General features: G+C 61.4%; 57 protein-coding genes (2 of these 57 only partly in view). 27 read left to right on the top strand and 30 right to left on the bottom strand.

The genetic code is table 11. The annotated features are described in order from the left end of the window. The 5 genes from K3728_15290 to K3728_15270 form a co-directional block, all read left to right on the top strand. Nucleotides 1-299 carry the end of a chromosomal replication initiator DnaA gene (locus K3728_15290; GenBank protein UWQ95038.1) on the top strand. 403 nt of this gene lie to the left of the window's left edge, so only the last 299 of its 702 coding nucleotides appear in the window; its start codon lies beyond the left edge, outside the window; it ends in the stop codon at nt 297-299. 28 nt (nt 300-327) lie between these two features. Next, nucleotides 328-2,496: an RNA degradosome polyphosphate kinase gene (locus K3728_15285; GenBank protein UWQ95037.1), complete on the top strand. Its 2,169-nt coding sequence runs from the start codon at nt 328-330 to the stop codon at nt 2,494-2,496. A gap of 54 nt (nt 2,497-2,550) precedes the next feature. Further along, nucleotides 2,551-4,101 (top strand): Ppx/GppA family phosphatase, encoded by a 1,551-nt coding sequence (locus tag K3728_15280; GenBank protein UWQ95036.1) that lies wholly within the window; start codon nt 2,551-2,553, stop codon nt 4,099-4,101. Nucleotides 4,102-4,478: 377 nt separating this feature from the next. Continuing rightward, complete coding sequence (locus K3728_15275; GenBank protein UWQ95035.1) at nt 4,479-4,622, top strand: hypothetical protein; 144 nt, start codon at nt 4,479-4,481, stop codon at nt 4,620-4,622. Between the two features lie 56 nt (nt 4,623-4,678). After that, nucleotides 4,679-6,037, top strand: coding sequence for a proline--tRNA ligase (locus K3728_15270; protein UWQ95034.1), 1,359 nt, complete (start codon nt 4,679-4,681; stop codon nt 6,035-6,037). A 64-nt stretch (nt 6,038-6,101) separates the two neighbouring features. Here K3728_15270 and K3728_15265 read toward each other — a convergent pair whose 3' ends face one another. Beyond that, nucleotides 6,102-7,316, bottom strand: coding sequence for a trypsin-like serine protease (locus tag K3728_15265; protein UWQ95033.1), 1,215 nt, complete (start codon nt 7,314-7,316; stop codon nt 6,102-6,104). A 142-nt stretch (nt 7,317-7,458) separates the two neighbouring features. Further along, a complete protein-coding gene (locus tag K3728_15260; GenBank protein ID UWQ95032.1) occupies nt 7,459-8,667 on the bottom strand; it encodes a trypsin-like serine protease in 1,209 nt (402 codons plus the stop codon). A 280-nt stretch (nt 8,668-8,947) separates the two neighbouring features. On the opposite strand from K3728_15260, the gene K3728_15255 reads away from it, so the two are divergent. The 3 genes from K3728_15255 to K3728_15245 are packed head-to-tail and all read left to right on the top strand — an operon-like array spanning nt 8,948 to nt 9,947. Further along, nucleotides 8,948-9,283 (top strand): BrnA antitoxin family protein, encoded by a 336-nt coding sequence (locus K3728_15255; GenBank protein ID UWQ97582.1) that lies wholly within the window; start codon nt 8,948-8,950, stop codon nt 9,281-9,283. A 32-nt stretch (nt 9,284-9,315) separates the two neighbouring features. After that, entirely contained in the window at nt 9,316-9,738 is a 423-nt protein-coding gene (locus K3728_15250; GenBank protein ID UWQ95031.1) for a putative toxin-antitoxin system toxin component, PIN family, read from the top strand. Further along, the gene (locus K3728_15245) at nt 9,735-9,947 is read left to right on the top strand and encodes a pilus assembly protein HicB (protein UWQ95030.1); all 213 of its coding nucleotides are present in this window, start codon (nt 9,735-9,737) and stop codon (nt 9,945-9,947) included. Before K3728_15250 ends, K3728_15245 begins: the two co-directional genes overlap by 4 nt. Before the next feature lie 4 nt (nt 9,948-9,951). Here K3728_15245 and K3728_15240 read toward each other — a convergent pair whose 3' ends face one another. The 7 genes from K3728_15240 to serS all read right to left on the bottom strand — a co-directional run bounded on the left by K3728_15240 (nt 9,952) and on the right by serS (nt 18,822). Beyond that, complete coding sequence (locus tag K3728_15240; GenBank protein UWQ95029.1) at nt 9,952-10,293, bottom strand: hypothetical protein; 342 nt, start codon at nt 10,291-10,293, stop codon at nt 9,952-9,954. Between the two features lie 32 nt (nt 10,294-10,325). Beyond that, nucleotides 10,326-13,700, bottom strand: a complete 3,375-nt coding sequence (gene carB, locus K3728_15235; protein ID UWQ95028.1) for a carbamoyl-phosphate synthase large subunit — start codon at nt 13,698-13,700, stop codon at nt 10,326-10,328. A gap of 202 nt (nt 13,701-13,902) precedes the next feature. Further along, nucleotides 13,903-15,036, bottom strand: a complete 1,134-nt coding sequence (locus tag K3728_15230) for a peptidoglycan DD-metalloendopeptidase family protein (protein UWQ95027.1) — start codon at nt 15,034-15,036, stop codon at nt 13,903-13,905. 198 nt (nt 15,037-15,234) lie between these two features. Beyond that, nucleotides 15,235-15,894 carry a protein-L-isoaspartate(D-aspartate) O-methyltransferase gene (locus K3728_15225; protein ID UWQ95026.1) on the bottom strand — a complete coding sequence of 220 codons (660 nt, stop codon included), beginning with the start codon at nt 15,892-15,894 and terminating at the stop codon, nt 15,235-15,237. Beyond that, entirely contained in the window at nt 15,891-16,682 is a 792-nt protein-coding gene (gene surE, locus K3728_15220; GenBank protein ID UWQ95025.1) for a 5'/3'-nucleotidase SurE, read from the bottom strand. Before surE ends, K3728_15225 begins: the two co-directional genes overlap by 4 nt. A gap of 138 nt (nt 16,683-16,820) precedes the next feature. Beyond that, on the bottom strand, nt 16,821-17,537 hold the full coding sequence (locus tag K3728_15215; protein ID UWQ95024.1) for a tryptophan-rich sensory protein: 717 nt from the start codon (nt 17,535-17,537) through the stop codon (nt 16,821-16,823). Then, the gene (serS, locus tag K3728_15210; protein ID UWQ95023.1) at nt 17,530-18,822 is read right to left on the bottom strand and encodes a serine--tRNA ligase; all 1,293 of its coding nucleotides are present in this window, start codon (nt 18,820-18,822) and stop codon (nt 17,530-17,532) included. Before serS ends, K3728_15215 begins: the two co-directional genes overlap by 8 nt. 298 nt (nt 18,823-19,120) lie before the next feature. Between serS and yajC the strand changes: the two genes are divergently transcribed. Genes yajC through K3728_15185 form a run of 5 tightly spaced genes read left to right on the top strand, consistent with a single transcriptional unit; the run spans nt 19,121 to nt 23,205 of the window. Then, nucleotides 19,121-19,402, top strand: coding sequence for a preprotein translocase subunit YajC (gene yajC / locus K3728_15205; protein ID UWQ95022.1), 282 nt, complete (start codon nt 19,121-19,123; stop codon nt 19,400-19,402). Nucleotides 19,403-19,447: 45 nt separating this feature from the next. Beyond that, nucleotides 19,448-21,118, top strand: coding sequence for a protein translocase subunit SecD (secD, locus tag K3728_15200; protein ID UWQ95021.1), 1,671 nt, complete (start codon nt 19,448-19,450; stop codon nt 21,116-21,118). Nucleotides 21,119-21,121: 3 nt separating this feature from the next. Further along, on the top strand, nt 21,122-22,102 hold the full coding sequence (secF, locus tag K3728_15195) for a protein translocase subunit SecF (GenBank protein ID UWQ95020.1): 981 nt from the start codon (nt 21,122-21,124) through the stop codon (nt 22,100-22,102). After that, complete coding sequence (locus K3728_15190; protein UWQ95019.1) at nt 22,095-22,847, top strand: sulfite exporter TauE/SafE family protein; 753 nt, start codon at nt 22,095-22,097, stop codon at nt 22,845-22,847. The genes secF and K3728_15190 overlap by 8 nt, the downstream gene beginning before the upstream one ends. Before the next feature lie 4 nt (nt 22,848-22,851). Further along, the gene (locus K3728_15185; protein UWQ95018.1) at nt 22,852-23,205 is read left to right on the top strand and encodes an Mth938-like domain-containing protein; all 354 of its coding nucleotides are present in this window, start codon (nt 22,852-22,854) and stop codon (nt 23,203-23,205) included. Here the strand turns inward: K3728_15185 and K3728_15180 are convergent. The 3 genes from K3728_15180 to K3728_15170 all read right to left on the bottom strand — a co-directional run bounded on the left by K3728_15180 (nt 23,202) and on the right by K3728_15170 (nt 25,273). Next, a complete protein-coding gene (locus tag K3728_15180) occupies nt 23,202-23,915 on the bottom strand; it encodes a DUF1194 domain-containing protein (protein ID UWQ97581.1) in 714 nt (237 codons plus the stop codon). The two genes, K3728_15185 and K3728_15180, sit on opposite strands and share 4 nt — an antisense overlap. Next, nucleotides 23,909-24,337, bottom strand: a complete 429-nt coding sequence (locus K3728_15175; protein ID UWQ95017.1) for a VOC family protein — start codon at nt 24,335-24,337, stop codon at nt 23,909-23,911. Before K3728_15175 ends, K3728_15180 begins: the two co-directional genes overlap by 7 nt. A 102-nt stretch (nt 24,338-24,439) precedes the next feature. Further along, nucleotides 24,440-25,273 carry a DUF817 domain-containing protein gene (locus K3728_15170; GenBank protein UWQ95016.1) on the bottom strand — a complete coding sequence of 278 codons (834 nt, stop codon included), beginning with the start codon at nt 25,271-25,273 and terminating at the stop codon, nt 24,440-24,442. 93 nt (nt 25,274-25,366) lie between these two features. Here K3728_15170 and thyX point away from each other — a divergent pair, with 93 nt between their 5' ends. Then, entirely contained in the window at nt 25,367-26,272 is a 906-nt protein-coding gene (gene thyX / locus K3728_15165) for an FAD-dependent thymidylate synthase (GenBank protein UWQ95015.1), read from the top strand. After that, nucleotides 26,269-26,991, top strand: coding sequence for a DUF4145 domain-containing protein (locus K3728_15160; GenBank protein ID UWQ95014.1), 723 nt, complete (start codon nt 26,269-26,271; stop codon nt 26,989-26,991). Before thyX ends, K3728_15160 begins: the two co-directional genes overlap by 4 nt. Nucleotides 26,992-27,528: 537 nt before the next feature. Here K3728_15160 and K3728_15155 read toward each other — a convergent pair. Beyond that, a complete protein-coding gene (locus K3728_15155) occupies nt 27,529-27,735 on the bottom strand; it encodes a cold-shock protein (protein ID UWQ95013.1) in 207 nt (68 codons plus the stop codon). 188 nt (nt 27,736-27,923) lie between these two features. Here K3728_15155 and K3728_15150 point away from each other — a divergent pair, with 188 nt between their 5' ends. Beyond that, nucleotides 27,924-28,235 carry an arsenate reductase gene (locus K3728_15150; GenBank protein UWQ95012.1) on the top strand — a complete coding sequence of 104 codons (312 nt, stop codon included), beginning with the start codon at nt 27,924-27,926 and terminating at the stop codon, nt 28,233-28,235. A gap of 92 nt (nt 28,236-28,327) precedes the next feature. After that, the gene (locus tag K3728_15145) at nt 28,328-28,696 is read left to right on the top strand and encodes a hypothetical protein (GenBank protein UWQ95011.1); all 369 of its coding nucleotides are present in this window, start codon (nt 28,328-28,330) and stop codon (nt 28,694-28,696) included. 100 nt (nt 28,697-28,796) lie between these two features. On the opposite strand, the gene K3728_15140 is transcribed toward K3728_15145, so the two are convergent. The 4 genes from K3728_15140 to K3728_15125 all read right to left on the bottom strand — a co-directional run bounded on the left by K3728_15140 (nt 28,797) and on the right by K3728_15125 (nt 32,826). After that, nucleotides 28,797-29,393, bottom strand: a complete 597-nt coding sequence (locus K3728_15140) for a Hint domain-containing protein (GenBank protein UWQ95010.1) — start codon at nt 29,391-29,393, stop codon at nt 28,797-28,799. A 154-nt stretch (nt 29,394-29,547) separates the two neighbouring features. Then, nucleotides 29,548-31,494 carry a threonine--tRNA ligase gene (gene thrS, locus K3728_15135; GenBank protein ID UWQ95009.1) on the bottom strand — a complete coding sequence of 649 codons (1,947 nt, stop codon included), beginning with the start codon at nt 31,492-31,494 and terminating at the stop codon, nt 29,548-29,550. Between the two features lie 175 nt (nt 31,495-31,669). Then, nucleotides 31,670-32,083 carry an MAPEG family protein gene (locus K3728_15130; protein ID UWQ95008.1) on the bottom strand — a complete coding sequence of 138 codons (414 nt, stop codon included), beginning with the start codon at nt 32,081-32,083 and terminating at the stop codon, nt 31,670-31,672. Then, nucleotides 32,083-32,826 (bottom strand): metalloregulator ArsR/SmtB family transcription factor, encoded by a 744-nt coding sequence (locus K3728_15125; GenBank protein UWQ95007.1) that lies wholly within the window; start codon nt 32,824-32,826, stop codon nt 32,083-32,085. Before K3728_15125 ends, K3728_15130 begins: the two co-directional genes overlap by 1 nt. A gap of 164 nt (nt 32,827-32,990) precedes the next feature. Between K3728_15125 and K3728_15120 the strand changes: the two genes are divergently transcribed. The 6 genes from K3728_15120 to K3728_15095 all read left to right on the top strand — a co-directional run bounded on the left by K3728_15120 (nt 32,991) and on the right by K3728_15095 (nt 39,494). Then, complete coding sequence (locus tag K3728_15120; GenBank protein UWQ97580.1) at nt 32,991-33,731, top strand: alpha/beta hydrolase; 741 nt, start codon at nt 32,991-32,993, stop codon at nt 33,729-33,731. After that, nucleotides 33,724-34,707 (top strand): alpha/beta fold hydrolase, encoded by a 984-nt coding sequence (locus tag K3728_15115; protein ID UWQ95006.1) that lies wholly within the window; start codon nt 33,724-33,726, stop codon nt 34,705-34,707. The genes K3728_15120 and K3728_15115 overlap by 8 nt, the downstream gene beginning before the upstream one ends. A gap of 248 nt (nt 34,708-34,955) precedes the next feature. Next, the gene (gene hisD / locus K3728_15110; protein UWQ95005.1) at nt 34,956-36,278 is read left to right on the top strand and encodes a histidinol dehydrogenase; all 1,323 of its coding nucleotides are present in this window, start codon (nt 34,956-34,958) and stop codon (nt 36,276-36,278) included. A 230-nt stretch (nt 36,279-36,508) separates the two neighbouring features. Then, nucleotides 36,509-37,264, top strand: a complete 756-nt coding sequence (locus K3728_15105) for an SDR family oxidoreductase (GenBank protein UWQ95004.1) — start codon at nt 36,509-36,511, stop codon at nt 37,262-37,264. Then, nucleotides 37,261-38,295, top strand: a complete 1,035-nt coding sequence (locus K3728_15100; GenBank protein ID UWQ95003.1) for a LacI family DNA-binding transcriptional regulator — start codon at nt 37,261-37,263, stop codon at nt 38,293-38,295. The genes K3728_15105 and K3728_15100 overlap by 4 nt, the downstream gene beginning before the upstream one ends. Before the next feature lie 164 nt (nt 38,296-38,459). Continuing rightward, the gene (locus K3728_15095) at nt 38,460-39,494 is read left to right on the top strand and encodes a hypothetical protein (GenBank protein ID UWQ95002.1); all 1,035 of its coding nucleotides are present in this window, start codon (nt 38,460-38,462) and stop codon (nt 39,492-39,494) included. A 73-nt stretch (nt 39,495-39,567) separates the two neighbouring features. On the opposite strand, the gene K3728_15090 is transcribed toward K3728_15095, so the two are convergent. Together K3728_15090 and phaZ are read right to left on the bottom strand one after the other, a co-directional pair. Further along, nucleotides 39,568-40,131: a hypothetical protein gene (locus K3728_15090; protein ID UWQ95001.1), complete on the bottom strand. Its 564-nt coding sequence runs from the start codon at nt 40,129-40,131 to the stop codon at nt 39,568-39,570. Then, nucleotides 40,128-41,402: a polyhydroxyalkanoate depolymerase gene (gene phaZ, locus K3728_15085; GenBank protein ID UWQ95000.1), complete on the bottom strand. Its 1,275-nt coding sequence runs from the start codon at nt 41,400-41,402 to the stop codon at nt 40,128-40,130. The genes K3728_15090 and phaZ overlap by 4 nt, the downstream gene beginning before the upstream one ends. 104 nt (nt 41,403-41,506) lie before the next feature. On the opposite strand from phaZ, the gene phaC reads away from it, so the two are divergent. The 4 genes from phaC to K3728_15065 all read left to right on the top strand — a co-directional run bounded on the left by phaC (nt 41,507) and on the right by K3728_15065 (nt 45,058). Then, nucleotides 41,507-43,360 (top strand): class I poly(R)-hydroxyalkanoic acid synthase, encoded by a 1,854-nt coding sequence (gene phaC, locus K3728_15080; GenBank protein UWQ97579.1) that lies wholly within the window; start codon nt 41,507-41,509, stop codon nt 43,358-43,360. Between the two features lie 132 nt (nt 43,361-43,492). Next, a complete protein-coding gene (locus K3728_15075; GenBank protein UWQ94999.1) occupies nt 43,493-43,948 on the top strand; it encodes a Phasin in 456 nt (151 codons plus the stop codon). Between the two features lie 244 nt (nt 43,949-44,192). Then, nucleotides 44,193-44,747 carry a polyhydroxyalkanoate synthesis repressor PhaR gene (phaR, locus tag K3728_15070; protein ID UWQ94998.1) on the top strand — a complete coding sequence of 185 codons (555 nt, stop codon included), beginning with the start codon at nt 44,193-44,195 and terminating at the stop codon, nt 44,745-44,747. A gap of 5 nt (nt 44,748-44,752) precedes the next feature. Continuing rightward, entirely contained in the window at nt 44,753-45,058 is a 306-nt protein-coding gene (locus tag K3728_15065) for a hypothetical protein (protein UWQ94997.1), read from the top strand. Here K3728_15065 and K3728_15060 read toward each other — a convergent pair. The 11 genes from K3728_15060 to K3728_15010 form a co-directional block, all read right to left on the bottom strand. Next, nucleotides 45,055-45,606 carry a GNAT family N-acetyltransferase gene (locus tag K3728_15060; GenBank protein UWQ94996.1) on the bottom strand — a complete coding sequence of 184 codons (552 nt, stop codon included), beginning with the start codon at nt 45,604-45,606 and terminating at the stop codon, nt 45,055-45,057. The genes K3728_15065 and K3728_15060 overlap by 4 nt on opposite strands. A gap of 58 nt (nt 45,607-45,664) precedes the next feature. Continuing rightward, on the bottom strand, nt 45,665-47,026 hold the full coding sequence (locus K3728_15055) for an aminotransferase class III-fold pyridoxal phosphate-dependent enzyme (protein UWQ94995.1): 1,362 nt from the start codon (nt 47,024-47,026) through the stop codon (nt 45,665-45,667). A 211-nt stretch (nt 47,027-47,237) separates the two neighbouring features. Further along, on the bottom strand, nt 47,238-48,449 hold the full coding sequence (locus K3728_15050) for an aminotransferase class I/II-fold pyridoxal phosphate-dependent enzyme (GenBank protein ID UWQ94994.1): 1,212 nt from the start codon (nt 48,447-48,449) through the stop codon (nt 47,238-47,240). A gap of 105 nt (nt 48,450-48,554) precedes the next feature. After that, on the bottom strand, nt 48,555-49,850 hold the full coding sequence (locus K3728_15045; GenBank protein UWQ94993.1) for an FAD-binding oxidoreductase: 1,296 nt from the start codon (nt 49,848-49,850) through the stop codon (nt 48,555-48,557). Further along, nucleotides 49,847-50,140, bottom strand: a complete 294-nt coding sequence (locus K3728_15040) for a hypothetical protein (GenBank protein ID UWQ94992.1) — start codon at nt 50,138-50,140, stop codon at nt 49,847-49,849. The genes K3728_15045 and K3728_15040 overlap by 4 nt, the downstream gene beginning before the upstream one ends. Further along, entirely contained in the window at nt 50,133-51,494 is a 1,362-nt protein-coding gene (locus tag K3728_15035) for a glutamine synthetase family protein (protein UWQ94991.1), read from the bottom strand. Before K3728_15035 ends, K3728_15040 begins: the two co-directional genes overlap by 8 nt. Then, on the bottom strand, nt 51,491-52,192 hold the full coding sequence (locus K3728_15030) for a type 1 glutamine amidotransferase (GenBank protein UWQ94990.1): 702 nt from the start codon (nt 52,190-52,192) through the stop codon (nt 51,491-51,493). The genes K3728_15035 and K3728_15030 overlap by 4 nt, the downstream gene beginning before the upstream one ends. 174 nt (nt 52,193-52,366) lie before the next feature. Further along, nucleotides 52,367-53,719: a glutamine synthetase family protein gene (locus tag K3728_15025; GenBank protein UWQ94989.1), complete on the bottom strand. Its 1,353-nt coding sequence runs from the start codon at nt 53,717-53,719 to the stop codon at nt 52,367-52,369. Between the two features lie 86 nt (nt 53,720-53,805). After that, nucleotides 53,806-54,645: an ABC transporter permease subunit gene (locus tag K3728_15020; protein ID UWQ94988.1), complete on the bottom strand. Its 840-nt coding sequence runs from the start codon at nt 54,643-54,645 to the stop codon at nt 53,806-53,808. Between the two features lie 115 nt (nt 54,646-54,760). After that, on the bottom strand, nt 54,761-55,642 hold the full coding sequence (locus tag K3728_15015; GenBank protein UWQ94987.1) for an ABC transporter permease subunit: 882 nt from the start codon (nt 55,640-55,642) through the stop codon (nt 54,761-54,763). Nucleotides 55,643-55,708: 66 nt separating this feature from the next. Next, nucleotides 55,709-55,846: the 3' portion of a hypothetical protein gene (locus tag K3728_15010; protein UWQ94986.1), read on the bottom strand. The gene runs 60 nt beyond the window's last position; 138 of the gene's 198 nt are visible here — the last part of the coding sequence; the start codon falls outside the window, past its right edge; the stop codon is at nt 55,709-55,711.

Genomic DNA, 55,846 nt, shown 5'->3' with positions numbered 1-55,846 from the left:
TGCCCGATCTGGCCAGCCGACTTGCGCAGGCCGGATTAGCGACCCTAGAGGCCCCTGATGACGCGCTATTGATGGCGGTGATGATGAAGCGGGCGTTTGACCGTAAACTGCCACTGTCGCCGCAAATCCTTAACTACGCGGCCCCACGGTTGGAACGCTCCTTTGCTGCCGCCGATGCCTTCGTGGCCCGTGTTGACGCCCTGTCGCTTAGCGAAAAACGCAAGCCTTCCCTGTCCCACGCACGCCAGGCCCTGTCCGACGCAGACCTTGCGTCCCCCGCCGATGATACGTCATCGTGACGTCACACTTTGCCGATAGGCCGCGCCCATGAGCTTTGCAGACTTCCTGAACGCCCCGCACCCCGCCCCGGTTTCCGTCCCCGACGCCGAAGGGCCGGCCCGTTTCTTCAACCGTGAACTTAGCTGGCTCGCCTTCAACTGGCGGGTGTTGGAAGAGGCCGTGAACCCTCGTGTTCCCCTGCTGGAACGCGTGCGCTTCATCTCGATCTCGGCGGGTAACCTTGATGAGTTCTACACCGTCCGCGTGGCGGGCCTGCGCGAGCTGGCGCAAGAGGGCAACCATACGCCCGCCCACGACGGGCGCACCCCGGCAGAGCAGTTGAAACTGATTAACGCCAACGCCCGCCAATTGATGCGCAAACAGCAACAAGCCTGGATCGACGTCCGCGCCGAGCTAGAGGCCACGGGCATCACCGTGGTCACCCGCGAAGACCTGACCTCTGCCGACGAACGGCACCTGTCGGAAATTTTCCTGGCACAGGTCTTTCCTGTCCTATCGCCTTTGGCCATTGATCCGGCCCATCCGTTTCCGTTCATCCCGAACGAAGGCATTGCCCTGGCGCTGCAACTCAAACGCGACCGCGACGGGCGCGTGTTGCAGGCGCTCTTGCCGATCCCCGGCCAGATTGACCGCTTTATCTCGCTGCCTGCCGAAGAAGGCTCGATCCGCATGTTGCCGCTGGAGGAGCTGTTGCTTCTCAACATCGTGGCGCTGTTTCCGGGCTATAAGCTCAGCGGGTCTTGCATGTTCCGCGTCCTGCGCGACTCGGACCTAGAGGTCGAGGAAGAAGCCGAAGACCTTGTGCGCGAATTTGAAACCGCCTTGAAGCGCCGCCGACGGGGCGAGGTCGTCCGCCTGCAAATCAGCGACGGGGCGCCAGAAAAGCTGGCCCAAGAGATCATCGAAGAATTGCATGTCACCGGCGACGAGGTCGTCGAAGTCAAAGGTATGATCGGCTTGGTTTCCCTGAAGGAACTGGTGCGTGATGACCGCTCGGACCTTATGTGGCGCAGCTTCACTCCCCGCGTGCCGGAACGGGTGCAGGACCACGATGGCGATATGTTTGCCGCGATCAGCAAGAAGGATATGCTGCTCCACCACCCCTATGAAACCTTCGATATGGTGATCCGTTTTCTGGCCCAAGCGGCCCGTGATCCCAACGTGGTGGCCATCAAACAGACGCTCTACCGGACCTCGAACGAAAGTCCGATCGTGGAGGCGCTATGCGAAGCGGCGGAGAACGGGAAATCTGTCACTGCGCTGGTCGAGCTGAAGGCTCGTTTCGACGAGGCCGCCAACATCCGCCAATCGCGCAAGCTGGAACGCTCGGGCGCCCATGTGGTCTATGGGTTCATCAACTACAAAACCCACGCAAAAATCAGCACCGTGGTGCGCCGTGAGGGCGACAAGCTGGTCACCTATACCCATTACGGCACCGGCAATTACCACCCGATTACGGCGCGGTTTTATACGGACCTGAGCCTGTTCACCAACGACGCCTCTCTCGGGCGGGACGCCACGAAGGTGTTCAACTACATCGGCGGTTATGCCGAGCCGGAGTCGCTCGAAAACCTCTCCATCTCGCCTTTGATGCTCAAGAAGACCCTGATTGACGGGATCTTGGCCGAGGCCGAGCACGCCCGAGCCGGAAAGCCTGCGATGATCTGGGCGAAGATGAACTCGCTGATCGAACCGGACGTGATAGATGCGCTCTATCAAGCTAGCCAAGCCGGGGTGCAGATTGATCTGGTGATCCGCGGCATTTGCGGCTTGCGCCCCGGCATCGAAGGGTTGAGCGAAACGATCCGCGTGAAGTCCATTGTGGGCCGTTTTCTCGAACATTCACGCATCGTTTGCTTTGGCAATGGCCACGGGCTTCCGGCCAAAAAGGCGCGGGTCTACATCAGCTCGGCCGATTGGATGGGGCGCAACCTGAACCGTCGCGTTGAAACGCTGGTGGAATGCACGAACCCCACCGTGAAGGCGCAGATTGTCAGCCAAATCATGGCCGCCAATCTAGCTGACGTCGCGCAAAGCTGGGTTCTGCAACCCGATGGAACCTACCTGCGCCCTGATCTGAGTGAATTGGATAACCCATTCAATTGCCACCGTTTCTTCATGGAAAATCCTTCGCTATCCGGGCGCGGAAGCGCCGGCGCGAAGGATGTGCCCGAGTTGACCCACAGCGAAGATTGACCCAAGCGGCGCGCCCGTGCCATCCTTGATATAGACGACCTTGGAGGGCCCGATATGGGTGAACAAGACCCTGATTTCGGTCCCTTTGGGTTGCCGTTGTTTGATGGCCCCGAGGCGCGGTCACTGGCCCGTGTGGGGGTGATCGACATCGGATCAAACTCAGTCCGTTTCGTGGTTTTCGACGGCGCGGCGCGGTCTCCGGCGTATTACTTCAACGAGAAAATCCTGTGTGGTCTTGGGGCGGGTTTCGCTGAAACAGGCCGCTTGAATGCCGAAGGCCGTGTGCGGGCGTTGCGCGCGCTGAAGCGTTTTGCAGTTCTAGCGCAAGAGATGGACGTAACCCCCATGCTGACCGTGGCCACCGCTGCGGTGCGCGACGCCGAGGACGGGCCTGATTTCCGCGCAGAAGTGCTTCGCGAAACGGGGCTGGAAATTCAAATCCTTGATGGCGCGGAAGAAGCCCGCCTGTCGGCCCAAGGGGTGCTGCTGGGGTGGCCCGGCGCGGAAGGATTGATCTGCGATATCGGCGGCTCGTCGATGGAGCTGGCCGAGCTATTGGGCGACGGCGTTGTAGGCACGCGGCGCACTTCGGATTTGGGGCCGCTGAAATTGATGGGGATGAAAGGCGGCAAGAAGGCCATCCGCAAGCACATCCGTGAAAAGGTCGCAGCACTGGTGGCAGAGTTTCCAACGGCCCCCAAGCGCCTGTTTCTGGTGGGCGGATCATGGCGGGCGATTGCGCGCGTTGACATGGTGCGCCGCGATTATCCGCTGCGGGTTCTGCACGAATACCGCATGACGCCCAAGGCGATCATGAACACGATCAAGCACATCGGCGAAGTGGACCCAGAGGCACTGCGGGCCGAAACGGGCACCTCGTCCGAGCGGATGCGGTTGGTGCCCATTGCTTCGCTCGTGCTGAAAGAACTGGTGCGGCAGGTGCGCCCCAAGGAAGTGGCGATCTCCAGCTACGGCATCCGCGAAGGTCTGCTTTATGACCAAATGTCGGACACCCTGCGCCACCGTGATCCGCTGATCGAAGCCGCCCGCCACGCCGAGGCATCATCGGCGCGGCATCCGGGCTTTGGCCGGGCGCTATACCGTTTTGTGGAGCCGTTGTTTTCCGGCGCACGGCCCGAGAAAAAGCGCCTCGTGCGGGCGGCATGTCTGCTCCATGACGTCAGCTGGCGCGCCCACCCCGATTACCGCGCCGAGGTCTGCTTTGATAACGCCACGCGGGCCAACTTGGGTGGGTTGACCCACGGCGAACGTGTCTATCTGGGGCTGGCGTTGCTGCACCGCTATAAATCCAACCGGTCGGGCACAGGCTTTGATACCAACCTGTTGGACCTTCTTCCCGCGTCGCGAGTGCAAGAGGCCGAAAATCTGGGCCGCGCCATGCGCTTCGGTGCGATGTTCGCCACCGCCAACCCGGTGGATCATGGGCAATTGAAATACCACCCAAAGCGGCGAGAGTTGATCCTTAAGCTGACCTCGGAAGAGGGGCGCGATCTGTTCGGAGAGGTGGCTCAATCGCGCTTCCAGTCGCTGGCAAACGCGATGGGTGTGGAAGGCATCGTGAAGGGCACGGGCAAGCGACGGTAGGGATTCCCGCCATTTGCCTACCGACCGACACGCCCTATCTCTGGTGTATCGCAATCGAGCGCCCAACCGGAGAGACACCCATGATCGCCCTGAACGCCATCGCCTGCTCAGCCGTCCTGCTGATCCTTGTGATGTTCACGATCATGGTAGCTGCCCCTGTCTCTGTCGGATCGTTCTAACACGCGTGTACCTCTGGTGTGGTGGGCTTCTGTCCCTTGTCCCGCCACACCGACTTCCCTGTTCACACTGCCTCAACGGTCCCTTCGCGGGGCCGTTTTTTTTTGCGATGCGTGGCGTATCGGGGTACGGAAAGCCTGCCTTTTGCGCCGCGTTTGTGCACGCTAACGTGATGACATCGGAGAGAAGGAGCTGCCCAAATGTCTACCATGAACGTACTGTCCATCACCCTAATCGCCCTGATCCTTGGCGCTATGCTTGCCCTGTTTCTTGGGGTTCGCTCCGCCGCAGCGCAGGCCAACGCGGTCCCCGCAGAGCTGCCGCAAACCATCGCTACCTTGTGAGAGTTTTCCCTTTGGCGTAGACCGCAGGGAACACCCATTTCCCAAGGTTCGCCAACATGCGCCTCAGCCGCTACTTCCTGCCCGTCCTCAAAGAAACGCCCGCCGAGGCGCAGATCGTCAGCCACCGGCTGATGTTGCGCGCCGGGATGATCAAGCAATCCAGCGCGGGCATTTATTCCTGGCTGCCCCTGGGGTTCAAAGTTCTCAAGCGGATCGAGCAGATCGTCCACGAAGAACAGACCCGTGCCGGTCACATTCCCATGTTGATGCCCACGTTGCAATCGGCCGAGCTTTGGCAAAAGTCCGGGCGCTACGACGCCTATGGCCCCGAAATGCTGCGTCTGAAGGACCGCCATGACCGTGACATGCTCTACGGTCCCACCAACGAAGAGATGATTACCGACATGGTCGGCACCTTCGTGACGTCCTACAAATCCCTGCCTCTGACGCTGTACCACATCCAGTGGAAGTTCCGCGATGAAGTTCGCCCCCGTTTCGGCGTGATGCGGGGCCGAGAATTTCTGATGAAGGATGGCTATAACTTCGATTTGACGAAGGAAGCCGCGCTGCATGCCTACAACCGCCACCTCGTGTCCTACCTGCGCACGTATGAGCGCATGGGCCTGCAAGCGATCCCCATGCGCGCGGACTCTGGCCCGATTGGCGGCGACTACACGCACGAATTCCTTGTGTTGGCCGACACTGGTGAATCCGAGGTGTTCTATGACGCCGAAATCACTGATCTGAAGTTCGGCGACCGCGAGATCGACTATGACAACTGGGATGAATGCGCCGAAGTGCTGACCGAGTTCACCTCTCGCTATGCGCGCACCGATGAAACCCACGACGCGGCAGAATTCGCCACTGTGCCCGAAGATCGCCAGCGTACGGCGCGGGGCATCGAGGTGGGGCAGATCTTCTATTTCGGGACCGAGTATTCTGAGAAGATGGGCGCGTTCGTGCAGAACGACGAAGGCACGCGCGTGCCGCTCCACATGGGCTCTCACGGGATCGGCGTCAGCCGTCTGTTGGGCGCTATCATCGAGGCCAGCCATGACGACAAGGGCATCATCTGGCCCGAGGGCGTCACACCGTTCCACTGCGGGATTGTGAACCTCAAGCAAGGCGATGCCGAAGCAGATGCCGCCTGTGAGGCGCTAGAGACCGCGCTGGAGAATGCAGGGCTAGAGCCGCTTTACGATGACCGCAATGAACGCGCAGGCGGCAAGTTCGCCACGATGGATCTGATCGGCCTGCCATGGCGCATCACCGTCGGCCCCCGTGGCCTGAAGAACGGCGTGGTGGAGCTCACCGACCGGCGCACCGGCGAAAGCGAAGAAGTGTCACCCGAGGCCGCCGTGGCCCGCGTGGCAGAGGTCTATGCGGCCCACGGGATCGGGACCGCAGGCGCATAACCGCGCCCAAAAGGCCGTTGAGAATGTGAAAGAGGGCGCAATCAGTTGCGCCCTCTTTTGCTGTCTACTTGGTCTCGGGGGCAGGTGCCGGGGCGGACGCCGCGCCTGCAAGCCGCGCCAGATCGGCCACGATGTAATCCACATACATGGCGACGTTGCGATCAAAGGGCTCATCTGGTTGCGGATCGGTGCGGGATTCAACGCCGATGATCTGATGACCGCCGCTGTCCGTGGCAATAAACAACGGAGAGCCGCTATCGCCCGAAAGCGTATCACACTCATGCTCCAACACGTTCTGGGGCGCGACCTCGATCAGGGGGCAGCCGATGTTCCCGGTCAGCACGCCCTGCTGGTCATAGCTATATCCCGCCTGCAAGATTTCCGGCCCCCGGCCCTGCATCATCTCGGCGATTTGGCCTTGGGTCAGGGGGGCGACGGTCATCCAGCCCAACTGGTCGCCCAAGGGCTGGTCGAGGTAGATGAAAGCGTAATCCGTGCCCTCTTGCTCACCGTTCACATAGCCCTCGGCCACGAAGAAATCGCGCACACCCGAGCGCGCCACGTGGGCCCCGTTCTGGAAGCCCGCAAGGAACTCGACCGGGGGCGTATCCACGACGCCATTTTCAACGATGCAATGGGCCGAAGTCAGCACCACGTCAGGGCCGATCAACGTGCCGGTACAGCTGGCCTCGGACAGATCCACAAAGCCGATCATGTTCCAAGGGGCCGTGGCCGCGTCGATAATGACCCGGTCGTCGTTACCAAAGAAGGCGCGATCAAAGTTGATCTCTGGCATCCCCAATTCGGTGATGAGGACATCGGCGGTCGGGAAATTCGGCGCGGTTTCCTCATAGGTGCCGATCCAGATGTCGTATTGCCCGCCAAGGGGCGTGTCGAAGTTCAGGGCCGGGTTCAGATCGACGGTGTCGTCGTTGCAGTACCACTGCCCGTCTGGCGCGTTGATCAGCATCACCGTATCGGCCCCGGATTCCACGTAGAACGACAGCGGGAAGCCGAAGTCTCCATCGGTGAACTGGAGCCGAAGGTCAGGGGCGTCAGCGAAAAAGCCGCGGCAGGCGCCCCCGCTGGCGGCATCGGTATGCTCGCCATAAATCGGGCCGCCCGCCGCAATGGTCACGCGATGCGGGTCGGGCTGGAAGTTTGTTTCCAACGAGATTTCGCCAAAGGTCGGGGGCAGGGTGTAATCCTGTGCCGTAGCGACGGGCGCGGTGACCAGCAGGAGGCCAGCGGCAAGGGTGATGGGGTTAGGCAATGTCATGGCGCTATCCAATATGAAGGAGACACCCGCAAAGACTACGCGGGGGGCCGTTTTCCGGCAATGAGGATGAAAGGGGTTAGGGGGCGCAATGCGCCGGGGTGGACCGGCGGCGAGGGGGATGCCCCCCGCCGCAGTCGTAGGTCTACTTCACCACAGGCTCGGGCAGCGCCGTGGTTGCCGGGGACTGGCCGTTCAGGGACTGATATTCAGCGACGACATTGGCGATATACATCGCGACGTTCATGTCGAACTCCTGCTCGGGCTGGAAGTTGGTGTGGGATTCCACGCCAATGATCCGGTAGCGGTCGCCGTCTTGCACAAACAGCGGAGAGCCACTGTCCCCTTGCACCGTGTCGCATTGGTGCACCAGCCGGTTCTGGCTGGCTAACTCGACGAACGGACAGCTCAGGTTGCCCGTCAGCACGCCCGGTTGATCGGCACTGTACCCCGCCTGAAGGATATCCGGACCCGCACCATTGGCGAAACCGGCAAGCTCGGCCTGGGTCAACGTGCCAATATCCATCCACCCCAATTGATCGCCAAGGGGTTGTTCCAGATAGAAAAAGCCAAAATCCATGCCCTCTTGTTCCGCCAAGCGCCACAGCTCGGGCACGTGGTAGCTGGTCACGCGAGAGGTCGCCACGGCGTTGCCGTTCTCATACCCTGCGCTGAACAACATCGGTGGGTTGTCGGGCTCTCCCAGACCCACAAGGCAATGGCCGCCGGTGAGCACAACATTCGGCCCGATGAGCGTGCCTGTGCAGCTGCCGGATTGCATTTCCACCAAGCCGATCATGTTCCACGGCGTCGCTGTCGGATCCATGACGATACGGTCGTCTTCCCCGAAGAACGAGCGCCTGCGCTGCGGCTCGAACGGCTCTTGCGCGGTGAAGCCCAGTTGCGCGCCGGGATAGTCGCCTTGAGGATCGTTATAGGTGCCGACCCAGACGTCATAGACGCCGCTTTGAGGGGCCTCAAACGACACCGCGCTGTCGAGACCAAAGGTATCGTCGTTACAATACCACCGCCCATCGGGGCCGTTCACCAACAACACGGGGTCCGCGTAGGATTCTGCCGTGATCGAGAAAGGATCGCCATTGGTGGCGTCAAAAACCATACGGAAATCAGGGGCATCGGCGAAATAACCCCGGCACACGTCGCCGCTTACGGCATCGGTAAACGAGCGTTGATCGAGCCCTCCCGCCAGCAAATAAACCCAATTGGGATCGTTGGAAAAGCCCGCCTCCAGGTTCAAGACGCCGAACGTCGGGTTCAACGACGGGTCCTGCGCGTGGGCAGGTGACAGAGACGCCGCAAGGGCGGTGGCTGCAACAAGGGTTAGGTGGCGCATGGGTCACCTCCGTTAAGAAAAGTATAAACATAACGTAGGGGTAGCAGTGGCGCTTGGGCAAGGTTTGGCTTGCGGGGAATGTTCGGGAATCGGGGACGGAAAACCTCCAGTGACACGCGTACACTGGGGCGTACACACCGCGTACACCGCCCCCACATCCATAAAATTTTAACCGATTTGTGCGATTCTGGCCGGACCCAAGGCTTCAAGGACCGGACAATTGCCCCCCAAATTCATCGACAAATCCCCCACCAAGACCGAGCGCTTCCACCACTTCTACATGGTCGATGCGATGCGGCGGTTCGAATACGACATGCACAACGCCATCGCCCTGCACGGCCGCGTGCCGCCGGCTTGGCACGACCTGTCATCGAAACGAGAGACCACCAAAACCCGCGTGACCGTGCGGCTGGATACCGATGTGGTGAAGTGGTTCAAATCCATGGGACCGGGCTACCAACCCCGCCTGAACGCGGTGCTGCGGTCCTTCATGCACGCCAAACTGATGGGGCTGTTGCAAGGCGACGAGACCCTAGACATGTTCCGCGACCCGATGTTTGACGGCGCTCGGAAGCCGGAATGGGGAGACATGGCTCGGGCTCGGGGGGAGGATTGATGCATGAGTGATGTTACGCTATATATAACGTCATGAGATTGGTGCTCGACACAAACGTTTTGGTCGCGGGCATTCGGAGCCGTACAGGTGCGAGCAATCCGCTACTCATCGCGGGCTTTCGGGGCCAGTTCGATTGGGCGTGCTCGGTGCCGCTATTCTATGAATATGAGGACGTCTTGAGCCGGGCGGATTTGCTACTGGATTGCGGTGTCAGCCGCAAAGAAATGGAAGCGTTCCTCACCGACGTTGCGGGGATCGTGCAGCCGGTGGACCTGAAGTTTCTGTGGCGGCCTCAGCTGCGCGATCCGGGTGATGAGATGGTGTTGGAAACGGCGGTTAACGGGCAGGTGGACGCCTTGATTACCCACAACACGAAGGACTTTGGAACCGCTCCGCAGCGGTTTGGTATTGAACTATGGACGCCAGCAGATGCGTTAAGGAGGTTGAAGTCATGAAGGCACGGGTATCACTGAACCTTCCACAGTCGCTGAAACGCGCGGCAGAGGAATTCGCCGAGAAAGACGGCGTATCCCTGAACCAATTCATCGCACTGGCGCTGGCAGAGAAGGTCGGGACAGTTGGCGCGGCGGAGTATTTCGCCGAACGCGGCAAAGGCGCAGACGCCGAGCGGGCCGTGGCGTTTCTGGAGGGGCGGCCGGGGTGAGGGGTCAAACGTCCTCGTCGATATCTTCCTCGTTCTCGTCGACGAGGAGGAGCTTGTGGACGTTGCGGCTGATCTCTGCTGCGATCCCTAGGGCTATGGCAATGAAAAGACTGTACGCCGCTTCGTCCAATATAGAACCTGAATTTGGCTCGTTGAATAATTGCCTAGCAGCGTTGCGGTTGTCTTCCATGGTCTCGGTGCCAAAAAGGATGCCATAACCTGCAACGAATTTGATCAAGGCAGAAATGAAAATCAACCAAGCGATAAATCTACCGACCTTGGTAAAGAACATTTGCTCACTCCAGTAATGCCGGGGCTCCGCCCGTGAATTGACCGAAAGGTCCATTGGACCTTTCGCCCGCATACGGGTTCGTCAATTCACCCCTGCAAAGCCCGCACCACAGTCTCGCCTTCCCGCGCCGACATCATCGCCTGAGCCGCCGCGTGGCTGCCTGCGAGCGTGGTGAAATAGGGGATTTTGTCCATCAGCGTGACCGTCCGCATGGAGCGGGAGTCCTCGACCGCTTGGGCGCCTTCGGTGGTGTTCATCACCAGTTGCACGTCGCCGTCCTTGAGGATGTCGACGATGGTGCGACCGCCCTCGTATTGTTTGTTCACCAGCTCTGTCTCGATCCCGTGACCGGACAGGAAGGCGGCGGTGCCTGAGGTTGCCAGAATGTGGAAGCCCAATGTTTTCAGCATCTTGGCCGTGTCCACCAAGTCGGCGGTCTTGTCCGCCTCTTTGATCGACAGGAAGGCGGTGCCGCTTTCAGGCAGGGAAACACCCGCGCCGAGTTGCGCTTTCAGGAAGGCGCGGGGGAAGGTGCGGTCCCAGCCCATGACTTCGCCGGTAGAGCGCATTTCAGGCCCCAGAAGCGTGTCGACGCCGGGGAAGCGGGCGAAGGGCAAGACAGCCTCTTTGACCGAGAACCAAGGGGTGCGGAAATCGGCCAGCGCCATCGGCTCGCCGGGGATGATCGGCGTATTCTCGTCCACCGGGACGTGGGGTTTTGCCTTGGGGAAGTCGGCCAGTTTCTCACCGGCCATGAGGCGCGCGGCGATGGAGGCGATGGCGCTATCGGTGGCCTTGGCCACAAACGGCACGGTGCGCGAGGCGCGGGGGTTAACCTCGATCAGGTAGATGTCATCGTTGCCGTTCCCATCGGGTTTGACGGCGAACTGGATGTTCATCAGGCCAACGACGTTCAGCGCCTTCGCCAGCGCCTCGGTCTGGGCGATGATGCGGTTTTGCACGTCAACGCTCAGCGTATGGGGGGGCAGGGAACAGGCGCTGTCACCGGAGTGGACGCCCGCTTCCTCGATGTGTTGCATGATGCCCGCCACATGCACGTCGGTGCCGTCACAAAGGGCATCCACGTCGACTTCCGTCGCGCCATCAAGGTAGCTGTCGAGCAGCACGGGGCTGTCGCCGGAGACCACAACGGCGTCACGGATATAGCGGTTGAGTTGCGCCGTATCGCGCACGATTTCCATCGCACGACCGCCCAGAACGTAGGAGGGTCGGATCACCAGCGGATAGCCGAGCGCCTCGGCGGCGGCTTTGGCTTCCTCGTCGGTGGTGGCAATGGCGTTTTCGGGCTGCTTGAGGTCCAGTTTCTGGACAAGCTGTTGGAAACGCTCACGATCTTCGGCCAAGTCGATGGCGTCGGGCGTGGTGCCGAGGATCGGGATACCGGCCTCTTCCAGCGCATTGGCCAGCTTCAGGGGGGTCTGGCCGCCGAATTGGACGATGACGCCGTGCAGGGTGCCGTTTTCTTGCTCCACCCGCAGGATTTCCAGCGTGTGCTCCAGCGTCAGAGGCTCAAAATAGAGGCGGTCCGAGGTGTCGTAGTCGGTCGAGACCGTCTCGGGGTTGCAGTTGACCATGATCGTCTCGTAGCCCGCGTCGCTGAGGGCGAAACAGGCGTGGCAACAGCAGTAGTCGAACTCGATCCCTTGGCCGATGCGGTTCGGGCCACCGCCCAGGATGACCACCTTCTTGGCGTCAGAGGGCCGCGCCTCGCATTCCGCCTCGCCCATCACGGGGGTCTCGTAGGTGGAATACATATAGGGGGTTTGCGCCTCGAACTCGGCGGCGCAAGTGTCGATGCGCTTGAACTGAGCGTGAACGCCCGCGCCGGTGCGCGCGCGGCGCACGTCGGCTTCGGATTGATCGGTCAGCTTGGCAAGACGGGCGTCGGAGAAGCCCATCATCTTGACGCGCCGCAGTTCGGCCGCGTCGGTGGGCAGGCCGTTTTCGCGGATGCGGGCCTCTTCCTCGATGATCTCGCGGATACGGGCGAGGAACCAAGGGTCAAACTTGGTGACGGCGTGGATGTCGTCGTCCGACAGGCCGTGGCGCATGGCCTGCGCAATGACGCGGATGCGGTCCGGGGTCTGTTTCGCCAGCGCCTTGGTGATCGCGGCGGGGTCTTCATCCGTCGCGTCCGACCAAAGGTCGGCAGTAACACCCGGAATCTCGATCTCATCGAAACCGGTCAGGCCGGTTTCCATGGAGGCCAACGCCTTTTGCATCGATTCGTGGAAGCTGCGGCCAATGGCCATCGCCTCACCCACCGACTTCATCGCCGTGGTCAGGTAGGGCTCAGAGCCCGGGAACTTCTCGAACGCGAAGCGCGGGATTTTGGTGACGACATAGTCGATGGTCGGCTCGAACGAGGCGGGCGTGACTTTGGTGATGTCGTTGTCCAGCTCGTCCAGCGTGTAGCCCACGGCTAGCTTCGCGGCGATCTTGGCAATCGGGAAGCCGGTCGCCTTGGAGGCCAAAGCGGACGAGCGCGACACGCGGGGGTTCATCTCGATCACCACCATGCGGCCATCGGCAGGGTTCATCGCCCATTGCACGTTGGAGCCACCGGTTTCTACGCCAATTTCACGCAGAACAGCGATCGAGCCGTTGCGCATCACTTGGTATTCTTTGTCGGTCAGTGTCAGCGCCGGGGCCACGGTAATGGAATCGCCGGTATGGACGCCCATCGGGTCCACGTTTTCAATCGCACAGACGATGATCGCGTTGTCGGCCTTGTCGCGCACCACCTCCATCTCGAATTCTTTCCAACCGAGCAGCGATTCATCCACAAGGATCTGCGCCATGGGAGAGGCTTCCATGCCCGAGCGGCAGAAGAATTCGTATTGCTCACGGTTATACGCCACGCCGCCGCCGGTGCCGCCAAGGGTGAAGGCGGGGCGGATGATGGCGGGCAGACCCACGTATTCGATGGCCTCAATGGCTTCGGCGACGCCCGCGTTGATGTCGAACTTGCCGTCATCGGTCTTGGGGGCGGTGATAATGGTGGCCTTGGGGTTTTCCAGCCCGATCCGGTCCATCGCTTCACGGAACAGCTTGCGATCTTCGGCCATTTCAATGGCGGGACGCTTGGCACCGATCATCTCGACGCCGAATTTTTCCAGAACGCCCATTTCTTCCAACGCCAAGGAAGTGTTCAGGCCGGTCTGCCCGCCCATGGTCGGCAGGAGCGCATCGGGGCGCTCTTTCTCGATGATCTTGGCGACGACTTCGGGGGTAATCGGCTCGATATAGGTGGCATCGGCCAATTCCGGGTCGGTCATGATCGTGGCGGGGTTGGAATTGACCAGAATGACCCGGTAACCCTCTTCGCGGAGCGCCTTACAGGCTTGCGCGCCAGAGTAGTCAAATTCGCAGGCTTGGCCGATCACAATAGGCCCCGCACCGATGATCATGATCGAGTTGATGTCTGATCTTTTTGGCATGGTAGCCCCCAACATGTGCGCAAACTGTCGGCGTTATAGACCGGAGGCGCGGGGGTGCAAGGGCGTAAGGGGCGTCTTGGCGCGAAAAGACGTGATCGCGCGACAATTGGCGTGGCCCGTCAGGGCCACGGGCACGGTGACGCGCCGAAGGCGCGCGCGGGCGAATTGCGAAGCAAAGCGCAATCGGGGCGGGGAATGCCCGTTAGGGCAGGTATTCCGCAGGGTCTACCGCCTCGAACCCACGGCGCACTTCAAAGTGCAGGAACGCCGGGTCGCCGCCGCCTACTTGGGCCACGGTCTGGCCTTGGCTGATCCGGTCGCCGCGCGACACCGCGATGTTCTGGATGTTGGCATAGACGGTCAGAAGCCCGCCGGAGTGGCGAATCACAAGGATTGGCACCTGGTCGGTATCTTGGGTGATCGCGGCCACGGTGCCATCGGCGGCCGCTTGCACGGCGGTGCCGGCGGAGGCGCCAATATCGATGCCTTCATTGCCCGAGCCGTAGCCGCGCACGATTGAGCCCGAAACGGGCCGGATCAGCGGTGCCGCTTCGCGTGGCGCAGTAGCGGCGGGGGCTGGCGCCGGGGTGGCCGTGCCAGTGCCTGCGCCTTCTAGGGCGGGCAGCGCGGCGGTTTCAATGCTGCCGGGCAGAGGATTGGCGGCCGAGGGTGGCAGGGGGGCCACGCTATCGCCGGGGCGGCTGTCGTCGGCGGCTTCAGCGGTTTCAATCACGATGGGGATCAGCAGGTGCTGGCCTTCGCGCACTGCCAGATCGGGGCCAAGGCCGTTCCATTCCGCAAGGCTACGCACCGAGACGCCGTAGAGGCGGGCCACGGAGTAGGCCGTTTCGCCGCGCCCGACGCGGTGGCGGACGGGTTCCTGACCATCGGGCAATTGCGGTCCAGAGGCCGAGGGCGTGCCGCTGCCCGCAGCATCAATCGCGGCCCCCGCGATGGAGGCGATGTCCGTCCCGCTGCCTGTTGCAGAGGCACCGCCGGCCACACGGCTTGGCAGGGCGAGAACCTCACCAGAGCGCAGTTCATCGGTTTCAGAGCGGCCATTGAAGGAGGCCAGTTCCGAGGAGGACAGCCCGATCCGCGCTGCCACATCGGCAACGGTGTCGCCGCGCCGGGCGATGGCGACCTGGTAGCTGTCGTAAGAAATAAGCCCCCGGCTGTCGGGGTCGGGCCGATCGGCCACAGTGACATTGGTGCGGGGCGCGTTGGGGCGGAAGTCGAAATCCCATTCCGCGGGCGCACCGACGCAGGCTGCAAGAAAGACGGGCGCCAGCAGGGAGAGCCTACGGGCGGGAAAATACTGTGTGATCAGGCGCATGGCGCTCGAACCTTCCTCAATAATGCGGAGCCTGCGGCCCTCTTTGCGCGTAGTTTACACAGAAACGTCGGGTTTCGGAAGGGGGACAGGTGAGGGCGGTTTCCCAGTGGCGAACGATCGCTGGGGGGAGGCCATGGGATTGAGTTGTATGGGCCAAGATGAAGGGGGAGCGGTGCGCGTTAAAGCAGCGGCGGGGGGCTAGTCGCGGGCGGTGCCTTCGATGAGGGGGACGAAGCGCACGGGCATCAGTTCGTCGTAGTCGTAGCCGGTGTCGTGCCGGGTGACTTTTATCAGGCTTTGAACGGTATCGGATTGTCCCACGGGCACAACCATGATGCCGCCGATTTTGAGTTGTTGCATCAGGGGGCCGGGGGGGTCTTCGGCGGCGGCGGTCACGAGGATGCGGTCAAAAGGGCCTTGGTCGGGCAGTCCGAAGGAGCCGTCACGGGTGAGCACGGTGATGTTGACAAGGCCTTGTTTCGTGAAGGCGATTTCCGCTTCACGGGTCAGGTTGCGGTGGCGGTCGATGGTGTAGACGCGTCGGGCGAGGTGGCTGAGGATGGCGGCCTGGTAGCCGGAGCCGGTGCCGACTTCGAGCACGGTGTCACGGGGTTGCACGTTGAGGGCCTGGGTCATCAGGCCGACAACAGAGGGTTGGCTGATGGTCTGGCCCGAGCTGATCGGAAGGGGCATGTCCTCGTAGGCGCGGGCGGCGAAATGGCCCCGCACGAAGGCGCCGCGATCGACGCGCTCCATTGCGGTGAGGACGCGTTTGTCCATCACGCCTTTTTGGCGCAATTGGTAGAGGAACTGCATTTTGCGTTCCGGGTCGAAGCCGGCGCCCTCGCGGTCGGTCATTCGATGGCATCTTTCAAGGTGGCGAGCCTGTCATAGGCGGTGAGGTCCGCGCGCATCGGGGTGACCGAGATATAGCCGTCGAGGTTGGCGGTGGCATCGGTGTTGTCGCCGGAGGGCACGTTTTGGGGAGATCCGGTGATCCAGAGAAATTTGCGCCCGTTGGGGGCGGTGTCGGCGCGCATGCCCATGCCGGTGCCGCCTTCGCGGAAGCCCTGGGCCACGGCGCGGATGCCTTTGACTTCGGCGGCGGGAAGGGGCGGGAAGTTGACGTTGTAGAACAGTTTGTAGGGGTGGCTGGTGAAGGCGTCCGGGGTGGAGAGAATTTTGCGAATGACGTCGGCGCCGTGGGTGCTGGCGGCTTCGAACTGGTTTTCGAGGCTCACGTTGCCGGGGCCGTAGTATTGCGACAGGGCGATGGCGGGGACGCCCTGGATTGCGGCCTCGATCGCGGCGCCGATGGTGCCGGAATAGAGCGTATTCTCGGCCGAGTTATTGCCCTTGTTGACGCCGGAAAGGATCAGGTCTGGGGGCGTGTCCATCAGCACATCGTGGAGGGCGGCGATGACGCAATCGGCTGGGCTGCCTTCGGCGGCGAAGCGACGGGGGCCGAATTCCGAGATCATCGTGGGGTGGGTGTAGGAGATGCAATGGCCGACGCCCGATTGTTCAAAGGCGGGGGCGACGGTCCAGACCTCTCCGGTGTCGCCGGCGATGTCGGTTGCGATGGCGTGGAGGACTTCAAGGCCGGGGGCGTTGATGCCGTCGTCGTTGGTGATGAGAATGCGCATGGGTGCGGGTGTAGCTTGTGGCCGCCATTGCGGCAAGCGGTGGCAAGGAGGCGGGGCGTGTCCTTTTGACCTTGGCGTCGGGGGCGGCGTTGCGCAGTGAGTTGTATGGCCAAGGTGAAATGGGGGGGAGCGTCAGGTTTACTGCCGGAGGCGCTGGAGGGTCTGGGAGCTGAGGATTGCGATGACGGTGATGGTGGTCCCGAGGGGGAGCGTGGCGCCGTTGGGGGTGTTGGCGACCACGACACCGATGAGCGCCCAGAGGACGGCGGCGGCATAGGGCAGCGGATGGGCGGTGGCGCGGATCACGAGGGTGGCGACAGCGCCGATGACGATGAGGCCGCCGATGCTGACGATTGTGGTGGAGAGGCCGGTGTAGGCGGCGATGATTGTGGCGCTGGCAACGATGGCGGCTGCCGACAGCCAGCCCGCGTAGAGGGCGATGGGCGCGGCGGCGAGGGCCGATTGGGAGGCGGGCGCGTTGAACAGCGCGATGAGGGCGGTGACCAGCATTGCGAGGATGAGAACCGTTGAGGTGACGGGGGCAGAGAGCGCCACGGGAATCCAGCTTGCCCCGATCACCAGCGACAGGAGCAGCGGCGCGCGCATCGGCTGCCAGTCGGGTGCTACGGCGCGAGACAGGAGGCCGTAGGCGGCGCTGATGATGAGCCAGACATAGATCACGCCCCAGATCGCGAAGGCGTATCCGGCCGGTTGGATTGGGGGATCATCCACGGGACGGGGCAATTGGCTGGGGTCAAAGCCCGAGAACGGCTCGGTCAGGAGAGGAGAGACCGCGAAGGCGATGGCAGCCAGCAAGACGAGGGCCGCCATCGCTTTGGACGAGAGATCAGGCAAGATTGCCCTCCGCCGTGATTTGGGTTTTGCCGCCAAGCCAGGGGTGCAGCGCCTCGGGCAAGCTCACGGAGCCATCGGCGTTTTGGCCGTTTTCCAGCACCGCAATCAGGCAGCGCCCGACGGCGAGGCCAGAGCCGTTGAGGGTGTGTACGAACTCGGGCTTGCCGCCGGCGCTGGGCTTGAACCGCGCGTTCATGCGGCGGGCCTGGAACGCGCCACAGGTGGAGACCGACGAAATCTCTCGGTAGGTGTTCTGGCCGGGCAGCCAAGCCTCGATATCGAACGTCCGCGTCGCGCCGAAGCCCATGTCGCCTGCGCAGAGCAGGACCGTGCGGTAGGGGATGTTCAGCTTGTCGAGAATCCCCTCGGCACAGGCCAGCATCCGCATTTGTTCGTCGTCAGACGTGTCCGGGTGGGTGACGGAGACCATTTCGACCTTTTCGAACTGGTGCTGGCGCAGCATCCCCGACGTGTCGCGGCCCGCGCTGCCCGCTTCAGACCGGAAGCAGAGAGAATGGGCGGTGTAGCGGCGGGGCAGGGTGGCTTCGTCTACGATATTGCCGCTGTCGAGAGAGGTCAGCGTGACCTCGGATGTGGGGATCAGCCACCAGCCATTGGTCGTCTGGTAGCTGTCTTCGGCGAACTTGGGCAATTGGCCGGTGCCATACATGGTTTCGTCGCGCACCAGCACGGGGGCGTTGATCTCGGTCAGGCCATTCTCGTCCGTGTGGGTGTCGAGCATGAATTGCGCCAAGGCGCGGTGGACGCGGGCGACGGCGCCTTTCAACGTCACGAAACGCGCGCCCGATAGCTTGGCGGCGGTCTCGAAATCCATGGAGGCAGCGACACCTTTGATGTCAAAATGCTCGTTCGGCGTGAAGTCGAACACACGCGGGGTGCCGCGGCGGTGCTGTTCGACGTTGTCGTCCTCATCCGCGCCCGGGGGCACGTCGGGGTGGGGCAGGTTTGGCAAGGCTTCAAGGATCGCGGTCAGTTCCGCGTCTTTTGCCTTGGCCTCTTCATCGAGGCGGGCAATTTCGTCTTTCTTGGCCGCGACGAGGGCGCGCAGACGCTCAAACTCGGCCTCATCGCCCGAGGCTTTTGCCTTGCCCACTTCCTTGGAGGCGGCGTTGCGGTCGGCCTGTGCGGTTTCTGCCTGCGTGATCGCGTTGCGGCGGGCCGTGTCGATGGCGAGAATCTCAGAGGACACAGGAGACAGACCCCGAAGCGCCAGAGCGGCGTCGAAAGCGGCAGGGTTTTCGCGGATCGCGCGGATGTCGTGCATGGGTTGTGCCTCCTTAAATGCGTGAGCGCGGTATGCCAGAGGGCGCGGCGCGGGGGAAGGGGCGGCGTTGCGTGTCTGGCCTCGTCCCGCTGTGGCCCAATTGCGGGATGGATCACGCGGAAATGTGTGGCGGGAAGGCCGGGCCGAGGCCCGGTCTACGCGATGGCACTTGCGCCGCTGCATATCTGCGCCCATCTGGCACCCAAGCACATTGCACTCAGCCAACCGCGCCCTTAGGGTGCCGCAACTTTTCAACATCGGGTGCTTGGCACCCAAGAAACTTTAAGGACGCAAGCCCATGGAAGCCTTCGGCCAGGTAGTTCCGCTGATCCTGATCCTCGTGATCATGTATTTCTTCCTCATCCGCCCTCAGCAAAAGAAGGTGAAAGATCATCAGGCGATGGTCGAGGCGCTGCGGCGCGGGGATGAAGTTGTCACCCAAGGTGGCCTGATCGGCAAGATCACCAAGGTCAAAGACGAGACCGAGGTTGAGGTCGAGATTGCCAAGGACGTGAAGATTCGCGTTCTGCGCCCCACGATTGCTCAGGTCCGTTCCAAGACCGAGCCTGCCAACGACTGATCTCTTGGCGCTTCCCCCGAGCCCCAAGAACGTAAGGACGACCCCATGCTGCAGATCCCTCTCTGGAACCGGCTGTTCATCATACTGACGGTTCTTGTGGGCCTTAGCTTTGCGATGCCCAACTTTTTTTACGGCACCGTAGAACGGCACAATGACGCGTTGGCTGAGATTGAGCGGACGGGCGCGGAAACACCGCAACAGACCGAGGATGTCGCGGCCTGGCCCGGCTATCTGCCTGCGACGTTGGTTAATCTGGGGTTGGACCTGCGGGGCGGGGCGCATTTGCTGGCCGAAGTGCAGGTGGAAGACGTCTACGTTCAGCGCATGGACAGCCTGTGGCCGGAAGTGCGCGATGCCCTGCGCGAGCTGCGCGATGTGGTCGGCACGATCCGCCGTGTCGATGCAGAGCCGGGCCTGCTTCAGGTGCGCATCAGTCAGCCCGAAGGCATGGTATCGGCCCTTGCCGCCGTGCGCGAATTGGGCCAGCCGGTTGTCAGCCTGACCGGTGGTTTTGGCGAAAGCACGTTGGATGTCAGTGGCGCGGGTGACGTCATCACCGTGCGACTCAGCGAATCCGAGCAAGCAGCAACCAACGACCGCACCTTGCAGCAGAGCATTGAAATCGTGCGCCGCCGTGTGGATGAGGCCGGCACGCGGGAGCCGACCATTCAGCGCCAAGGCGCGGACCGTATCCTTATTCAGGTGCCGGGCATCGGCTCGGCGCAGGAACTCAAAGAGCTGATCGGCACCACCGCCCGGCTGACCTTCCACCCCGTCGTGGGACGCGCCAGCGGCCCCGATGCCGATACCGACTCGCGCCAGATGGTGCTGCCGTCGGTGGATGAGGGGGACGGCTACTATATCCTTGAGGAAACTCCCGTTGTGACGGGCGATGACCTTGTGGACAGCCAACCGGGCTTTGACCAACAGACCGGAGAGGCCATCGTTACCTTCCGCTTCAACCCAACGGGCGCGCGGGCCTTTGGGGAATATACCGCCGCCAACGTGGGCGCGCCCTTCGCGATCGTGCTTGATGAAGAGGTGATTTCCGCCCCTGTCATCCGTTCGGCCATTACCGGCGGTGCGGGCCAGATCAGCGGCAACTTCACCGTGGAAGGCTCGACCGAACTGGCAATTCTGCTCCGTGCCGGGGCATTGCCTGCGGAAATGACCTTCCTTGAAGAACGCACCATCGGGCCAGAGCTTGGCGCGGACAGTGTGCAAGCGGGCCAAACCGCGGCACTGATCGCCTTTGCCGCCGTCTTGATCTTCATGGTTGCCAGCTACGGCCTGTTTGGGGTCTTCGCCTCGATCGCGTTGATCCTGAACGTGGGGCTGATCTTTGGTATTCTGTCCCTGATCGGGGCCACCCTGACATTGCCCGGTATCGCGGGGATCGTGTTGACCATCGGTATGGCCGTTGACGCCAACGTGCTGGTGTTTGAGCGTATCCGAGAGGAACTCAAGACCGCCAAAGGCCCTGCAAGGGCCATCGAGTTGGGCTATGAGCGCGCCTTGTCCGCCATCATCGACGCCAACATCACGACATTCATCATTGCCACCATCCTTTTCGTTCTGGGTTCCGGCCCCGTGCGCGGCTTCTCGGTCACGCTGGGGATCGGGATCGTGACATCGGTATTCACGGCAATCTACGTGACACGCCTTTTGGTGGTTTACTGGTTCGAGCGGAAACGCCCGAAGAAAATCGAGGTATAAGTGATGCGTCTTCGTCTAGTCCCGCAAGAAACCTCGTTCGATTTCTTCAAACACGCCCGTCTGACCTTTGGCGCGTCTATCGTGGCGGTCATCGCCTCGCTGGTGATCTGGGCCATGGTCGGCCTGAACTTCGGCATCGACTTTCTGGGCGGCACGACGATCCGCACCGACAGCACGGTGCAGGTTGAGGTCGGGGAATACCGGGCTGCCTTGGACCCTTTGAACCTTGGCGACGTGGTGATTTCCGAGGTGTTCGACCCGAACTTTGCCGACGACCAGCACGTTGTCACCGTGCGCATCCAAGCCCAAGAAGGCGCGGAGGCCGTGACACCAGAGGTCATCACCGCCATCCAAACCGCCCTGCAAGAGGCCGTGGACCCCGCGATGACCTTCCCGTCGGTTGAATCCGTCGGCCCCAAGGTCTCGGGAGAGTTGATTCAGACGGCGATTATCGCGGTTCTGGCCTCGCTTGGGGCGATCCTTGTCTACATCTGGCTGCGGTTCGAATGGCAGTTTTCCGTCGGCGCGGTTGCCGCCCTGATCCATGACGTGATCCTGACCATCGGCGTGTTCAGCCTGTTCCAGATCCGGTTTGAGCTGGCCACAGTGGCGGCGCTGCTGACCATCGTGGGCTATTCGATCAACGACACCGTGGTGATCTTCGACCGCCTGCGCGAGAACTTGATCAAATACAAACAGATGGCCCTGCGCGACGTCATGAACCTGTCCGCCAATGAAACCCTGAGCCGGACCCTGATGACATCGGGCACCACGCTGATTGCGTTGATTGCGCTGTTGGTTCTGGGCGGCGATGTGATCCGTGGCTTTGTCTTCGCCATCGCTTGGGGCGTTGTTGTGGGGACGTACTCCTCGATCTATGTGGCCAAGAACGTGGTGCTGATGATCGGCGTGAAACGCGACTGGTCCAAGCCGTCGGACGGTGGCGGCGCATCGGGCACCCAATTCGCCAATATTGATGCCTGAGGCCCTTACTCTGGCCCTGCAAACGCCGGGGCTGGAGTGGGTTATCTGTGCGGGCTTTCTGGCGGCATTGGTTTACGGCTTTGCGGGCTTCGGCTCGGCCCTGATCTTCATGCCTCTGGCGACCATTTTCATGCCGCCGCCCCTGGCGATTGCGGCATTCTCTCTATCGGCGCTTGGGTCGCTGGTGACGGTTTTTCCGGGCGCGTGGAAATCGGCCGACAAGGGGCAAACCCTGATGGTTGTGGCCATGTCGATCGTGTTCATGCCGGTGGGCATCTTCCTTCTTCGCATCGCCCCCGAGGTGACAATCCGCACCGCCGTTTGCGTTGTCACCCTGCTGACGCTGGTTCTACTGGTATCGGGTTGGAAAGTCCCCTTGCGGGGCGGGCGGGGGCTGCAACTGGGCGTTGGCGCCTTGGCGGGTATTACCGGCGGCTCTACCGGTCTGAACGGCCCCCCGGTGATCCTGTTCAACCTTGGCACCGATCAGCCGGTGGCGGTGACCCGTGGCAATCTTGCCTGCTTCCTGACGTTGAATTCGCTTTTCATGATGCCGTTGATGTGGGCGCAGGGGTTGGTGGACGCGCGGGCGTTCTTTCTGGGGCTGATCTTGTTGCTGCCATACGCGCTTGGTGGTTTTGTAGGGGTGCAATTGTTCCGTCCCGGTGGCGCGGCGCTTTACCGAACAATTGCCTTTGTGTTGATCGGCGTGGCAGGTGTGATGGGCCTGCCGATATGGGGATAGAGCCATGCGTATGAACGAAGTGCAGTTTGATGAAAGCAACCCCGTGGACGGCTACGGGCCGGGCTTCTTCCGCGTCGGCGGAGAGCGGTTTGACGGCGCGGTTTTGCTGCTGCCCTCGGGCGCGGCGCTTTGGGGCGGCTACGAGGATGCCGATGCTTTGGTTGCCGCCGCGACAGAGGTGGACGTGCTACTGCTTGGCACCGGGGCCGAGATTGCCCATCCCCCCGCTGCCCTGCGCCGCGCCGTGGAAGCGGCAGGATTGGGGCTGGAGGTTATGGCCTCGCCGGCGGCGTGCCGGACCTATAACGTGTTGCTTGCCGAAGGCCGCCGCGTGGGCGCTGCGATGTTGCCCGTCTAGGGTGTCAGTGAAGGCGGAATGAGACCGCCGAAGATCATCGCCCGCAATTCCCGTTCCAGTTTGCGCTGAATGGCCTCGGCGAAATGGTCGTGGTTCACGGCGTATTCCACGAAAGCGCCGGGGCCGTGGATCACCTCTGCGGCGAAGTAATCCTCAATCTCTCTCGACGCGCCGCCAATGGCGAGGCCATTCACCGTGACCCCGTCGAAGTCGAAATGCTCGAAGGCGGCGGCGGGGGCGAAACCGTCATTGTTCTGCCCATCGCCCGAGATATCGAGGGTTTGGAACAAGCAATCCGGCGCTTCGTCAAAGCGGGTGGCAGCGAAGCCCAGGGCGTAACCGAGCGCGGTGGGGTGATCTTGCGTGCCCCGTTGCGATCCGGCGATCCTTTCGGCGATGCGAAGTAGGTCGCCCTCGGACCGGATCAGGGTCCAATCCACCAGCACCTCTTGTTGGAAGCGCCCGGACCATTCGAAGATTGATAGGGCGACGGGGCCGGGGCCGCTGAAAAAGGCGTCAGACACCACCGGATCAATCAGTGCGGCGGCAAGGCCATCCACCTGCAACCGGTACTCTGCCACATCGACCGAGGCCGATACGTCCAGCCCCAATTGTAGGGCCAGACGGCAGTCTTCCTGCGCCGCAATCGGCGCAGCTGCGAGGAGGCAAGCGGCGTAAGCCGTCGCGCCGAGGAGGCGCTGACCTACCAATGCCCCGTGTTTTCCATGGAGGCCCAAGGCTCCGCCGGGGCCAAAGGCTCCCCTTCCTGCAACAACTCAATCGAGACATTGTCGGGCGAGCGCACGAAAGCCATATGGCCGTCACGCGGAGGGCGATTGATGGTGACGCCGTTGTCCTGCAAATGCTGGCACATGGCGTAGATGTCATCGACACGGTAGGCGAGGTGGCCAAAGTGGCGGCTGTCCGACGGCAGGCCGTCGTCGCCATCCCAGTTATAGGTCAGCTCGACACTGGCGTTCTCTTGGCCCGGAGGCGACAGGAAGATGAGCGAGAACCGTCCGCCCTCATTCTCGATCCGCCGGGTCTCTTCCAGCCCCAGAAGTTTGAAGAACGCGATCGAGGCGTCCAGGTCTTTCACGCGCACCATCGTATGCAGGTAGCGAATTGCCATTATGTACTTCTCCATTGTGCCGTCTCGCCCCTCGGGAACGGGGCGGGATCGGTGTTACATCCCAGTGTAGCGCCATGAGCGGGGCAAAAACTACCCCGCCGTTCAGTCACTTTCGCGGGGGGAGGGGCGGATTTCATCGTCGTGCATGGCGTCGCGCACCACCAGCGTGACCGTCACAAAGGCCACGAACAGCAGCAAATACCACGACCCGAACTTACCGATATCCACGAGGCCAATGTCGCCTTGCACCGCGTAGCTCCACGTCTGGGTGAAGGTGCCCACGTTCTCTGCGATCCACAGCAACCAAGCCGACAGAAACGCGCCGACGGGCAAGCGGATGGCGATGGGCTTGTGCCGGATAAACAGCCAAATCTTCGTGCGCCAAAACAGGAATAACGTGGCCGCAAACAGCAGCCACCGGATGTCGTAAGTGTAATGGTGCGTGTAGAAATTCGCGTAGATGGCCACGGCCAGCACATAGGTCGCCCAGAACGGAGGATAGGGGGCGAACTGGATATGAAAGAACCGGATCGAGCGGGCAATGAAGCTGCCGACGCTGGCGTACATGAAGCCCGAAAACAGCGGCACACCGCCAATTTCCAGAATGCCCTGATCGGGATAATCCCACGATCCTTGGGCCAACTTGAAAATCTCCATCACGGTGCCGGTGATGTGGAAAATGAGGATGACTTTCGCCTCCTCCCAAGTCTCTAACCCGCGCCAGATGAACACGATCTGTGTGACCACCGCGAACACCACCAGCGCGTCATACCGTGCAAGGGGCCAATCGTCGTTCCAGATCAATCTTGTGGCAATGATCGCCGACAAGATCATCACGCCAAACAGCGCCGCCCATAAAAGCTTGGCGAAAAACACCATGACGCCGGGCCATCCCGCCGTCATCCGTTCCAGTTTCGCCACGCCGTCGCTTGCCATGATGCCTCATTATCTTGCGATTGGTTTGCCGCTTAGGGCAATATGTGGCCTTAAGGCCCTCGCCAACCTGATTCCTCCACAAGGACAAATGTCATGCCCCTGACCCCTGAACAACTGGAGGATATCCAAGCCTCTCGCGCCAACCCCCAACCAACCCTTCGGGCCGTTGCTCCGGGGATGGAACAGCACCTCTACGAGGCCAAGCCGGTGCTGGACCATGGCTTCGTTCGGGTCATCGACTACATGGGCGACGATGCCGCCATCGTCCAAGCCGCCCGTGTGTCTTACGGCGCGGGCACCAAAAAAGCTCGTGATGACAGTGGCTTGATCCGCTACCTGATGCGTCACTGGCACTCTACCCCGTTTGAGATGTGTGAACTGAAGCTCCACGTCAAACTGCCCGTCTTCGTGGCCCGTCAGTGGATCCGCCACCGTACTGCCAACGTGAACGAATACTCGGCCCGCTACTCGATTCTGGATCGGGAGTTCTACATTCCCCGCGTCGAAGACCTCGCCGCGCAATCGGTGGTCAACAATCAGGGCCGGGGAGAGGCGCTTTCGGGTGAAGAGGCTGAACGCGTCCTGCGCTACCTCAAGGACGACGCGGGCCGTGCCTATGACCATTACGAGGAGATGATCTCCGATGACGGCCAGCAAGGCTTGGCCCGCGAGTTGGCCCGCATGAACCTGCCCGCCAACATCTACACCCAATGGTATTGGAAAGTGGACCTGCACAACCTGTTCCACTTCCTCCGCCTGCGCGCCGATGAGCACGCCCAATACGAGATCCGCGTCTACGCCGACGCCATCTGCGAAATGGTCAAAGACTGGGTCCCCGCCGCCTACGGCGCGTTTGAGGACTACCGCATGGGCGGGATCAATCTTTCTGCCAAAGGCGTCGAGGTGCTGAAGCGGCGGCTTGCGGGCGAAGAGGTGACACAGGAGTCGTCAGGCATGAGCAAAGGCGAATGGCGGGAGCTGATGGGGGCGTTTGAGTGAGCCGCGATTGGGGGAGAAATGAGCTGGCGTTTCCGCTAGATCGTGACAGCTGGGTAGGTGGAACCACTAACACTCGGGGTGCGTCGGTTCCAAATGCTCTCAAGATCACCTGCCCAATGTGCGGTACAATTAGCACGTTCGGTTGTTCCGGTCTTAGAGACATTGGAGGGAAAGAGTGTTGTTCAACCACGAGCCAGTGCCCAGCATGTGGGGAAAGGGTTTTCTTTTTTGGTTTTATGCCAGTAGTTGACGAAGCGCCGCGGGAATTGGAAATTATCGTATTTACGGAACGAAGCTCTGTACTTGCAATCAAGAACTACAAGTCTGCTGTAGATGAGAGAATTGTCCGATCCTATGAGGCGGCAATACACGCGTTTAATTCAAAAAATTATTCTGCATCTCTGGTTATGGCAGGTCGCACCCTTGAGGGCGTATTCAAATTGCTACTGGGATCAGGTTCCGAAAATAAAACGCTTGGCAGTTTGGTTGACAAGGCCTCGCAGGAGATTGGTCTGGAAGGGCCCCTAAAGAAACTTGCTAAGCTGATAAAGGATGGCCGAAATTTAGGCGCTCACTTCGATTTAGAAACGGAACCAAATAAAGATATTGCTCAACCCGTTCTGGAGTTGACCGAGTACTTGATTGAATACTATTTTGTTTTGCCGTCGCGAATTTTAGCCGCAGAGGAAGAACTGGAATCAAAGTCGGCGGAATACTAGTGTGCGATCTGGATCGCATCGAATTTCCAGCCCCCCCGCTCGGCGCGGAATCAAGGCCTCAGGCCGCCGCGCATCGCCGGGCCGCCCCCCGGCACGGCGATTTGGCTGAGGCTTGACGCTCCTTCGATAGAAAGCGCCTAAGCAGCTACCATAAAGTGGCAAAAACACCTGTTGGATCGCCGCACCGCGGCCCGCCGATGCGCGGCTTGGGGGGGCGTCGCCAAAGCTTGGCTCTCCTCCGATAGAAAGCGCCTAAGCTGCTACCATAAGGTGGCAAGATCACCCGTCCGATCGCCGCACCGCGGCCCGCCGATGCGCGGCTTGGGGGGACGTCGACAAAGCTTGGCGCTCTTCCGATAGAAAGCACCTAAGCAGCTCCCGTAAAGGGGCAAAAACACCCGCTGGAACGCCGCGCCGCGGCCCGTCGATGCGCGGCCTCGACGGTGCCCGTCCCGTAGACCGGGCCTCGGCCCGGGGCGCCCCAATAACCCAAGCCACCCCGCGAAAAGTAAACCGGGCCGAGGCCCGGTCTACGGTTTATACCTTAACCAATTCCACCGCGCTTTCGCGGCCGTCGCGGCCCTCGCGCAATTCATAGCTTAGCTTCGTGTCGTCCGGCAGATCCGTCCAGCCCGCCCGCTCCACGGCGGAGATGTGGACGAAAACGTCGCTCCCGCCTGTGTCAGGTGCGATAAATCCAAAACCTTTCGTGGTGTTAAACCACTTCACTGTCCCAGTAGGCATGTTCCCGTGTCTTCCCATTCTAAAGCCCGCCCACAGACGTTGCGGCGGTGTGATGCGCGGTTGCGTGCAGCGCATGGCGAAATGATGCGGGGATTTTTGCGGAACTCAAGACCCTGTTTTGGCCCTGTGGTGCAGTGGCGTGAGTTTGCTTATGTAGGGGGCGGACACAGTGACCGAAGGAAAAGATCATGCGCGTATACGGGGTTAAGGCCTGCGACACCTGCCGCAAGGCGGTGAAGGCATTGGGGGCAGAGCTGGTGGATATCCGGGCCACGCCCTTGGACGCGGCGCAGATCGCGGCCTTCCACAGCACCTTCGGAGAGGCGCTGGTCAACACACGCTCCACCACATGGCGCGGCTTGTCCGAGGCCGAGCGGGCGATGGACCCGGTGGCCCTGATTGCGGCGCATCCCACGGTGATGAAACGCCCGGTGATCGAAAAGGATGGCGCACTGACCCTGGGCTGGACCAAGGACGTGCAGGCGCACTACGGCGTATGAGGAGAGGGGAAACGGGAGCTGTGTTTCACCCTCGTGACGCGGCCCCCACGGCCCCATCTGATATTCAACGCAACAATGACGGAGACACCTAAATGCGCAATGCGGCCCTTGTTCTTGGATTGATTGGCGGCGTGCTCGCCATGATCGTGGGCTTCTTTGTCTACGGCTATACGGTGTTCATTGATTGGTTCGGGGAAATCCCCGACCTTGCCTATCAGGTTGATAACCCACAACTCTACCGCACGATGGCGTTCGTTTCGCCGCTTTTGGCGATTGCAGGCGGGGCCATGGCCAAGGCGCGGGCGTTGTGGGGCGGTGTCTTGATGCTGCTGGCGGCTGCGGCGATGCTTTACGCCTTCGGGTTCGGCGTCTTCACCATGTTCCCCATTGCCATGTGTGGTCTGGGTGGGGTGCTGGCGATCGCGGCGGGGCGTCCGGACGAAGAACGCGCCCACTTTTAAGCGATCGCCAGGTGCCGCGTGCAGAGTGCTGCCGCGGCTCCGACCACCATCCTGTCCGCCGTCCTGCCCCCAGATCGCAGGGGAATGGCGGCCAAAGTGGCTAGGCCGGGATAGGCCGGAAAATGCGGATATCCTGGACCAACTGTGGCACATGCACATCGAAGGCCACTTCCGACGTCCTGTCGGCATCCAATTCCACCCAAATGCCGCCGGCGCAGATTTGTTGCGCGGCGGGCAGGTGCAGGCGGATGAAGTGGATGCCCTCTTCCGGGATCACGCGGCGGATCAGGCCACCATCGCAAAACGCCTTGGCGGGAAACCGGGTCAGGCTATTGGGATCTTCTGCCCAGGAAACCGGGCAATCAGCCGAGATTAGAATAGCCGATGTTTCGGTCATGGAGGGCAGCGCATTAGGGTCAAAACGCACCGGCGCGGCCTCGGGCATGTCGTGGAGCTGGCGTTTCGTGAAGTGGAAATGCTCGATCTCGGTGATCGGCTCCAACGTACCAAGGCGGGTCAAGACCCGTTGCCCAACGGACAATTCGCTTAGCGCCTGAAAGCCTTGCTCAGTTTGAATGGGGGTCTGCGCGGCGAAAGCCTGTTTAGGAAGCGTCGGCACCTGGATCGGTTCTGAGGCTTCCGATCTTTCGTCCAGACGCAGCTCTGCTGAGCGCGAAAGTTGGCTAGTGAATTGCATACTCGATACCTACCTTGCGCCGGTTCTCCGGCGTCAAAGGTTGTATACTTCGCGAGCTGGGACGGGAGAGGGGCCGAAATATGGCAAATGTGCGATAGAAGGTTAACCGAGCGTTAACGCCGTGCACCCCAAGGAGGCGCACGGCGTCAACAAATTAACGCAAATCTGGCGCGATGGCCTCGGCGGTTAGGCTTTCGATCACTTCCGCCAAAGGCACGACCTGGGTCTGTTTCTCGCCCAAACGGCGCAGAGTAACGGTGCGATTCTCAACCTCTTGTCGGCCTACGGCAAGGATCACCGGTACTTTGCCCACCGAATGCTCGCGCACTTTGAAGTTGATCTTCTCGTTGCGAATATCGGCCTCGGCCCGAACCCCGGCGGCGCGCAGGGCGGCGACGGTGTCGTGAACGAATTCATCGGCATCGGACACGATAGAGGCCACAACCACCTGACGCGGTGCCAGCCAGAACGGCAGCTTGCCCGAGTGTTCCTCGATCAAGATGCCGATGAACCGCTCAAAGCTGCCAAGGCAGGCGCGGTGCAGCATGACGGGGCGATGTTTGGCACCATCCTCGGCGATAAAGGTCGCGTCGAGCCGTTCGGGGAGGACGAAATCGACCTGATGGGTGCCACATTGCCAATCGCGGCCAATGGCGTCGGTCAGGACGAACTCCAGCTTGGGGCCGTAGAACGCGCCTTCGCCGGGGTTCATCTCTGGCTCGATCCCTGCGGCGCGGGTGGCGCGCAGAAGCGCGTCTTCGGCCTTGTCCCAGATCTCATCGCTGCCCGAGCGGACCTCGGGACGGGTGGAGAATTTGACCCGGAATTCGGGGAAGCCCAAATCTTGGTAAATCGAGGTCAGATAGTCGATATAAACCTTGGTTTCTTCCTCGATCTGGTCTTCGCGGCAGAAGATGTGGCCATCGTCTTGGGTGAAGCCACGCACCCGCATGATGCCGTGCAACGCGCCCGAAGGCTCGTACCGCGCGCAAGAGCCGAATTCAGCCATCCGCAGAGGCAAGTCACGGTAAGACTTCTGACCTTGGTTAAAAATCTGGACGTGGCAGGGGCAGTTCATCGGTTTGAGCGCGTTCACCGCCTTTTCACGGGCGTGATCTTCGTCCACTTCGACGATGAACATGTTTTCCTGATACTTGTCCCAATGGCCGGAATCTTCCCACAGTTTGCGGTTCACCAACTGCGGCGTGTTGACCTCGACGTAGCCGCCGGCGCGTTGCTTGCGGCGCATGTAGTCTTGCAGCTCGGTGTAGATGGTCCAGCCGTTGGCGTGCCAGAAAACCTGTCCGGGCGCTTCTTCCTGCATGTGGAAGAGGTCCATTTCCCGGCCCAAGCGACGGTGATCGCGTTTGGCGGCTTCTTCCAGAAAATTCAGGTGTTTCTTGAGGTCATCGCGGTTCTTGAACGCGACGCCGTAGATGCGCTGCAACATGGGGCGGGTGTTGTCGCCAAGCCAATAGGCGGCGGCCACGGACATGAGTTTGAACGCATCGGCAGGCACCTGGCCCGTGTGTTGCAGGTGCGGACCCCGGCAAAGGTCCATCCATTCGCCGTGCCAATACATGCGGATCGGCTCATCCCCGGGGATGCGGTCGAGGAGTTCGACTTTGTAAGGCTCGTTAGTGGATTCGTAATGGGCGCGGACCCGGTCGCGGTCCCACACTTCGGTGCGCACGGCGTCACGGGCGTTGATGATTTCTTTCATCTTCGCCTCAATCGCGCCGAGGTCATCGGGGGTGAACGGTTCTTCCCGGTCAAAGTCGTAGAACCAACCGCTATCGCGCACGGGGCCGATGGTGACTTTGACGTCGGGCCACAACTCTTGCACGGCGCGGGCCATGATGTGGGCGCAGTCGTGGCGGATCAACTCGAGCGCTTGATCGTCGTCTTTGAGGGTGTGGATCGCCACGGTGGCGTCGGCATCAATCGGCCACTGGAGGTCATGGTGTTCGCCGTTGACCGTGGCAGAGATGGCTTTTTTGCCGAGGGATGAAGAGATGCTAGCGGCGACCTCAGCAGGGGTAATGCCGGCGTCAAAGTCACGCGCGTTGCCATCGGGGAAAGTGAGGGAGATTTGGGCCATCTTTCCGGCTCCTCGTCAGTTTGGCGCCTACGAAACGCCCGGTTGCGGGTATGTGTGTGGCGGCGTTTTCGCGGCGGGCGCGAGAAATGTCAACGGCGGCGCGCGGCGAGGGGGCAGGATTGAGTTGTATTGGCCAAGATGAAGGGGGAGCGGTGTGGCCCCCCCGACGGTGGCGTTAGGGGGTGAGGAAGATGGAGGCCCCGAGCAGGAGGATGCAGACCCAACCAGAGGTGAAGATCAGGGGGCGCAGGGGCATTTGGGTAAAGCCCGAGATCATGCCGATGGCATGGGCGGTCCGGAGCCAGAAAAAGGCGATGGCGGTCCAATAGGTCAGCACGGTGAAGCCATCGATGAGGTGAAGGATGAGGATAAGGATCGCGAAGGGGAAGGATTGTTCCAGAAGGTTGAGGTGGGCGCGATTGGCGCGCAGGACCCAATCGGGCAGGGCGGCACCGTCATAGGGGCGCTGAAAGGTGTTGATGCCGTCGGGCAGGTGTTTGTTGACGCCAATGATATAGGGAATCCAGAGCGAGGCGGCGAGGAGCATAAGGCAGGTGAGAATGCCGAGCTCGGTAGGGAGGGTGGCCATTATGCGGCTCCTTTCAAGGCTTTACCGGTTTCGAGGTAGGACTTCAGCGAGGAAGCAAGGCGGGCCCATCCTTCGGCGAAGCCTTCCTGGCCGGGGGCGATATCGTAGTGTTCGATGGTGAGTTTGCAGGCGTCTTCCTGGGGTTCGATCAGGTAGACCATGTGAGAGGCGGGGGCATCGGGGCCCATGAAGAGCGGCTCGAACGTTTGGGCGATGCGGGTCTTCGGGTCCAGCTCGGTCGTGACCTGGCGCAGCATGGGGTCACCGCCGGGGGTAATGAATTCGGTCACGTTGCCAGGGAGGGCATCGCCGCGAACCTCGTTGCAGACGAAGTGGTAGGCAGCCATGTGATCGGCTTTGGTCAGCGCGTCCCAAAGGGCGTCTTGGGTGCAGCGGATGAAGGTCTGCATCATGAAATCGGGTTTGCCCATCGCGTGGCTCCTTTCAAGTTTTGCTTTAAGGTCAGAGAGTTGTTTGGCTTGGGGTTGCAGGAAGGGCGCGACCCAACGGTCAAGCATTTCTTGCAGGGGCAGGGGGTTGAGGTAGTGGTATTTGAACCGTCCCTGCCGTTTCGTGACGATCAGGCCCGCGTCTTCCAGCAGCTTGAGGTGCTTCATGACGCCGAAGCGGGTCATGTCGAATTGAGGTTCCAGATCGGTGAGGGATTGGCCGTCGGAGGCACGCAAACTGTCGAGGATGGCGCGCCGCGCCGGGTCGCTGAGGGCTTTGAAGAGGGTGTCCATGGAATCGCTTATAGGTGATTATTTAGTCACGTGACAAGTGAGTCACTTAAATTTGGCAATGCTCCGCCCATCGGTGGCGGGCGGGATTGCGGAATATGGCGCGGCGGGGCAGGGTCTGCGCCAGAAATTTAGCGCCAGAACCGGAGGAATAATCCTTGGCCGAGATGCAGTATCTAGAGACCGACGCGGGACGCCGTCTTGCCTATCACAAATTCTCGGGCCGCCGGACGGGCGTGGTGTTTTTGGGCGGTCTGCGCTCGGACATGACCGGGTCCAAGGCTATGCATCTGGAGGCCTGGGCGCGCCGATCGGGCAGGGAGTTCTTGCGGTTTGATTATTCGGGCCACGGGGCGAGCTCGGGGCAGTTCAACGAAGGGTGCATTGGCGATTGGGCCGAGGATGCCATGGCCGCGATTGATGCGCTGACCGAGGGGCCGCAGGTGATTGTAGGATCGAGCATGGGGGGCTGGATCAGCCTGTTGATGGCCAAGCACAGGCCCGACCGGGTGGCGGGTCTTGTGACCGTCGCGGCTGCGCCGGATTTCACCGAGAATGGCTACTGGAAGGTCTGGGATGAGGAAAAGCGCACGACGCTGATGGAGGAAGGGCAGGTTGCGCTTCCCTCGGAGTACGGCGAGCCGATGATCATTACCAAGCGGTTGATCGAGGACGGGCGGGATCATCTGGTCTTGACCGAGCCGTTGCGGATCGACGTGCCGGTGCGCATGCTTCAGGGCACGGCGGATGTGGATGTGACGATGGATGTGGCCCTTGGGGTGCTGGACCATGTCGAGGGGCCGGATGTGCGGTTGGAACTGGTGAAAAACGCCGATCACCGGTTTTCGGACGCGGCTTGTTTGGACACGATCACACGGGCCGTGGAAGAGGTTTTGGCCCATGGCTAGGCTGATCTGGGGGCTTGTTCGCGTCATTGCGCTGGTGGCGATCGTGATTGGCGCATTCCTGTATCTTGGGCCGGTGGATCAGGTCCAGCGCGGGACCGTGGAAGCGCCCGATCTGGACGATCCCGATGGTTGGCTCGCGGCGCGGGAAGCCCGGTTTGATGACATCACCGACGGCACAGAGGCGCGGATTGTCTGGGCCACGGAACCGGGCGCACAAAGCGATGTGGTGGTGCTGTATCTGCACGGGTTCTCGGCCACATCAGAGGAAATCCGCCCGGTGCCTGACCTTGTGGCCGAGGCGTTGGGGGCGAACCTGATCTTTGCAAGGCTGCCCGGCCACGGCCGATCTGGGGCGGCGATGGCGGAACCCCGAGCCGGGGAGTGGCTGGACGAGACCGAGGCGATGTTGCGATTGGCGCGGGGGATTGGCGACCGGGTGGTGGTGATTGGAACCTCGACCGGGGCGACCTTGGCGTCATGGGCGGCCAGTGACACGGCAATGGCGCAGGATGTGGCGGCGATGGTGTTGATCTCGGCCAATTATGAGCTGGCCAATCCGGCGGGGGCCTTGCTGGAGCTGCCGCTGGCAAGGGTCTGGGCGCCTTGGGTCGCCGGGGCGGAACGGTCTTTTGAGGCGGTGAACGAGTACCACGAGGCCTATTGGACAACGGCCTACCCCACAGGGGCGACGGTGACTCTGGGCACCTTGCTGCGGGAGACACGGGCAAGGGATTACAGCGAGGTGAGAACGCCCGCGCTTTTCCTGTTCGCCGATACGGATCAGGTGATCTCGGCCCCGGCTTTGCGGGCATTCGCACAAGGATGGGGGGGAGAGGTGACGCTGGTCCCTGTGCCAGTGCCAGAGCAGGGGGGCGACCCGTTCCATCATGTGATTGCTGGCGATATCTTGAGCCCGGCCCTGACGGAACGGGTGGTTGATGACGTGACGGCGTGGCTGCGCGAGACGTTGTATTGACCGATAGCTAGGGGTGTCGGCGGCTTTGCCGACGACCGCGTGGGGGCGCTGCCCCCACACCCCCGTGAAGGGGGCTGTCTGCCCCCTTTCAAATCCCCCGAGGATATTTTTGGAACAAGGAAGCATCGGGGCGTGTGCTCGGGTGTTGGAGGCGGCTTGGCGGTTCTTTGCATTCGTATGCAGAATCATCTTGAAGCGGGGCGGGGCGATTGTATCCTTCGGAAGAATGTCAGGGGGAGGGATGCCAGATGGCCGAATATCTTAAACGTGGAAAGCCTGCGGAGGAGCGGGCAGAGGACGACGCCAAGGTGCGCGGCACCGTGGAGGAGATATTGGCGGATATCGAGGCCCGAGGCGATGCGGCGGTGCGAGAACTATCTGCCAAGTTTGATGGCTATGAGCCGGAGGCGTTCCGGCTAAGTGCGTCGGAAATTGAGGCGGCGATGCAGAAGGTGTCGAGCCGGGAGATGGCCGACATTCGGTTTGCGCAGACGCAAATCCGACGCTTTGCCGAGGCGCAGCGGGCCTCGATGCGCGATGTGGAGGTGGAGACGATGCCGGGGGTGATCCTTGGCCATAAGAATATCCCGGTCAACTCGGTCGGGTGCTATGTGCCGGGGGGCAAGTTCCCGATGGTGGCCTCGGCGCATATGTCGGTGTTGACGGCGAAAGTGGCCGGGGTGAAGCGGATCGTGGCCTCGGCCCCGCCGGTCAATGGCGCCCCGCATCCGGCGATCGTGGCGGCGATGCAGGAAGGCGGTGCGGACGAGATCCTGGTGCTTGGCGGCGTGCAAGCTGTCGGGGCGATGGCCTTGGGAACCCAGAGCGTGAAGGCTGTCGATATGCTTGTGGGGCCGGGAAACGCCTTTGTGGCGGAGGCCAAGCGGCAATTGTTTGGGCGCGTGGGCATCGATCTGTTTGCCGGGCCGACGGAAACCTGCGTGATCGCTGATGACACCGTGGATGCGGAGCTATGCGCCACGGACCTGCTGGGGCAGGCGGAACATGGATATAATTCTCCGGCGGTGTTGATTACCAACTCCCGCGCCTTGGCGGAGGCAACGTTGGCCGAGATTGAGCGGATTTTGCAGATCTTGCCGACGGCTGAAACGGCGCGGGTGAGTTGGGAGGAATATGGAGAAGTGATCCTATGCGACAGCTATGACGAGATGCTGGCCGTGTCCGAGGATATCGCCTCGGAGCATATTCAGGTAATGACGGACCGTGACGATTGGTTCTTGGAGAATATGACCAGCTATGGGGCGCTGTTTCTGGGGCCGCGCACCAATGTGGCGAATGGGGACAAGGTGATTGGAACCAACCACACGCTGCCCACGAAGAAGGCGGGGCGTTACACCGGCGGCCTGTGGGTGGGGAAGTTTCTGAAAACGCATTCCTATCAGAGGGTTGTGACCGATGAGGCCGCGACGCTGGTGGGGGAATATGGATCAAGGCTCTGCATGTTGGAGGGCTTTGTGGGCCACGCAGAGCAGTGCAATATCCGGGTCCGGCGCTATGGCGGGGTGAATGTGCCTTACGGCGAAGGGGCGCCGTATCGCGAGGCGGAGTAGCGCGCAGGCGGCGTGTCTGGGGCGAGCGGAGCGCTATAGGGGGCCAGCCCCCTCTGCGCATCCAAGGGATGCGCATACCCCCGGAGGTGTATGGGCCAAGATGAAGGAGCTTCCGAGCGGCGGAAATATTGCGAGAGAGGCACCGGGAACGTACACAAGTGCCTTATGGATGCGGGGGGACTCCCTGCGATTTGGGCTTAAATTGGGCCGACGATTTTGGAGTATTCTTGATGACATTGCCACGGACGCCGTCGTTTTCACTTGCCGGAAAGCGAGCCCTTGTTGCGGGGGGATCGCGGGGGATTGGGCTTGGGTGCGCTGTGGCGTTGGCCGAGGCGGGGGCTCATGTGATTATTGCCGCCCGCGGGCAGGAGGCTGTGAACGGGGCGGTGGCCGAGATGACAGAGGCGGGGTTCTCTGCCGAGGGCGTCGTTTTGGACATCACGGATATCGACGCCATGGGCGCGGCTGTTGCGGGGATGGGGCGGCTGGATGTGCTGTGTAATTCTGCGGGGTTGGCGCGGCACAGCGCGGCGACCGACACGACACCGGAAGACTTCGATGCAGTCAATAACGTCAACGTGCGGGCGGCGTATTTCCTTGCCCAAGCGGCGGCAGCGACGATGGACGGGGGCGGGTCGATCATTCAAGTGTCGAGCCAGATGGGCCATGTGGGGGGCATCGACCGGGCGGTGTACTGCGGCACGAAACATGCGGTTGAAGGGTTCACCAAGGCGATGGCGATCGAGTGGGGCGCGCGCAGCATTCGCGTCAACACGTTGTGTCCCACGTTCATCCGCACCCCCCTGACCGCGGCGACCTTTGCCGACCCAGAGAAGCGCGCCTGGATCGAGAGCAAGATCAAACTGCCCCGCGTGGCCGAAGTGGAAGATATCATGGGCGCGGTCCTGTTCCTTGCATCGGACGCGAGTGCCATGGTGACCGGCACGTCGATCCTTGTGGACGGCGGTTGGACCGCTGGATGACCGAGCAGAATGGGGGCGGCGGTAAGGTCACCTCGACCGACGTGGCGCGAAGGGCCGGGGTGAGCCAATCGGCGGTCAGCAGGGTGTTCACCCCCGGTGCCAGCGTATCGAAAAAGATGGCCGCACGGGTGCATGAGGCGGCGGATGCGTTGGGCTATCGGCCCAACGTTTTGGCCCGCTCTTTGATTACCGGGCGCTCCAAGATCATCGGTCTGGTGGTGGCTTATCTGGATAATCCCTTCTACCCCGATGCGCTGGAAAAGCTGAGCGCGGCCTTGCAGGCCAAGGGCTACCACATCCTGATTTTTCTGGCGGGAAACTCTCGGGGTGATGTGGATGAGGTGATTCAAAATCTGATGGATTATCAGGTGGATGGGATCATCACCGCCTCGATCAACTTGAGCGGAGAGCTGACGGATCGTTGCCGGGCTGTGGGCCTTCCGGTTTTGTTGTTCAACCGGGGCATCGAAGGCTCGGGCCTTAGCGCGGTGACCTCTGCCAACCGCGTGGGCGGGGCGAGGGTGGCCGATGCTTTGCTGGACGCGGGGCACCGACGGATCGCCACGATTTCCGGCTGGCTGGGGGCCTCTACCGGGCGCGACCGTCGCGATGGGTTCGTGGCGGCCCTCAAGGCGCGCGGCGCGGCCCTGCATGGGGAGGCGGATGGGATGTTCCAACGCGAAACAGCGGCGGAGGCGGCGCGCGATATGATGGAAAGCGCACAGCCCCCCGATGCGATTTTTGTGGGGAACGACCATATGGCGCTGGCCGTGATGGACCGGTTGCGCATCGAGATGGGCGTGGATGTCCCCGGCGATGTGTCGATCATCGGCTATGATGACGTGCCCATGGCGGCTTGGCCGTCCTACAAGCTTACGACCTTGCGCCAGCCGGTGAACCGGATGGTGGAGGCCGCAGTCAGCACGCTGTTGGCAGAGATCGAAACCGGGCGCGCGCCCGGCACAAGGGTTGAGATTGAGGGCGAATTGATCCGCCGCGCCTCTGCCCGGTTATCGCCCTTAGGCTCATGACCGGGGGGGGCACGGCGCCTTGTTGAATAGTTGCTCTCGTCGCGCCATTCTCCTTCCAGTGGTTTGGGTCTTCGAAAAGCCGCAGGCATGTCCTGAAGGCTGCCAAACAAAAGTTAAGGGACAGTTACGCCGACCCGGTCCGTATTTAAGTAAGGGATTATTTCATGAAATCAGCCTATTACGCTTTGGCCGCCCTATCGTTGGCGACAGCGCCGCTTCATGCCCAATCGTGGACGCCGCTGACCTCAGATTCCGGGGCGATCCTGTTCGCGTATGCTCAAGTGGAAGGCCGGACCTTGGGCTTTGGCTGCACCGCACCCTCGCCACAGGGGTTAGGGCTGATGGAGACAGGAAGCCACGAAAGCCACCTGACCGATCCGTTCGAGATGATCGTGGAGATCAGTGACTCCATCCTTACGTGGGAGCCGCCCTATACCATTGAGGGCATCGTGCTTTCCGTCGATGATGTGGGCTACGGCCTGCCGCCCTTGCAACTCAATGAGCTACAAGGTTCTGCCGTCTATCTGCCGATGACCGATCAGATGGTGTTGGCCTTGTTCGAGGCGCAGCGGCTCGTCCTCGATCCGGGCCAGGGGGTGGCATATGAGTATCCCGTGGATGGGTTGACCCAAGCGCTGGACACGGCGTTTTCCTATTGCGTGGGACGGTGGGTGGAGATGGGCAATCCCTTGCCCCCCGCGCTTAACCGATATCAGGGGACGGGGCAGGTGGCGGGCGTCGTTGTCGCGCCCGAGCCGGTTATCGCCCCTGCGCCACTCGATACGATCCCACCATTCATTGCAGAGGCCGCCGCCACGGGGTGCAGCGCCTCGGGCTACACGTTGGACGCGGCGGACCTGAGCATTGCCGACCTCGATGGCGACGGGGCCGAGGATTATTTGCTTAACCATAGTGCGGTACGCTGTGTCGATGGAATGAACGGGTGGTGCGGCGCGGCCAACTGCTCGATTGATGCGTTCCTTTCGACGCAGGATTTCTCGCGGAGAGAGGCGTTCTTGGGGATGGGGGCGGATCTTGTTCCGATGTCCGATGGCCGGACCGGAGTGCAGATTGCGGGCACGTTTTCCCTGTGCGGGGATACCGGGCTGTGTCCGGGGCCGCAGGTCTGGGATGGAAGCAACTTCTCGTTAGTCGCGGATACGACGCCGACCCCGGCCCCGTCCGGGCCAAAGGACTGACGTGGGAAATATCTTCGGTTTCTGGGTATAACCCAGGGGATAACCCTGTGAGCAAATCGCAAAAGCGATAGGCTCAGCCGCGGCCCGCATCACGCGGCAGAAGCTCGGGCTCCGCGACGGGCTGCCCCGTGCTCACGTCAAAAAACGGCGTGTCGCGCCAACGGCCCGAGACCAGCGCCGCGACGCTGCGTGACATCAGCGCCATGATCGAGGGTATCAACCGCGTGTGCTTCACCCCGCCACCGGGCTGCGCCACAAAGGCGTGGGTGCGGGCTTTGCCCAAAGGGGTGGCATCGGGAAAGATGGTTTGCACTGGACTGAAGAAAGAGAACTTCGGCGTGGTTGAACCGACACCCAATTGTGTGTTGCAGCATGCGGCATACCAGCGATACGGGCCCTTGGGCGACAGCCGTGCGATGGCCAGATTTTCAGCGCCTGCGTCGATCTTGAAGCGGTCCGGTGTGGTTTGGAAGACGCCCACACCTTCCAGTTGCGTCGCCTCCACGCCGAAGTGGCGCTGCGCCCGTGTGCAGCTTTCGCAATGGCAAATGGCAGGCGTGCCCGATCCGCGTTCCACCGCCAGCGTGCCGTTTGTGGCCCCGCATCGGCAGGACCATGGAAGGGAAGTCGCGTTCATTTTGCGGCTTTCTGCTTGGCCTTGGGTGCGGCTTTCGCCGTTCCCGCATTGGCGTCGATGAAATCGAGCACGAGGGGCCGGATGTTATTGCGCCAGGACTTGCCCGCGAAAATACCGTAGTGGCCGGCCTCGGGCTCAATGTAGTTGGCCTTCTTCTCGTCCGGCAGACCGGTCAACATATCCAGCGCAGCGACGCATTGGCCGGGGGCCGAGATGTCATCCTTGCCGCCTTCAACCGTCTTCACCGCGACCGAGGTGATCTTGCCGATATCCACCAACTTGCCATCCACCACGAAGGTGTTCTTGGCGATTTCGCGGTTCTTGAAGATACGTTCCACCGTCGTCAGGTAGAACTCGGCGGTCATGTCCATCACGGCAAGATATTCGTCGTAGAAGGCGTTGTGCTTGTCGTGGTCGCTCGCCTCGCCTTTGGACACGGCAACGATCTGATCGGTGAACGCCTTGGCGTGTTTCTCGGCGTTCATCGCCATGAAACTGGAAAGCTGCTGGATGCCGGGATACACCATCCGGCCCGCGCCCGCGTATTTGAAGCCGACGCGCTGCACGACGAACTTTTCCAACTGGCCCATCGTCACCCGGCGGCCAAAGTCGGTCACATCCGTGGCGGCGGCGTCGGGGTCAATCGGCCCGCCGATCAGGGTCAGGGTGCGCGGCTGTGCCTTGGGGTCTTCCTCGGCCAGATAGGCCGTGGCGGCCAGCGCCAGCGGTGCAGGCTGGCAGACCGCGATCACATTGGTGTCTGGGCCCATCTCGCGCATGAAATCAACAAGGTAGAGGGTGTAATCCTCAATATCGAACTTGCCTGCGCTAACCGGAATATCACGGGCGTTGTGCCAATCCGTGATGTAAACATCGGCGTCGGGAAGCAGCGAGATCACCGTTTTACGCAGCAGAGTGGCGTAGTGGCCGGACATCGGCGCCACGACCAGAACCTTGCGGCCCGTGGGCTCACGGCCCTGCACGTCAAAGCGGATCAGGTCGCCAAAGGGCCGTTCCATCACAGTCTCGATCGAGATCACGTGGTCGCGGCCGTCTTTGCCGGGGATCGAGGAGATACCCCAATCAGGCTTGGCCGCCATACGCTCAAAGCTGCGCTCTGTGACTTCGCCCCAGGCGGCGGTCAACTGAATGAACGGGTTCGCGGCAAGGCCAAGCTGCGGGTAGCTGCACATCGCGCGGGCAGACGCGCCCATCCACTGATTTGTGACGCGCATCGATTCCATTAGGTCGTAGGTGAGTAGCTGTCGCATAGTAACTCCAGGCGTCCGGTCCAGATCATATACATATGAGCCGGATCATTTCGTCGCGTGGACCGCCTCACCCCGGTCCCCGTAGAATTATAGTTATTATGCAGATGCAGCATCAAGGCGGGGAAATCAAGGTGTCACAAGGAACTGAAGACGGCGGCGCCCCGGAAGGCACAGCCCCAGATGGCGCCGAAGCGCTGGAAAAGCTGAACGCGAACCTTGCCAAGGTTGACGCCCTGTCCAAACGTCTTGTGGCCGCCATGGGCCAGCGAACCCCTTCCGATCAGGGGCTTTCGGGGCCAAGCCAGGATCTCTACATGAAAGCCGGTGCGGCCTATTGGGCCGAAGCCTTTGCCAATCCCGGCAAGCTGTTAGAGCAACAGGCGATGTATTGGGGGCAGGCGATGTCTCAATACATGGAAATGCAGGACGCGCTGGCCACAGGGCAGGTGCCTTTAATCGATGACAGCGATCTGCCCGAAGACAAACGCTTTGCGAACCCGCTTTGGAAATCGCACCCCTATTTCAACTTTGTGCGCCACCAATATGTGTTGGGCTCCGACGCGATCCGCAAGGCGGTGACGGACCTTGAAGGTCTTGACGGCAAAGACAAGCAACGGGTGGAGTTCTTCGCCTCTCAGGTGATCGAGTTGTTTTCCCCCACCAACTACTTCGCCACCAACCCCGATGCCCTGGAAAAGGCGGTCGCGACCGAGGGCGAAAGCCTTGTTCAAGGTCTCGAAAACCTCGTTCGGGATTTTGAAGCCCACGGCGGAGAGCTTCTTCCAACCCTCGCCGATCCCGATGCCTTCGAAGTGGGGGTGAACATTGGCACCTGCGAAGGCTCTGTCGTTTATCGCAACCGGATGCTGGAGCTGATCCAATACGCCCCCACGACTGAAAAAGTGCATAAAACCCCGCTTATTATTTTCCCCCCCTGGATCAACAAGTTCTATGTGCTGGACCTGAAGCCGCAGAATAGCTTGATTAAATGGGCGGTGGATCAAGGCTACACCCTGTTTGTGGCAAGCTGGAAGAACCCCGACCAGACCTACGCCGATGTGGGACTGCAAGATTACATCGAAGACGGCTATCTTGCCGCGATCGAACAGGTGAAAGAGATCACCGGCGAAAAGCAGGTAAACGCCGTGGGCTACTGCATTGCTGGCACGACCCTGAACCTGACGCTTGCCCTGATGAAGAAGCGTGGCGACAAGTCGATTAAATCGGCGACCTTCTTTACCACGCTGACAGATTTTTCGGTTCAGGGGGAATTCACCCCGTTCCTGCAAGACGATTTCGTCGATGCCATTGAACGCCAAATCGCCCAGGACGGCGTGCTCAGCAGCTACTTCATGTCCAAGACGATGTCGTTCCTGCGCTCCAAGGATCTGATCTACGGCCCTGCCGTGCGCAGCTATATGATGGGCGAAACGCCCCCGGCCTTTGATCTGCTCTACTGGAACGGCGACAGCACCAACCTGCCCGGCAAAATGGCAAAGGAATACCTCCGTGGCCTGTGCCAAAGCAATGCTCTGGCCACCGACGGGTTTGAGCTGTGCGGTGAAACCCTGTCCCTGAAGGACGTGACCGTGCCGCTCTGTGCGATTGCCTGCAAGACCGACCATATCGCCCCTTGGGTGGATTGCTTCCGGGGCGTTACCAAGATGGGGTCGAAGGACAAAACCTTCATCGTCTCGGAATCCGGCCACATCGCGGGTATCGTGAACCCACCGTCGAAAAAGAAATACGGCCACTTCACCAACCCGAAGGTCTCGGGCGAGGCGGCGGATTGGCTCGAGGCGGCAGACTTCAACGAAGGGTCTTGGTGGCCGCAGTGGGATTCGTGGCTGAAAACACGCTCTGGGCCAAAAATTGCTGCGCGTGCACCCGGCGACAATGGGCAAGAAATTTTGGCCCCAGCCCCCGGAAATTACGTAAAAGAAGGCAAAAAGCTCTGATTTTGTTCGGCTTTTTCACGTGACCCTAGGTTATGCTGCACCGCAGAATAAAAGTTGACTTTCTGCGGCGCAGCATCCATATATTCTCCATGTTCAAACACCCCGCACGGGTACTCAAATCGGAGAATTCCAATGGCTAAAGCAGCAACAACCCCCGACTTCTCGAAGTACATGACTGAAATGATGGCATCTTTCCCTGTAGACATGTCCTCCATTTCCGAGTCGTTCAAATCTCAGGCCGCCGTGTCCGAGAAAATGTCCAAAGTGGCTCTGGAAGCTGCTGAGAAATCCACCGAGATTTCTTCCAAGTGGACAAAAGACACCATCGCCAAAATCGGCGACGTTGCGGCCGTCAAAGACGAGCCTGCTGACTACACAAAATCCATGACTGACTTCGCCTCCGCTCAAGCCGAAATGGCTGCTGAGTCCATGGCCGCTTTCGCTGAGATCGCGAAAAAAGTTCAGATGGAAACAGTTGAGCTGATGATGGCAGCTGGCAAAGAAGCTTCCGAGGAAGCAACTGCCGCCGTCAAAAAAGCAACTGCTGAAGTGACGACTGCTGCCAAGAAAGCCGCAACCGCCAAGTAAGCGGTCCACTCGCGCCTTCCTCCCCGGCGCGAAGGGCTTTCACATAAGCGATACAGGGTCCTCCCGCCCTTATATATCGCTGAACCGGATAAGGCGGACCCGCAAGCGCAGGTCCGCCTTTTCTGATTCTGTTGGGCTATTTGGAATCTTATGCAAGAACGCGCCACAAAAAGGCCCGTTTGCATTCTCAAATAAGAGGCGTAGGCTGCAAATGCTGCACCGCAATACCAGAGGAGGGCCAGCCATGACCAACACACCCGAGCCGCTTCTCATCAAGCGCTATGCCAGCCGGAGGCTCTATAACACGGAAACCTCTGACTATGTGACGCTGGAAGACATTGCAGGCTTCATCCGCGATGGCCGCGAAGTGAAGATCGTAGACCTCAAGTCCGGCGATGACCTGACCCGCCAATACCTTCTGCAAATCGTGGCCGACCACGAATCGCGCGGGGAATCGGTGCTGCCAATCTCGGTCCTGACCGATCTGGTGCGCAGCTATACGACCCAAGCCCATTCCGTGGTGCCCGAGTTCCTCGCCTCGTCCTTCGAGATGCTGAAAGAGGGGCAATCAACCATCATGGATAATATGGCGGCGATTAACCCCATGGCCGCCATGCCCGGTTTCGACGCCATGCGCGCGCAGCAAGAAGCCTTCTTCAACGCCATGACAGGCGCTGCAACGGGCGCGACAGGGCAGGGCGCTTCACCCGCCGCGTCTGATGACCCGACCCCCTCGGAAGAGTTGGACGCCATCAAGCGCCAGCTCGCCGAATTACAGAACAAACTCAGCAAGTTGTGACCCCCTTGATCCGTATTATCCTCTCCGTTCTCGTGGTCTCGGCCACGGCGTCCTGCTCGATCCTCGCGCCGATTTTCGGGCTCGATAGCCCATCTGACGATCTCAGCACCTATGACGCCGCCATGGCTGATTTCTCCCTATGCGAAACCGCACAGAACCCCGCCGATCGTGCCGCGGCAGGCGCGCGTTTGGCTGCGGCGGCAAGCACCATGACCGCCGTGGCGCAGCCCACCAATCCAGATCATTTCTACGAGATGGACCGCGTCGTGGCGGCAAACGCGCGGTGTCAGGAAGCCCTCTCGGCGCCCTAATGTCCGGCCGCGTACCACTGCGCCTTCCGTAACCGCATCCGCACCCATTCTGTCCGCCCGGCCCCAAGGTCCAATATCCGGCTGTCCTCTGGCACAGCCCCAAGCTTGGCCGTCGCCTTCTGCGACCGGATATTCGTGGGCGCAATGTGAAACCACGCCTCATCAACGAAGCGGAAAAGATGCGCCAACATCAACCGCTTCACCTCAAAATTCGTCGCGCCACCCCAATGGGATCTCACCAGAAAGGTGAAGCCAATCCCTATCCCCTCTGGCGCATCGGATGAGGCGTAGAATCTCGACATTCCAATGGCTTGCCCATCGGAATCTCGTAAAGTGACACCGCCTCCCGCAGACATTATTTCGTCAAGGTAGGGCTCAAAAACCCGCGCCCGATACCGGTCTGTCGCTGGATGTCCGGCCCAAATGCCGGGGTCGCTGGCGGCCTCCACCAACGCCCTGCGATCCTCGCGCGCCAAAGGGCTGACAGACACTCGGTCGCCCACAAGCTCAGCTACCGAAAATCCACCCGGCAACGCCCGAATATCCATCGCGCCGCCCCCCTTCACCTTTTTCCAAATATCGAATCCCGCGCCTTCAACCCGTGCCTCAGGTGATCTCGGAGAACACCTGCTGCAACGCAGCGTCAAGTTTCTCGAACATTTCGTCCATCTGCCCATCCGTCAGCGTAAACGCCGGACACAACACCACCGCTTGCCCCAAGGGCCGACAGATCAACCCGTGATCCGTGCAGGCGTTGGCAATCCGTTCCGACACGCTCAAATGGCCTTCAAACGGAATCTTGCCCTCTCGCACCGCTTCCAGCGCCCACATGTACCCCACGCCGCGCAGCTCTCCGATGTTGGGGTGCCGGGCGATGTCTCGAAGGCCCGCCTCCATCCGTCCCGTGCCCGCGCGCACCATGTCCAACAGGCCCTCCTCAAGCACCACGTCGATGGCCTTCAACGCCACCGCACAGCCCACCGGATGACCGCTGGCGGTAAATCCGTGGGGGAACTCCTCGATCGGATCAATAGCGGCTTGCAAACGGTCCGCCATTCGCGGCCCCAGCATCACCGCGCCCATGGGGAAATACCCGGCGGTCAATGCCTTGGAGGAGATGATGACATCCGGCACAAAGTCGTAAGTCTCACACCCCCACGTATTGCCCGTCCGCCCGAAGCCGCAAATAACCTCGTCAGAGATCAACGGAATACCGTGCTTCTCAAGCACCGCCTGGATGGCTTGGAAATAACCTTCCGGCGGCGGGATCACACCGCCCGCCCCCAGAACGGGCTCGGCAAAGAACCCCGCGATGGTGTCCGCGCCTTCGCGTGCGATTACATCCTCCAACTCACGGGCAAGGCGGGCGGTAAAGGCGGCCTCAGACTCCCCCTCAGCGCCCTCGCGCCAATAGTGTGGACAGGTCAGATGAATGAACCCCTCCATCGGCAGGCCGAACACCTCATTGTAAGGCTTTGCCGTCATCGAGGCCGCAACCGCCGTCACCCCATGATACCCGTTTCCCCGCGTCAGGATTTTCCGCTTCTGCGGCGTTCCTTCTGCGCGCCCCATGAACCACAGCATCTTGACCATGGTGTCATTGGCCTCGGACCCCGAGTTGGTGTAAAAAACCTTGCCCCGATCCCATGGGCTCACGTCGATGAGCCGCTCCGACAGCGCGACGGTTTGATCTGACATTCGGCCAAAAAAGGCATGGTAGCCGGGGAAGCGATCATACTGCGCCTTGGCAGCCTCGGCCAAACCCTTGTGATCAAATCCGGCCACCATGTTCCATAGTCCGGAATTGCTATCGAGGTATTTTTTACCATTGGTATCAAAGATGTACGGACCCTCTCCATGGGTCACAACAACCGTGCCACGGTCTCGGATCGAAGGCAGATCAGTGAAGCCGTAAAGCGAATATTCCTCAGCGCGGGCTTCCCAGGAGTTGGGGGTATTTGTCGTCATGTCGGACACTCTCAAACAAAGTTGCCCGACGGTACGCCTGCACTGCGTCGCCCTCAATAGGGATAATCAAAGCGGCGCATACTCTCGCGCGCCACCCCCTTTCCCCCGCCCCGCATCAGGGTTTTGCAAAACCCTGGACAGAGCCTTGCAAGGCTCTGTCCAACGCCCTTGCAAGGGCGTTCTCAAATCTTTTGCAAAAGATTTTTGCGGCTCACGTGCCGTAAGCGCGGGGGGTGCCTTTGACGTCTTCGGCGGCAGAAAGCAACGCCCCGATGATGTGGTCGAGGTCTGCTTTTTGCAGCCTTGCGGGCAGGCGCGCATCGCAGGCGCGCATCAGCATCGCTCGGGTTTGGGGTAGCTCGGGCAGGTCTCCGGGGATGAATTGCCAGTTCCAGAAGGCCCGTGCGTTGTCGGTGCTCAGTCCGAAGATCTGCACCTTCACGCCTCTTGCAGCGGCAGCGTCCGCGAAGGCGCGGGCTTCGGCGTCGCTGTCAAATCCTTGCAGGTTGAACTGGATCGAATCCGGTGCGCGTTCTTCGGGGCCGAGGGGATCAGGCACGGTCAGCCAGTCCGAGGTGTTCAGCGCAGCGGCCACATAGTCGTGGTTCTTGCGGCCATCGCGGACGCGGCGCGCTACTTCGGGCAGTTGAGGCCGGATTACGGCCGCGCTCAGGTTCTGCATCCGCAGGTTGTAGAGCGGCAGCTTGTTCTGCCACCGGCCAAAGGCCCCAACCAGGGCGGCATCGTCGCCGTGTTTCGCCCAGTTATGCTCATAGGCGCCCGACATAATGACGGCGCGCGCCACCAGATCGGCGTCGTCGGTGATCATGATCCCGCCTTCGCCTGCGTTAATCAATTTATAGGACTGGAAGCTAAAGCAGCCAACCTTCCCGATGGTGCCAATCTTCTTGCCGTGCCACTCGGTTCCCAGGGAATGGGCCGCATCCTCGATCAGCGGCACACCGGCTGCATCACAGGCGGCCGAGATCGCATCCATGTCCGAGGTATGGCCCCGCATATGGCTGATAAGAACCGCTTGCACGCCGGGCAATTTCTCCATGAAATCAACCATATCGACGCGATAGTTGTCGGCCACTTCGCACAGAACCGGCTGCAAGCCCGCGTGCACGATGGACGACGGAACAGCCGCAAAGGTGAATGCGGGGATCATCACCTTGGCGTCTTTGCCCAGATCCAGCGCCTCTAGCGACAGGAACAGCGCGGCAGAACAGCTCGACACTGCAAGCGCGTATTTCGTGCCCATCATTGCGGCGAATTCACGCTCCAACAGAGCTACGGGCGCGTTCTCGGGCGCGGTGTAACGAAACAGGTCCCCGCTTTGCAGGAGGCGGTCAATCTCGGCGCGAGCGGCCTCGGGGATCGGTTCGGCGTCGTAGACGTTCGGCGCGGACAACGTGGACATACATTCACCATTTTCAAATGTGATATTTCGTTTTTCTTATATATGCAGAAGAACGTCACAGAAAAGCGACAACCTCGCGGTCGGCGGAAATCGTCCACTTTTTGCCTAGAGGCCGATGCGATCGCGCAACGCAAACCACGACATGGCCAGTGTAAGGATCGGGGCGCGTAGGGCCGTACCCCCTGGAAACGCAGGGATTTTCAGCGCGTCGAACGTGGCCAAGCCGCCCTCTTGCCCCAAAACAGCCTCGGCCATCACCCGGCCCGCCATCCCGCTCAGCGCGACCCCGTGGCCGGAGAATCCGGCCCCAGACAGCACCTTGGAGCCAACGCGGGCCACATGAGGCAGGCGAGAGGGCGTTATTCCCAGCGATCCGCCCCAAACGTAATCCACCTTCACGCCGCTCAACTGAGGGAACAGCTGCGCCATCCGCGCAACAAGGGCGGTCTTTATGTCCCTCGGAAATCCGATGGAGTAGCTTTCCCGCCCCCCGAACAAGAACCGCCTCTCGTGGTCGAAGCGATAATAATTCACCACGAACTTGCTATCGGACACGGCAATGTCACGGGCCATCACCTCTTGCCAGCGCTCGGGCAGCGGCTCGGTCGCGGCGATGAAGGAATTGATCGGCATGACCCTGCGGTTTACCTGCGGCAACAGGTTCGGCAGATAGCCATTGCCCGCAGCTATCACGTGGCCCGCGTTGATGCGCCCGCGCGGCGTGGTCAGGCGCACCCGCGTCCCCTCAGCCACGCTCAGCACTTCGGTCCGCTCATGGATCACAGCGCCAGCAGCCTCGGCGGCGCGGGCGAGGGCGAGGGCGTAGGCCAAAGGCTGAAGATGCCCGCCGCTTTCGTCCAAGGTGCCACCCACATAGGCCGGGGCTTTGACCAACTGCGCAAAAGCATCGCGGCCCATTACCGTGGTTTCGATACCGTAGTGGCGCGCCATATGGTCGGCTTCTAGACGCGCCTCCGCCAAGGACAGCGCGCTATATTCGCCATGGGCCACGCCGGGGCGATAGTGGGTTTCCGGCGCCGTTTCGCAGAAGGCCCGGAGCTGATCCTTGCCCGCTTCCGCCAAGTCCCACAGGGCGTGGGCGCGGTCTTTGCCCAAGCGGTCCTCCAACGCCCGTTGGCCCATGTTGAAGCCGGAATGCACCTGTCCGCCGTTGCGGCCCGAGGCGCCAAATCCCACGCGGTGCGCGTCCAGCACCACCACGGACCGTCCGGCTTTCGCCAAGGTCAACGCCGCCCACAACCCGGTGATGCCCGCGCCGATCACCGCCACATCAACGCTGATCTCCCCGGTTAGGGGCGGGCGCTCGGGCGCACTGACGCCCGCTGCATAGACCGAAGGCGCGTGGCGTCCGGGGCGGTCGTTACGATAGAGCGCGTTCATGGCGAGGTTTCCAACGGATGCAAGGGACAGGACACGTAGATCGCTCGGCCTTCCACCATGGCGCGTAAGTTTTCCTGGGTCAGACAGCCCGCATCCATCAGGTCCGCCACTGTTCGAGGCATAGGCGCGGGCGCAAGGACGGGCGCGACGGTGGGCGTGGCCGGGGACACGGCGTCGCCACCCGCAAATATCGGCCCGTCCCAAAGGAAAGCCGCCAGAACCACGCCGCTGCCCGCGATCAGGGCGGTCTCAAGCCACCAATCTTTGCTTCCGGGCCTGTGTCTAGACATTCAGCAACAAATGCTCCCGCTCCCAAGGGCTGATGACATGCAGGAACTCGTTATATTCCAATTGCTTAACGGCGGAATAGACGCGGCAGAAATCCTCTCCCAAGCATTGGCGCACGCCCAGATTGGCCTCCAGCAGGCCCAAAGCGTCCCCCAATCCGCGCGGCACGCCGCTTTCGGCGGAATAGGCGTCGCCGTTGAATTCCTCGGACGGGCCTTCGCCCTCCACCAAGCCCAAATAGCCCGTCGCAAGGCTGGCGGCGATGCCCAGATAGGGGTTGCAATCCATCCCCGGCAGACGGTTTTCCACCCGCCGTGCCTCGGGGCCAGAGACGGGCACCCGCAGCCCCGTGGTACGGTTGTCACGCCCCCATTCGAGGTTAATTGGCGCGGCGAAATCAGGCACATAGCGGCGGTAGCTGTTCACGTAAGGCGCCAGAAGGGCGATCACGGCGGGCATATTGCGTTGCATGCCGCCGATGAAATGCATGAAGGCGGGGGTTTCCGCGCCGTCTGCGTCCGAGAAGATGTTTTGCCCCGTCGCCGCGTCCACGACAGAGTGGTGGATATGCATCGCTGATCCCGGCTCTCCGGCGATGGGTTTGGCCATGAAGGTTGCGTACATATTGTGCTTCAGCGCCGCTTCCCGGATCATCCGTTTGAAGTAAAACATCTCATCGGCGAGCTTGACCGGATCGCCGTGGCGTAGGTTCAATTCGATCTGCCCCGCGCCGCCTTCTTGCAGGATGCCGTCAATTTCCAGCCCCATTGCCTCGGCGAAATCGTAAATGTCATCAATGACCTGGCCGTATTCATCCACCGCGGACATGGAGTACGCCTGCCGCGCCGCCGCGCGCCTGCCCGATCGGCCCATGGGCGGCACGATTTCCTGCGCGGGGTCGGTGTTGGGGGCGACGAGGTAGAATTCCATCTCGGGGGCAACAATCGGTTGCCAGCCCCGTGCGTTATAAAGCTCAACCACCCGTTTCAGCACGTTGCGCGGCGCGAAAGAGACCGGTTGGCCTTGTTGGTCGTGGATGTCGTGGATCACCTGAAGCGTCCAATCGGCCGTCCAAGGGGCGGGCAGAGCGGTGTCGAAGTCCGGGGTCAGGATCATGTCCGGCTCGGTGAAGCCATCGCCGACGTCGTCGGCCCAATCCCCTGTAATGGTTTGGAAAAAGATCGAGTTGGGCAGGTAGAACTGCGCTTGGCGCGCAAATTTCGTGCCCGGCATCGCCTTGCCCCGCGCCACGCCCGCAAGGTCCGAGACGATGCATTCGACCTCATCTAGGGTGCGGCCCTCCAAGTAGGTGCGGGCAACATCGGGCAGTTTGGCGAGAAATTCTGCGGGGATCATCGGGGAAAGTCCCTTGGTTTTGTGGCGTCCGCCCCTTCTAGCACGTCGGCGAACCAATCGGCGATCAGGCGGTTGTCGTTGGGCTCTGTCAGCAGGGCCTTGGCGATGGCCAAACGGTCAGGTTCCACGGCGTCACCTTTCAGGTCGATCAATGACTCGATGACCGAATTGGCGAATTCCGGGTGCGGTTGCGTCGTCAGGATGCGCGGCCCGATGGCCACGATCGCGTTGGCGCAGAAGTCGGAAGAGGCATGGACCGTCGCGCCTTCGGGCAGCTGGGTGACTTGGTCTTGATGCCAGGCGTTAAGGTTCAGGGTCTGGTCGCCGACCTTGTATTGAGTGCGGCCCACGGACCAGCCTTCAGGGTATTTTTCCACTGTGCCGCCAAGGGCCTGGGCGATGATCTGGTGTCCGAAGCAGGACCCCACGAGGGGAATTTCCGCGTCACGGATCGCGCGGATCAGATCCTCCAGCGGGGGAATCCAGGGGTGATCTTCATAAGCGCCATGTTTGGAGCCCGTCACCAGCCAAGCGTCCGCCGCTTCGGGGCCGGAGGGGAATTCACCATCCACCACGGACCAGAGCGTTTGGGTGAAGCCGCGGTGTGCAAAGAGCTTGCGGAACAACGTGGCATAGGGGCCGTCGGTGGAGGCGACTTCAGTGGGGACATGTCCGGTTTGCAAGATGCCGAGGTGCATGGGGAGGCTCGTGTGATTTGGAGTGGTGGGTGGATTGGTTGGCGTTTTGGGGGCCAGCCCCCAAGCGCGTCCTCTATTGGGGGCCAGCCCCCAAACGCGGCTGTTTAATGGGGGCCAGCCCCCAAACCCCCGGAGTTGTAAGGCCAAGATGAAGGGGGGAGCGTTGCGTGGGGGTCAGACCGTGTCGAGGTAGAGCTCCTGTTGTTCTTCGGGGGAGAGGTCGGCCATGTATTTGAGTTCCTGGCGCTTGGTGGCGAGGAAGGTTTCGCGCAACTCAGGGGCGAAGATACGTTGGATTTCGGGGGATTGGTCGAAGGCCGTGATGGCATCGGCCCAAGTGAGGGGCAGCTGCGGCAGCTCGGCCGTGTAGGCGCTGCCTTGGATGGCAGGGGCGGGGGGGAGGCCTTGTTCGATCCCATCAAGGGCGGCGCCAAGGACGGCGGCCAGGAAGAGGTAGGGGTTGATATCACCGCCCGCGACGCGGTGTTCGATCCGGCGCGCAGAGGGGTTACCCGCGGGGATACGCAGGGCGGTAGTCCGGTTCTCGTAGGCCCAGGCGGCAGCGGTGGGGGCATGGGCACCGGGCACGAAGCGGTCGTAGCTGGTGGCATGGGGCGCAAAGATCAGCATGGAGCCGGGCATGGCGGCAAGGCATCCGGCGATGGCGTGTTGCAGCGTGTCGGAGCCCTCAGCGCCGCCATTGTCGAAGATGTTGTTGCCGTCGGCATCGAGGACGCTGAAATGCGTATGAAGGCCATTGCCCGCGTAATCGGGGTAGGGTTTGGCCATGAAGCTGGCGGCAAACCCATGGGAGCGGGCGAGGCCCCGGGTCAGGACTTTGAACAGCCAGGCGTCGTCGGCGGCTTTCATCGCGTCGGGCTGGTGGTCCATGTTGATTTCGAACTGGCCTGGGCCGGCCTCGGAGATCATCGTGTCGGCGGGGATATCCATCGCCTCGCAAGCGTCATAGAGCGCTGTGAGGAACGTATCAAAAGCATCGAGTTGGCGCAGCGCAAGGATCTCGGCCTGTTGGCGGCGGATGCCGGAGCGAGGTGAGGGCGGCACGCGGAGTTCGCGGCCACGGTCGTCAATGATGTAGAACTCCAGTTCTGTGGCGACCACAGGGGTGAGGCCGCGTGCCTTGTAGCGGTCGACCACACGGGCCAGCGCGTGGCGAGGGTCGCCCATATAGGGGGTGCCGTCGTCGTGGAACATCCAGATCGGCAGGATCGCCGTGGGGGTTTCCAGCCACGGGACGGGCACGAGGCCACGGGAGGTGGGGTAGAGGATGCCATCGGGGTCACCGGCCTCGAACACCAGGGGGCTATCGTCGATGTCTTCGCCCCATATGTCGAGGTTCAGGACCGAATAGGGAAAGCGTGTGCCGTCCTTGATCGCCTTGCCCGCGAAACGCCGGGCGACCCGTTTGCCTCGGGCTTGGCCGTTCAGGTCAGAGGCGACCATACGGATGGATTTGATTTGGGGATTATCGTGAAGGAAGTCGGCCGGAGCCTGAGGAGCGGTCATGGGACACAGGAGGTAAAAAGGGTTGCGCTGTATGAGCCTTACGCCTGAGGCGGCGACCTCGCAAGCGGCGTTTCAAGGCGGTGGGGTTAGCGGATGAGGGTGGGACGGAGGCGGAGGCGTCGCTTTTGGTCAGAGGGGAGGTGACGGTTGAGGCGGCGGTTGATGGCGCCGAAAAGGGCGATGACGAGCAGAGCCACGATGATGAAGTAGCCGGCCACAATGGGGTAGGGGATGAAGGGGTTGAAGGTGCGGTCGGCGAAATAAGAGGCGTAATAGAGCGCGTCGCCGCGCTGCTGGAAGGCAGGGAAAGAGCTGAAGAACACCAGCGCCGTGGCGTGGAACATGAAGATCGCTTCATTGGTATAGGCGGGCCAGGCCAGGCGCATGGTGGTGGGGAAGGTGATGCGGCGAAACTTCTTCCAACCAGTCAGGCCATAGGCATCGGCGGCTTCCAGATCGCCTTTGGGGACGGAGCGGAGCGCGCCGTAAAAGATCTCGGCGGCATAGGCGGAAGTGTTGCAGAAAAGGACAATCAGGGCGCCAAGCCAGGCCCGGGCGAACCAGCGGGTTTCAGCCTCGATCGCGATGCCGAAAAGCTCGAACTCGTAGCCTAGACGGGGGATCATCACGAAAGCCTCATAGGCCATGAAGAACTGGATAAAGAGAGGGGAGCCGCGGAACAGGAAGATGAACCATTCCGCCGGTTTGCGGAGCAGCCAGCGCGGCGAGGCTTTGGCGACGGCGAGGGCCACGGCGAAGAAGAAGCCGAACGAGAGGGCGAGGACGCCGAAATAGACGTTCCAGATCATGCCGGAGCCGATGAGCACGAATTGTTCACAAAGGGTGATGTCGCCCTGGGGAAGGGCGCGTTCGCCAATGCCGATGGCACGCAGGGCATAGGCTTGGATCGCGTCGGTGCAGGTCATGCGGAGAAATCCTTTGCAAAGGATTTGGCACGCCCTTGCAAGGGCGTGGGCAGAGCCTTGCAAGGCTCTGGGAAGACTTTTGCAAAAGTCTTTGGCGGAGCAGGGCAGCGGGGCGTCATGGGGCGGCCTTGCGCAGGGCTTCGCCGCCCGCGGTGGCTTGGCCACGGGAGAGGCGGCGGGTGAGGCGGGAGAGGGCGAGCTCTGACACGCGCGTGAAGCAGAGGTAGAAGATCAGCAGTCCGAGGAAGTACCAAAAGCGCCAGTCGGGGTGCGGGTAGGCGAAGCGAGAATTGCGGGAGCCGCCGATTTCACGGGCCCAGTAGACGATATCCTCGATCCCCAAGAGGAACAGCAGGGGCGTCGCCTTGATCAAGATCATCCAGATGTTGGACAGGCCCGGCAGCGCGAAGACCCACATTTGCGGCACCAGGATACGCCAGAAGATTTGCCGCTGGGACATGCCGTATGCAGCCGCCGTTTCCAGTTGCGGCTTCGGCACGGCGCCCATCGCCCCGTAGAGCACGTTGCCGCAGAATGCGCCGAAGACGATGGCGTAGGTGAATGTGGCCAAGCCGAAGTTGTAGCTTTCGTGCACCCATTGGGGGGCGTTGCCTTGAGGCGTGCGGGCCGCGTCGCAGACGAGGAAGTTGGCGCCTTGGCGGATCGGCTCGTCCCAGTCGGGGCAGGTCACGATGTGGCGGAGGTATTCGATCCCTTGGTCCAGCACGAGGACGAAGAACAGGAAGAATACGATATCGGGCACGCCGCGCACCATGGCGGTGTAGGTTTTGCCGATCAGCCGCGCGGGCAGGTTACGGGCGCGGCTGGCGGTAGCGGCGACAAAGCCGATGCCGAGCGACAGAGGGGCGGCGATCAACAGCAGCAGGCCCACGGTCAGGAAGCTTTGATAGAACAGCATATGCACGCCATTGGTCAGGTAGCAGCTGAACCAGCGGAAAGTGTCGAGGGTGGAGGGATCGGAGCAAAAGCTGAACATGAGGTGTGTGGGGCTCGGGGCGGGATTGAGTTGTATGTGCCAAGGTGAAGTGGAAAGGGGGGCGTTTCAGAGGTGGGTGTCGTGTGTAGGGCGCAGGCGGTCGATGATCCAGATGATGAGCGCGCCGAGCGCGAGCAGGACGAGCGGAGGTAGAGCTGCGAGGGGCAGGAAGGCCAAGAGGATGAACGCAGTGGCCGTGGCGCT

Source organism: Rhodobacteraceae bacterium M385 (genome assembly GCA_025141835.1).
In the GTDB taxonomy this organism is placed as follows: domain Bacteria; phylum Pseudomonadota; class Alphaproteobacteria; order Rhodobacterales; family Rhodobacteraceae; genus Gymnodinialimonas.
The sequence above is the reverse complement of the archived record's forward strand: the minus strand, read 5'-3'. Positions and strand labels throughout refer to the sequence as shown.

What these genes read in the sequence shown, in the direction of transcription:
- K3728_15285 (UWQ95037.1), top strand. Translation starts at nt 328, where the DNA reads ATGAGCTTTGCAGACTTCCTGAACGCCCCGCACCCCGCCCCGGTTTCC.
- K3728_15280 (UWQ95036.1), top strand. Translation starts at nt 2,551, where the DNA reads ATGGGTGAACAAGACCCTGATTTCGGTCCCTTTGGGTTGCCGTTGTTT.
- K3728_15275 (UWQ95035.1), top strand. Translation starts at nt 4,479, where the DNA reads ATGTCTACCATGAACGTACTGTCCATCACCCTAATCGCCCTGATCCTT.
- K3728_15270 (UWQ95034.1), top strand. Translation starts at nt 4,679, where the DNA reads ATGCGCCTCAGCCGCTACTTCCTGCCCGTCCTCAAAGAAACGCCCGCC.
- K3728_15265 (UWQ95033.1), bottom strand. Translation starts at nt 7,316, where the DNA reads ATGACATTGCCTAACCCCATCACCCTTGCCGCTGGCCTCCTGCTGGTC.
- K3728_15260 (UWQ95032.1), bottom strand. Translation starts at nt 8,667, where the DNA reads ATGCGCCACCTAACCCTTGTTGCAGCCACCGCCCTTGCGGCGTCTCTG.
- K3728_15255 (UWQ97582.1), top strand. Translation starts at nt 8,948, where the DNA reads ATGGTCGATGCGATGCGGCGGTTCGAATACGACATGCACAACGCCATC.
- K3728_15250 (UWQ95031.1), top strand. Translation starts at nt 9,316, where the DNA reads ATGAGATTGGTGCTCGACACAAACGTTTTGGTCGCGGGCATTCGGAGC.
- K3728_15245 (UWQ95030.1), top strand. Translation starts at nt 9,735, where the DNA reads ATGAAGGCACGGGTATCACTGAACCTTCCACAGTCGCTGAAACGCGCG.
- K3728_15240 (UWQ95029.1), bottom strand. Translation starts at nt 10,293, where the DNA reads ATGGACCTTTCGGTCAATTCACGGGCGGAGCCCCGGCATTACTGGAGT.
- carB (UWQ95028.1), bottom strand. Translation starts at nt 13,700, where the DNA reads ATGCCAAAAAGATCAGACATCAACTCGATCATGATCATCGGTGCGGGG.
- K3728_15230 (UWQ95027.1), bottom strand. Translation starts at nt 15,036, where the DNA reads ATGCGCCTGATCACACAGTATTTTCCCGCCCGTAGGCTCTCCCTGCTG.
- K3728_15225 (UWQ95026.1), bottom strand. Translation starts at nt 15,894, where the DNA reads ATGACCGACCGCGAGGGCGCCGGCTTCGACCCGGAACGCAAAATGCAG.
- surE (UWQ95025.1), bottom strand. Translation starts at nt 16,682, where the DNA reads ATGCGCATTCTCATCACCAACGACGACGGCATCAACGCCCCCGGCCTT.
- serS (UWQ95023.1), bottom strand. Translation starts at nt 18,822, where the DNA reads ATGCACGACATCCGCGCGATCCGCGAAAACCCTGCCGCTTTCGACGCC.
- yajC (UWQ95022.1), top strand. Translation starts at nt 19,121, where the DNA reads ATGGAAGCCTTCGGCCAGGTAGTTCCGCTGATCCTGATCCTCGTGATC.
- secD (UWQ95021.1), top strand. Translation starts at nt 19,448, where the DNA reads ATGCTGCAGATCCCTCTCTGGAACCGGCTGTTCATCATACTGACGGTT.
- secF (UWQ95020.1), top strand. Translation starts at nt 21,122, where the DNA reads ATGCGTCTTCGTCTAGTCCCGCAAGAAACCTCGTTCGATTTCTTCAAA.
- K3728_15190 (UWQ95019.1), top strand. Translation starts at nt 22,095, where the DNA reads ATGCCTGAGGCCCTTACTCTGGCCCTGCAAACGCCGGGGCTGGAGTGG.
- K3728_15185 (UWQ95018.1), top strand. Translation starts at nt 22,852, where the DNA reads ATGCGTATGAACGAAGTGCAGTTTGATGAAAGCAACCCCGTGGACGGC.
- K3728_15175 (UWQ95017.1), bottom strand. Translation starts at nt 24,337, where the DNA reads ATGGCAATTCGCTACCTGCATACGATGGTGCGCGTGAAAGACCTGGAC.
- K3728_15170 (UWQ95016.1), bottom strand. Translation starts at nt 25,273, where the DNA reads ATGGCAAGCGACGGCGTGGCGAAACTGGAACGGATGACGGCGGGATGG.
- thyX (UWQ95015.1), top strand. Translation starts at nt 25,367, where the DNA reads ATGCCCCTGACCCCTGAACAACTGGAGGATATCCAAGCCTCTCGCGCC.
- K3728_15155 (UWQ95013.1), bottom strand. Translation starts at nt 27,735, where the DNA reads ATGCCTACTGGGACAGTGAAGTGGTTTAACACCACGAAAGGTTTTGGA.
- K3728_15150 (UWQ95012.1), top strand. Translation starts at nt 27,924, where the DNA reads ATGCGCGTATACGGGGTTAAGGCCTGCGACACCTGCCGCAAGGCGGTG.
- K3728_15145 (UWQ95011.1), top strand. Translation starts at nt 28,328, where the DNA reads ATGCGCAATGCGGCCCTTGTTCTTGGATTGATTGGCGGCGTGCTCGCC.
- K3728_15140 (UWQ95010.1), bottom strand. Translation starts at nt 29,393, where the DNA reads ATGCAATTCACTAGCCAACTTTCGCGCTCAGCAGAGCTGCGTCTGGAC.
- thrS (UWQ95009.1), bottom strand. Translation starts at nt 31,494, where the DNA reads ATGGCCCAAATCTCCCTCACTTTCCCCGATGGCAACGCGCGTGACTTT.
- K3728_15130 (UWQ95008.1), bottom strand. Translation starts at nt 32,083, where the DNA reads ATGGCCACCCTCCCTACCGAGCTCGGCATTCTCACCTGCCTTATGCTC.
- K3728_15125 (UWQ95007.1), bottom strand. Translation starts at nt 32,826, where the DNA reads ATGGACACCCTCTTCAAAGCCCTCAGCGACCCGGCGCGGCGCGCCATC.
- K3728_15120 (UWQ97580.1), top strand. Translation starts at nt 32,991, where the DNA reads ATGCAGTATCTAGAGACCGACGCGGGACGCCGTCTTGCCTATCACAAA.
- K3728_15115 (UWQ95006.1), top strand. Translation starts at nt 33,724, where the DNA reads ATGGCTAGGCTGATCTGGGGGCTTGTTCGCGTCATTGCGCTGGTGGCG.
- hisD (UWQ95005.1), top strand. Translation starts at nt 34,956, where the DNA reads ATGGCCGAATATCTTAAACGTGGAAAGCCTGCGGAGGAGCGGGCAGAG.
- K3728_15105 (UWQ95004.1), top strand. Translation starts at nt 36,509, where the DNA reads ATGACATTGCCACGGACGCCGTCGTTTTCACTTGCCGGAAAGCGAGCC.
- K3728_15100 (UWQ95003.1), top strand. Translation starts at nt 37,261, where the DNA reads ATGACCGAGCAGAATGGGGGCGGCGGTAAGGTCACCTCGACCGACGTG.
- K3728_15095 (UWQ95002.1), top strand. Translation starts at nt 38,460, where the DNA reads ATGAAATCAGCCTATTACGCTTTGGCCGCCCTATCGTTGGCGACAGCG.
- K3728_15090 (UWQ95001.1), bottom strand. Translation starts at nt 40,131, where the DNA reads ATGAACGCGACTTCCCTTCCATGGTCCTGCCGATGCGGGGCCACAAAC.
- phaZ (UWQ95000.1), bottom strand. Translation starts at nt 41,402, where the DNA reads ATGCGACAGCTACTCACCTACGACCTAATGGAATCGATGCGCGTCACA.
- phaC (UWQ97579.1), top strand. Translation starts at nt 41,507, where the DNA reads ATGCAGCATCAAGGCGGGGAAATCAAGGTGTCACAAGGAACTGAAGAC.
- K3728_15075 (UWQ94999.1), top strand. Translation starts at nt 43,493, where the DNA reads ATGGCTAAAGCAGCAACAACCCCCGACTTCTCGAAGTACATGACTGAA.
- phaR (UWQ94998.1), top strand. Translation starts at nt 44,193, where the DNA reads ATGACCAACACACCCGAGCCGCTTCTCATCAAGCGCTATGCCAGCCGG.
- K3728_15060 (UWQ94996.1), bottom strand. Translation starts at nt 45,606, where the DNA reads ATGGATATTCGGGCGTTGCCGGGTGGATTTTCGGTAGCTGAGCTTGTG.
- K3728_15055 (UWQ94995.1), bottom strand. Translation starts at nt 47,026, where the DNA reads ATGACGACAAATACCCCCAACTCCTGGGAAGCCCGCGCTGAGGAATAT.
- K3728_15050 (UWQ94994.1), bottom strand. Translation starts at nt 48,449, where the DNA reads ATGTCCACGTTGTCCGCGCCGAACGTCTACGACGCCGAACCGATCCCC.
- K3728_15045 (UWQ94993.1), bottom strand. Translation starts at nt 49,850, where the DNA reads ATGAACGCGCTCTATCGTAACGACCGCCCCGGACGCCACGCGCCTTCG.
- K3728_15040 (UWQ94992.1), bottom strand. Translation starts at nt 50,140, where the DNA reads ATGTCTAGACACAGGCCCGGAAGCAAAGATTGGTGGCTTGAGACCGCC.
- K3728_15035 (UWQ94991.1), bottom strand. Translation starts at nt 51,494, where the DNA reads ATGATCCCCGCAGAATTTCTCGCCAAACTGCCCGATGTTGCCCGCACC.
- K3728_15030 (UWQ94990.1), bottom strand. Translation starts at nt 52,192, where the DNA reads ATGCACCTCGGCATCTTGCAAACCGGACATGTCCCCACTGAAGTCGCC.
- K3728_15025 (UWQ94989.1), bottom strand. Translation starts at nt 53,719, where the DNA reads ATGACCGCTCCTCAGGCTCCGGCCGACTTCCTTCACGATAATCCCCAA.
- K3728_15020 (UWQ94988.1), bottom strand. Translation starts at nt 54,645, where the DNA reads ATGACCTGCACCGACGCGATCCAAGCCTATGCCCTGCGTGCCATCGGC.
- K3728_15015 (UWQ94987.1), bottom strand. Translation starts at nt 55,642, where the DNA reads ATGTTCAGCTTTTGCTCCGATCCCTCCACCCTCGACACTTTCCGCTGG.